The sequence below is a fragment of the Gemmatimonadota bacterium genome (genome assembly GCA_009838645.1).
GTDB lineage: Bacteria > JAAXHH01 > JAAXHH01 > JAAXHH01 > JAAXHH01 > JAAXHH01.
Genome location: VXRC01000017.1, coordinates 121,553 through 179,223 on the forward strand (window position 1 = coordinate 121,553; position 57,671 = coordinate 179,223).

A 57,671-nucleotide genomic window follows, 5' to 3' on the forward strand; every position below is an offset into this window, starting at 1 on the left:
GCCGGGCCAGTCCACCCACATGTCATGGTGTTAAAACGGCACGGACGCCGGGCCAGTCCACCCACATGTCGTTACCGGGAGGCGCGTTCTCGTCCAGGTCCGCCCGCTTGTAGTCGTAGAGGACCGCCTGGCGGATCCGGCCGGTCCGGTTGTGGCCGACGGAATGGCCCATGCGGTGGTGCCAGAACACGATGTCTCCGGCCTTGCCGTGGCAATCCATGGGGGGCATTCCGCTCACCTCGTCCTTGTGTGCCAGGTATTCAGGCGTCTTGTCGAAGACGTAGCGCCGGGTGAAGTCCCGGTAGAAAATCCGGTGGCTGCCCGGCCACACGGTGAATCCGCCGCCGCCGGGTTCCACGTCGTCGATGTACCCCACGACGCCAAGGTGAAAGGGATGGGCGTCCACGTGGCAACCTATGGGACGGGGCGGCGCATCGCCTTCGGGCAGGACGCAGTAAATACCGCGGATCCGGTCCGGTTCGACCAGCTTGCCCTCGCCGAGCATCTGTTCCGCCATGCCCATCACGGAAGGATCGGTGGCGAGGAGGCGTACCATCCAGTCCTCATCGCCTGGCCTGCGGTACTTCCACATGTACTGATGGCGATGGGACGAACCGTCGTCCACCGGCTCCGGGAAAGGGCCGATCCAGGTCTCGGGTCTGTCGCGCTCGAGGGGCGGCGGCAGGTTGCTCCACATGCGTTCCCTGCCCCGGGCCATCAGATCGGGATCAAGGACGCCGCGCTTGACCAGGTAGCCTTCGCGTACGAAAAACCGGATGTCGTCGTCGGTCAGCCGGACCATGACCATCCATCCTGTCGGTTTGGGTGGGTTTGTGCGGAGAATATATGGGACGAACCGAGGAACGTGTCAAGGAGGAACACCACGTGAAGAAGTGGATCAGCAAGTGGGCCGTCGCGACGGCGCTGCTCGTCTTCGGCCGCACTCCGAAGGTTGCGCTGCTCGTCCGCAGCCTCACTCCCAAGGCGTTGCTGCTCATCCTGGGCCTGACACCAGGCGCGGTTCTGGCCAATGACGGCTACCCCCGCATGGATGACGTGGATATCCTTCACTACCGAATCCAGTTGGAGATCGGCGAAACCGGCCGGGACATCCAGGGCGAGACTACGATCCTGGCGGAGATGCTGGCCGCCGGCCGGAATGTTCTGCCCCTCGATCTGGGCCCGCTCACCGTGGACCGGGTTACGGTCGGCAGAAGAAACGCGGCCTTTGCGCATCGTGACAACCGGCTGAGCATAAACTTCGAGGAGAGCTACGCGGAGGGCGACACGGTCGCGGTGATCGTCTCGTATGGCGGAGAACCCGTGGACGGGCTGTTCATTCAGCCGAACAAGTTCGGCGTCCGGTCGGTCTTCGCGGACAACTGGCCGAACCGGGCGCGGCACTGGTTCCCCGGGGTGGACCACCCCTATGACAAGGCTACGGTCGAGTTCATCGTCACGGCGCCCGCGGCCTACGACGTCGTAGCCAACGGCCGTATGATCGAGACGTCGGCCGTCTCGCCGGAACGCAAGCGGACACACTGGAAGACCGACGCGCCCATCCCCACCTACTGCATGGTGGTTGGAGCGGCCCGCTTTTCCATCGTCCGGCCGGGATCCTGGCGGGGGATCCCCGTTTCGTATTACCTGTTTCCCGGCGACCGGGACGCGGGAACCACGGATTTCGCCCGTTCCACGGACATGCTGGCCTTCTACACCGACCTGATCGGACCCTACCCCTATGCGAAACTCGCGCTGGTGCAGTCTTCCACCCGGTTCGGCGGCATGGAGAACGCCAGCGCCATCTTCTTCTCTGAACATAGCATAACGGGCACCAAACGGAACGAAGCCGTGGTCGCCCACGAGATCGTCCACCAATGGTTCGGCGACTCCGTGACCGAGTCCGACTGGCACCACCTGTGGCTCAGCGAAGGGTTCGCCACCTACTTCGGCGCCGTGTTCTTCGAAGAAGCCGACGGCGACGAGCGTTTTCACGAAATGCTGGCCCGAAGCCGGTCCCGGGTTTTCGACGCGGACCGCCGCGCGCCGGCGCCTATCTTCAATCCGGGCATAACCGACCTGTTCGACCTGCTGAACGCCTACAACTACAGCAAGGGCGGGCTGGTGCTCCACATGCTCAGGGGCCTGATGGGCGACGACGCCTTCTTCGAGGGCATACGGGATTTCTACGCCAGGTTCCGTGACCAGACCGTGCAGACCCGGGATTTCCTGTCCGTCATGGAAACCCGGCACGGAGAAGATCTCGGGTGGTTCTTCGACCAGTGGATCTACCGTGCGGGCCATCCCGTGGTCGAGGCGACCTGGTCGTGGGACGAACAGCGCGGCGAGGTATCGGTACGCCTGCGTCAGACACACCCTCAGGAGCCCTTCAGGCTGCCCGTAACCCTAGCCTTCGTGGCGGGAGACCGGCAGGAACGCCGGCAGGTCGAGCTTCGTGAGCGGTCGCACGAATTTCGCTTCAGACTGGACGAAGCACCGGGAGAAGTCGTCGTCGACCCCGATGCCTGGCTGCTGATGGAGTCGCGGGTAAGGCCGGGGCTCGAGTAAGGCCGAGGGTTGGTTAAGCGGGCGGACGAGCCGAAGGGTGATTGATCTGTCGCTACAAGCTGTGTGACAATAAAAAAGTGTTGACTTTTCCAGAGGTAATGGTTTATTGTTTATCAGGATTTGTCTCTGTCTCCTGCATGATCGTATAATACAAAAGACGATGCGGCACGGATCAGAACTAACGATCCTGCCGTTTTTCTATATGCGGGTTGAAAGTCGAACAGGGACTTCGTTGTAGATGTATCTATACATGCCTGAAAGGTGGTGAGCAATATTGGCAGTCGGTAAAGTAAAGTGGTTCAACGACCACAAGGGCTACGGTTTTATCGAGCACGATGGTGGCGATGACGTCTTCGTCCACTACTCCGCGATCCAGGGAGAGGGATTCAAGTCCCTGTCGGAAGGTGATGCGGTCGAGTTCGATATCACGGAAGGGCCCAAGGGATTCCAGGCCGCTAACGTCGTAAAGCAGTAATAGCGGTAACGAACCCAGACGAAACGACACGGGCGCCGGAGCAAGTTGTTCCGGCGCCCGTTTTTAATCTAGCCTGGTAGTCTACCGTAGTGTCCGACGGTGTAGCGAACGCCGGCCACCGACACCTCTGTCCGATCCAGTCGGGCACAGTGTCCTTACGCCGCTACCCTCCGATTCGACACCTAAATCCCAGCGATATCCCCCAGAAATGCGTGGGGCTTCCCTTGATCTCGTACTGAACGGGCATATCGTAGCCGGTTCCCGAAGTCGGCCCCACGGTGGATTCGTGTCCCCGCAGCAACCTCCAGGGGTTTTCGCCATCCAGGAACTCGCCGACACTGCCGTACCGCAGTTTCAGACCGGCCGAGAACCGTTCGTCCACCGCGTAGTCCACGCCGGCAAGTAACTGGAAACTGAAAATCCTGTCAGAGAGCTTCGCATCGGCGAGCGATGCCAGCCCGGCGGCATGGCTGTTGCGTCCCAGTTGACGCATTCTGTCCCGGTCGTTGGTTCGGACGGAAACTGCCGAGTAGAACAGTTTCTGTTGCGTCAACCCGGCGCCTACGCCAAGGTAAGGCGTTGTGTTGGGTGAGAGCATGCCACGGAAGTCGTAATAGAGATTCGCGAAGAGGTTGTCCGTCCGGAAATCGCTGATCTTCTCGCTGCGTTCCACGAACTCGGCCTGTTTCGCGTCGCCTGGAATGACCAGCGGAAGGAAAGCCCCGCTCTGGCCTCTGCGAAAATACTCGACCTCGATACGCAGGGCCTTCAGGACATACCCGGCCTGGACACCGGCCAGGATACCCTCTCCCAGTTCGAATCCATTGGGACTCCCGGGAAACAGGCGCGGCGAACAGTCGGGCAGCGGAAGGGGTACCGGGGTTCCGTCGTTCAGGATCTCTCCGGGAAGCCACTGATCGCAGTTGGTGGGAACGCTCCTGGTGTTTGTTCTCGTGGATTCGTATTCTCCAGGCACGGATACGCCGGCCTGCATGCCGAAATAGAATCCCCGGCGAATTTCGTCTTCCTGGTCCTGTGCGGCCGATTCGGCCGGAAAAGACAGGAACGCCAGCATGCATATGCAAAGAGCCGGTAAGGCGCGGGTTGTCTTCATGTTTATGCGATCTCCTGGCAATAGGGTGATTATGTTGTGCCGAAAAATAGCGGTGTCCACTTCCGGCAACAAGCGGTTTCGAAGGGAAGTCCCCGATCATCTGGGTGCGTGGTATGACCTCTCGCCATACGGTGATGTTGGGCTTGACAGGACGTATCGATCCAACCAGTTTTTTAGTCCGACATCCTTGCGCGTGCCGGATGATTCACCTGATTTCTGGGCAGCCGTATCCGGCATCGTCGAGTCCTTTGTTTAACCTGTCCAATCCGGGGCGATGACTGATGAAAACCGGCTTCTTGTATCCTTCCCTTTGCGCTATGCTGCTGCGTGCAACGGACGCAGGCGTTTCCACTGCACTGCGAACGTTCCTGTGCATGGCCTTCGTATTCACCGCCGGCGCGTCAGCCGCACAGGATAACCGACCGGCGCCCGAAGAACAGGACCCGTCCGACGAGCCCGTCATCGTGATGGAGGAAGTCGTGGTCACGGCGCGCAAGCGTGCGCAGCCCGCCTTCGAAGTCCCGCTGTCCCTGTCCACCATACAGGAAGCCAAGTCCACCGCACTTCGCGCTTCCGGCATGGACATTCGATTCCTTTCGAACCGGGTGCCCAGCCTGCAGATGGAGTCCTCCTACGGCCGGGTTTTTCCGCGCATCTACATAAGGGGCCTCGGCAACACGGACTTCGACCTGAACGCCTCGCAACCCGTTTCCGTGGTCTATGACGGCATCGTGCTGGAAAACGTCATGCTGAAGGGCTATCCCGCCTTCGACCTGGACCGGATCGAGGTGTTGCGCGGCCCCCAGGGGACCCTGTTCGGCCGGAACACGCCGGCGGGCATCATCAAGCTGGAATCGTCGCGGCCGACCGAAGCGCCTGAGGGTTTCGGCCGCCTGGGTTACGGACGCTTCAACAGCGCCGTTTTCGAGGGAGCGGTATCGGGACCGCTCGGAACCTCCGGGCTCACGGCGCGGCTTTCGGTACTGCTGCAGCGGCGGGACGACTGGGTTAAAAACGAATACGACGGTCCGAATGAAGCCATTGCCGGTTACCGGGAACTGGCCGGCCGTCTGCAGTTGAGCTGGAAGCCCTCGCCGGATTTCGAATCGCTGGTCAAGCTCCATGCCCGCGACCTGGACGGCTCCGCGCGGGCGTTCCGCGCCAACGCCATCAAGCCCGGCCGCGGCGGACTGGTGAGCGGATTCTCCCGGGACCGAATCGCAATCGACGGCCGCAACCACCAGGAACTGCGCGCCTACGGCCTGTCCATAGAACTGCGGTACCGGATGGGCCGGCACCAACTCGTGTCCCTGACCGGCCTGGAACGGCTCGAAAGCTTCGCCCGCGGCGATGTTGACGGCGGCTTCGGCGCCGTATTCAGCCCACCGAGCGGACCTGGGGTTATTCCCTTCCCCTCCGAAACATCGGGGGGCATCCCCTTCCTGCGCCAGATCAGCCAGGAAGTGCGCCTGGTGAGCCAGGAACACGAGCCACTGGACTACCAGGTCGGCCTGTACTACCTGAATGAATCGGTGGACATCGAGGATTACAACTACGATACGCTTTCCGGCGGGACCTCCGATGGATTCACCCGGCAGCACCAGGAGGCGCGGGCGTGGGCCGCGTTCCTCGCGTCCACCCTGCACCTGGGAGACGCGTTGGAGATCGCCGGGGGACTCCGGTTCTCCCACGACGCGAAGGACTACTCGGCGTGGCGGGACGAAGCGCCCGCGGTCACCGGCGCCGGCACGATCGGACCCATCCAGCGCAATCCGACCGACAACGCATGGAGCGGCGACCTGAGCATGCGATATGCCGCATCGCCCCGGGTCCAGACCTACCTGCGCGCCGCCCGGGGTTTCCGTGCACCGAGCATCCAGGGCCGCCTGCTATTCGGTGACGAGGTATCCATAGCCGCGACGGAAACGATACACTCCATCGAAGGCGGGGCCAAAATGCGCCTGTGGAACGGACGGGTCCACCTTGACCTGGCCGCCTTTCACTACCGACTGCGGAACCAGCAACTCACCGCCGTGGGCGGCGAGACCAACTTCAACCGGCTGGTCAACGCGGACAGAACCCTGGGACAGGGGTTCGAGGCGGAGGTGGCCCTCGCGGCGCCGGGCGGGATGCAGATGACGGGCGGGCTGAGTTACAATCACACTCGTATAGACGATAAGCGACTCGCCGTGCAGCCCTGCGGCGCGCCGTGCACTGTGCTGGATCCAACAGGGCCGGAGCCCGGTACGGTCCTGATCGACGGCAACGGCCTGCCCCAGGCGCCTCGATGGATCGCGGATGCGGCCCTGCGCTATCCGATGGCCCTGCCGGGCGGGTCCTTTCTCGTGGCGTCCGCCGACCTGGCCTACCGCAGCACGGTACGCTTCTTTCTCTACGAATCCGTGGAGTTCCAGGACGACCGGATGCTGGAATGCGGAGTGCGCCTCTCCTTTCTGGTGGGGAACACCGGGACGGAGATCTCCCTGGTCGGCCGAAACGTCTTCGATGACGTATCGCTTACCGGCGGAATCGATTTCAACAACCTGACCGGTTTCGTCAACGAGCCGCCTTACTGGGGCGTGGAACTTGCCCGTCATTTCTAAAGCGATCCCGCGGGTTCCGGGGACGCTTTATTCCCTTGACACCGGGCACGAAATCGGACACGTATTTAAGTTACATATTGTTAAATAACAGTGGCTGGTTATTATTGACTCATGCGAAATCCTCACGGATAACGGGGACACCAGCGGCACACACGAGATCCGAACAACGACCGGGGAGAGACGATGTTAAGATTCGCGGAAGAGATCATGCTGCTCATGCTCGACGACGACGGGAAATTCGTGGGCGTGCCCGACCGCCTGTTACGATACGGTCTCGCCGGCGGCGTGTTGATGGACCTCGCCCTCGAAAACCGTATCGATACCGATGTCGACAAGCTGGTCCTCGTGGACTCGAAACCCCTGGGAGACAATCTCCTCGACCCCGTGCTGGCGGATATCTCGGCGTCATCCGAGACGCACGGGGCGCGGTACTGGATCGAGCACGTCGTCGACCGCGCAGAGGACATCCGGGAGACGGCCATCGACCGGCTCGTCGAACGGGGTATTCTGAAAAAGGAAGAAGGTCAGTTCCTGTGGGTATTCCGATCTCGGCGCTATCCGATCATCGATGGAACGGCAGAGCGTGAAGTCAAGCTACGCATCATGGAAGTGCTGTTCAGCGACATGATTCCCAGCCCGCGCGACATCGTGATCATCAACCTCGCCCACGCGTGCAACCTCTTCAAAGAAATCCTGTCTGCGCGGGAACTCGCCCAGGCCGCCGATCGCATCGATCAGGTGCGCAAGCTGGACCTCATCGGCCAGGCCATGTCCAGGGCGATCTCGGACATCGAACTGTCCCTCACACTCGCGGTGGAACGCGGCTACTATATGTGAGGATCGCAGGTGCTGTGCGCAGCGGGTGGACCGCCGGTACGCGGCGCGCCCGTGGTCTGCGGATCGATGTGATTCGGGTGAATGCGCGGGGTCGCACCGGCCTACCTTCCGTGGCACCGCTTGTACTTCAGGCCGCTTCCGCACGGACAGGGATCGTTTCTCCCCGCCGATTTGAAAGCCTTCTGCCTTCTGAGCTCGGCTTCCTGCCGGCGGATGTACGTCATCACGTTGGCGGGGGCCCGCCTGTGGCGCAGTTCGTTGGCCATGAACCGCATAGGGCCGTCGATGTGGTGGAAGAAAGCCTTGTACCCCTCGCACAGGTAGTTCAGGCCCGTTTCGCCGTCGGGCGTCGTGATGATGCGGTTCTTCGGACATCCCCCGTTGCAAATGAACCGCACGTCGCATGACATGCAGTACTGCGGCAGCGTGTCCAGCTTGGCCTGCCCGAAGGCCCGTTGCTGCTCGGACAGGACCATCTCCATCATGGGTATCTCGGTGATATTGCCCAGCAAGTAGTCCGGTTCGACGTAGTGGTCGCAGGCGTAGAGGTCCCCGTTGTGCTCCAGGGCCAGGGCATCGCCGCAGGTCTCCATGAAAATACACAGCCCCGCGCTCTGGCCGGACCAGGCGGCGAGCGACACGTCGAAGATCTGCACGTACATTTTCCCCACGTCCCGGCGCACCCATTCGTCGAAAATCCGGTTCAGGAACCGGCCGTACTGCTTCCCCGTCACCGACCGCTTTGTCACCTCGGTGCCTTCCTGGTACCCGGTGTCGTTGTCCCGCTCCACGATGGGAATGAACTGCAGGAACCGCGTCTTCACCACGTCCCGCATGAAGCGGTAGACCTCGAGGGGATGTTCCGCGTTCGCTGCGTGCACCGTGGTCAGGATGTTAAACTCGACCTCATGGACCTGCATCATCTCCGCCGCGCCTATCACCGCGTCGAAGGTCGGCTTGCCGCCCTTGTCCACCCGGTAGGCGTCGTGCAACGCTTTGGGGCCGTCGAGGCTCAGGCCGATCAGGAAGTCGTTTTCGTGGAAGAAACGGCACCAGTCCGCGTCGAGGAGCGTGCCGTTGGTCTGCAGGGAGTTGTAGATACGCGTGTCGGGTTTCTGGAACTTCTTCTGGAACTCGACGGCCTTTTGGAAGAACTCAAGGCCCATGAGGGTGGGCTCGCCGCCCTGCCAGGCGAAGGTGACTTCCGGCACCTGCTGGGCTTCGATGTACTGCCTGGTGTATTCCTCGAGCAGGTCGTCGGTCATGCGGAACCCGCTGCCGGGATACAGATCCTCCTTGGCGAGGAAGTAGCAGTACTTGCAGTCGAGGTTGCAGATGGCCCCCCGGGGTTTCATCATCACGTGAAACGCCGGGACTGGGACCGGATCTCCTCCGGCCGAGGGCATGGACGATGACGGAGCCGGATCTCCTCCGGCCGAGGGCATGGACGATGACGGGACCGCGGGGGTTGCGTCGACTGGGTTCACGGTGTTTCCTGGGCCTTTTCGTTCCTGCGGATTCGGACCTATTTCCGGCCGCGCCGGATCCATAAATCCAGCACGTCGCGGGGATGACCGGGAAACCCCTGCACGCCCCGCGACCGGTCAAACTGGTAGATACGCGAGGCTTCCCACTTCGAATAGGGAAAGGACCGCAGGCGGTCGCCATCCAGGGCGTCCAAGGCGCCCGGATGCCCGCAAGCCTGCACGCCGCGCCGGTAAAACTCGTCGGCGACGTCCCGGTCGGACGCGGCCCGGTTCGTTACTTCGGTCGGGTCTTCGGCGGTGTTGAACAGCTGTTCCCTGGCGCCGTTCGCAAGGTAAATATACTTCCATTCGCCGCTTCGTACCATGATTTTGAACCGATCCGTCCCCGGTTCGCCGTAATACCCGAAGAGGGTTTCCCTCGGCGCGGCGCCTCCGTCCAGCACGCCGAGCACGTCCACACCGTCGCGAACCTGGGTCCGGCCGGCGGCGTGGGTGGCGATGGCGAAGAGATCGGTCAGACAGACGAGGTCGTCTCGCCGAACGTCCCGCGGCAGGCGGTCCGGCCAGCTTACCAGGAAGGGCACGCGTGCCGAGACGTCGAAGAAACTCTCCTTCTGCCACGCGGTATGATCCCCGAGGTGATCGCCGTGGTCTGAGAAGAAGCAGATGAGCGTGTTGTCGGCGTCCTCGCGGGCCTCGACGGCGTCCAGAAGCCGACCCAGGCAATCGTCGATATAGGTGATCTCTCCGTAGTAACGAGCCTTGAGGACGCGGGTAAGCGCGTCGTTGACTTCGTCCGCCCAGATAATCCGGTTCATGAACGGAATCTGCTCGTCCAGGTGGTCCACGTCCTGGTCGCCGCACACGGGCCCCGGCATGCGGTCGGGGTCGTAGATCCGGTTAAAGGGCACGGGCGGCGCGAAGGGCGGATGGGGTCCGATGAAGGACACAAAACCGAAATACGGCCGGTCATCGGACGCGCTCAGCGCCTCGATCGCGCGGTCCGCGGCCCAGGACTCCACGGTCAGGTGGGCGGGCAGTGGGCTCACCTGGGGCATGTAGTACATTTCGGTCCGCTCCCCCATGAGCGCCTCGATGTAGTCGAAATCCGGATGCTCGCGGGCGATCCAGCCCGCGTAGGCGTCTCCGCGCCGCTGCTCCTCGCTTCCGTAGAGTTCCTCGCTGTGGAGCTGGGACGCATAACCCACGTCCTCGTTCCACGGGAAGGTGTGGAACTTCCCCACGCCAAAGGTCCGGTAGCCCGTTGCAGACATTGTACGGGCAAGATAGTCCCCGCACCGGCCTTCGAGCGTACCGGCCTGGTCCGGAACGGGTTCGGACCGGCCGTTGCTGAATACGCGGGTCGTGGGCGGATCGCATCCCGTGCGGATGGTCGTCCGGGCCGCCACGCAGACGGGACAGGTCGAGTAGCCCTGGGTAAACGACACGCCCCGGCGCACGAGGCGGTCCATGTTGGGCGTGTGGATGATGTCGTTGCCCAGTGCGGCGATCGTGTCGAAGCGCTGCTGGTCCGTCATGACGAAGAGGATGTTGGGACGAGTCATCGGGTTTTCTCCTGTCGTGCCTGCCGCCAGATGCGCCCCACCGCGTCCAGCTTCTCGTCGCTCAGGTACCCGTACCGATTGATCCACACCCCGTCGGCCGGACTTTCCGCCACCACCCGGAAACGCCGGACGAAATCGTGGTGGGGACCGTAACCATGCATGAGCGGCGTGACGAGCGCGCGCCCGTTCACCTCCGCGCAGACCTGCTTGATCCGCCGCCGCTGGGCGTCATCGGGGATCGGATGGGACTCGTCGGGACCGGGATACCCGTAATCCTCGATCCGAGTGGCCGTGATTTCGTCTCCGAGGTCGAAGAGATGGGCGAGCGACCGCACCAGGAGCCGTTCGTCAAGGCCGGGATTGTGTTCCAGCAGCACCTTTCCCCAGAACTCCACCATCACCGACCAGTGCATGGTATACAACTTGGGGGAAACGGCATCGCAGATCTCCGGCGCCCCGCGGAAATCGAAGCCGGTCCACAGGGTGAGGGGCGTCATGAAGGCGTTGGCTGAAAGTTCCATATCGGGACCGCCGTGCGCCGTGATCACGGACCTCCAGTGCTGCAGGAGGTCGTTGGACAGGGCGGATTTCAGGCGCAGCCATTCCACGATGCCGGGACAGGACTGGAAGATGTCGGCCAGTGTCGCCACGCCCCGGCCGGACCCGCTGAAGTCGAGCAGATCCCGGTTTTCCAGCCGTCCGTGCAGGTAGTCGTAGGTCGCCCGCACTTCCCGGTGGATGGCCTCGTAGTCGAACCGGTTGGCTGCGGCCCATCGCGCCACCTGGGGATTGAAATCCTGGAAGGCCTCGTCCAGTTTGTAACAAGGGTATTCGGGCCAGTCCGGCCGAATGCCGGTTACGCGGGGATACTGTTCGAGCAGGTCCCGCACATAGGCGGCGATGTAGGCCCGGATCGCCTCGCTGGCCAGGCAGCCCGTGTCGGCCATGCGGTCCGGCAACTCCCCGTCCGGCCGCCTCGGCCGGTCATCGTCCGACAGTCCCGGCGGCGTCGCGCCGCTCAATTGCAGATAGACCTTGAGCCCGCGGTCCAGCGCCGCGTCTATGAACCGTTCGATCAGGTCGCCGTGGGCGTCCGTCAGTTCGTTGGGTTCACGGGGCTTGTACGGGGTATCGGCATAGTACGACCTGCGGGGCCGGTAACTCGGCGCGCTCCGCACCCAAAGCGAACGCCGGCCCCACAGCGTTCGATCGAAGAGGCGGGGACTGCTGCCGGCGTCGCTGGGCGGCTGAAAGGAACCGACGCCCTCCTCGGACGGCGTGGTCACCGTGGGATTCAACGCCACGGCCGTGGCGCCCGCCCGGTCCACCAGGTTGTCCAGCACGGCCTCCACCCCTTCGTTCAAGATGAAATCCGCCAGGACGGTGATGCCCAGTAATCGCTTTTCAGTCATCGGTCACCGGTGGGTCGGCGGACGCCATGGACTCGAGTTGCAACTCGATGAACCGGTCCGCCCGGCCGTCCTCCGCTTCGGGATCGCAGATCGACCTGAGTTCCCTTTCCAGGTTGGCAGCGACCGCCGGATGCGCTTCATGCACGTTCTGAAGCTCATCGGGGTCTCTATCCAGGTCGAACAACTGGTGGGGCGCTCCGACGTGATGGATGTATTTCCACTTTCCTTTCCGGATCATGAAAGCGCTGTGCCGGACTCCGTGGCCATGGTATTCAGAGAACACTACGCGCTGTTCATTGGCCGCGGGCAGGCGTTGCAGCGGAGTACCTGCCCAGTCTACCGGCCGTTCGGCGCCGGTGGACGCGAAAAGGCTCGCCTGGACGTCGTGGAGGTCCACGGGCGTCGATACCCGCGACCCGGTGGAGAAATCGGGCCCCGCCGCGATGCAGGGAATGCGGCTTGCGTCTTCGTAGAGGGAGCATTTCCACCACATGCCGAACTTCCCGAGCATCTCCCCGTGGTCCGATGTGTAGATGACGTTGGTATCGTCGTACAGCCCCGCTGCCTGCAGCGCCTCGACCAGGCGCGCCAGTTGCCGGTCCACGAAGGTCACGCAGGCAAGATAACCCCTCCGCTGGCCCCGTGCCTGGTCCTCGGTGAACCGGTCCGTCTGGAAATGTTCGCGCACTTCACGGGCCCGGGGGTGGGCGGCCGTTTCCTCTTCGACCCCGAATGCCGGAAGATCGCCACCCTGGGGATAAAGATCCCACAGTTCCTGCGAGGTGTAGTGGGGAAAATGGGGATGGATGATGTTTACCGTGAGCGTCCAGGGCATTCCCAGCGAAGGCGCGACCTGCGTCAGCCAGTCTATGGCGGCGTCGACGCGTTCCTGGTCGAGCCGCAGGTGCGACTCCTTTATACCGAACTGCGCGGCCCGTTCCGCGGCGGCCTGTCGAATCCGGAAAGGCCGGCGGCCGATTTCCGGGTCGCCCGCACCTTGTTCCCTGCCGCCGAGGCGCACCTCGCTGAATCCCAGGTCGCCGCTCGGTGCGAAGACGTGCGTTTTGCCCATATGCACGGAATACACGCCCTGTTCCGACAGGACTCCCCCGTAAGTGAGTCTGTCCGGTTCGACGCCGAGGATGCAGTTGGAATAGGCCTGGATCTCGTGCACCCTGCGCCCAGACACGAAGGCGGACCGGCTGGGTACGCACAGGGGCGAGGGGCAGTAGGCGCTATCGTAGACGACGCCGTTTCGGGCGAGTCGGTCCATGGCCAGCGTCTGGACGAAGGGATGGCCGTAGACCGAGGAATAGAAGGGGTTGTGTTCGTCGGAGATGAGCAGGAGGGCATTGGCCATGCGCAGGTCTCATTTCTCGGCGAGGAACGCCTTGAGCGGCACGTCCTCGTCTTCCGGCAGATAGTAGCTGAGGGCGTCTCCTACCTCGCCGATCAGTTGTTTCTGCAATGGCGAACAGCGATCCACGAGGGATTTCGGCATCTGGATGTAATCCATGGGCTTGACCCAGCGGTACGCGTAGCCCATGAAGATGGTCCGGCGGTCGTGGCCGCACCAGTTGGCGCCGATGCTGTGAAAAGTCCGCTGTTCGAACATGAAGGCGCTGCCGGCGGGCAGGTTCATCTGGATCGCGCCGTAGGGCCAGCCCGTCGCCGGGTCCGTCGGAGGCTGTCCGGTGATACGGTTGCTGCCGGGCACCAGGGAGGTGGCCCCGGAAGCGGGACCGGTCTGGTCGCTGAGCACGTAGGCGATCTTCAACAGGATCCGAGGATGGGGCTCCTGCATTTCCACGAAGGACGTCCCGCCGTCCCGGTGCATGCCGTGACCGCGCTTCGCCTTCTCCGTGGGCTCTTCCCCCGAGGGCAGCACGATGAGATGGGAGGTGATCATCTGGATGTTCCAGTTCAGCGCGCCCCAGGCCAGGGGGACGGTCGACGGCCAGTCCAGCAACTGCAGGAAGTCGTCGTGGGCCACGATGCAATTGCGGAGGTTCAGGTCGCCGTTTTTCCCCAGCGTGCCTTCTTTCCGGTGCCGTTCGTGCACTTCGTCAATGGCCTCGTTCAATTCGGCGACGACCGCGGGAGGCAGCGCGTCTTCAATGACCAGGTAGCCGTACTGGTCGAAGTGTTCCCGCTGCGCATCGGTCATCTCGGTGTACTGGTGTCCGTTATCCATGTCAGTAGTCGATCCTTCGGTCAAAGCGCGCATATCGCCCGGGCGCTTCAATAGTCGACTCGCCGGCCGCTGTCCACGGCCTCTTGGCCGATGTAGAGGTCGTAGTACGTGTTCGCGTTCCGGTAATTGGGGAAGTTGCCCCACCGGTCTTCCCGGAACCCCTTCAGCCAGGGCTTGCGTAACTGGTAGGTCTTGACATGCCACAGGAAGACGGCCGCGGCCTCGGAGGCGAGAATCGCCTCGGCCTCGTCGTACATCGCCAGGCGTGCCTCGTGGTTCAGGTCTCCGGCGGCCGCGTCGATCAGACGGTCGAATTCCGGATTCAGCCAGTCGTGGCGCGTGTAACCTTTGGGCTGTGAACGCCAGATGATGCCCAGCATGCTGTGGGGATCGGGAAAGTCGTAGTTGAACCCGATTATGCTCATGGGAAACTCCCAGTTGTACATAGCCGACCGGTACGCCGCGCCTTCCGTGTTCCGGATATCGATCTGGATATTCAGGTTCTCCTTGAGCATCTCCTGGATCGCCTGGGACGCCTGGCTGATGGCGGAAGCGGGGGTGGCGTCGGCGAGCCAGAGATCCATCCGCGGGAAACCCCTGCCGTCCGGATAGCCGGCTTCGGCGAGCAGCTGGCGGGCGCGGTCCACGTCGAACCGCTGGTGGTCCCTGTACTTGTCACCCACGTAGCCGGGGAAATGAAGCGGCAGCATGGTGTAGGCGGGGATCATCATGCCCTGTAGAATCGTCTCGTTCAGCGACACCTGGTCGATGGCGTGGGCGAAGGCCTGGCGGACCTTGAGGTTGTCGAAAGGGGGTTCACGTGTCCGGAAGAACAGGTAGATCGTCGTGAACTGGTCATAGGACCACGCCGGTTCGTTCCACTCCGGGTCGTCGCGCAGGCCGCCGTAGACCATTGGGCTGACGTCGATCACGTCGATCTCGTCGTTTTCGTAGGGCAGCAACCCCATGTCGTTCGCCGCGCTGGCCGATCCGACCATGGCGTTGAATATGCGGACGATCTGGCGGAGATGGCCGGGATTAGACCCGGTGTAATGGGGATTCAGGCCGAAAGTCATGTACTGGCCCGTTTTCCACGTCTCGAGCTGGAAGGGTCCGTTGGTCAGGCAGGTGCCGGCAAGCGCCCACTGGTCCCCGTATTTCTCCACCTGCCAGGGCGGGACGGGCGCGGAAGTGAGGTAGGCGGTGATATGGGGCAGGAAGGCACAGGACTGCTCCGTCTCGATGACCAGTGTATAGTCGTCCAGGGCCCGGACGCCCACGGTGTCCACATCGTCCGTTTCCCGCTGGTTGTAGGCCCGGGCGCCCTTGATGTCGTAATAGAGAAAGGCGTAGACGTTGCCCGCGTTGGGATGGAGGAACCGCTTGAAGGTGTATTCGAAATCATGGGCCGTGACGGGCCGGCCGTCGCTCCAACGGCCGGCCCGGCGCAGGTGAAAGGTCCAGGTCTTGCCGTCCTCGGAGGGTTCCCACGATTGCGCCGCGCCGGGGAGAAGTTCCCCGTTCACTCCGAACATGACGAGACGCTCGAAGTGGAATTCGCTTCCGCCCGCCACGTAGATCGAGACGCCCTGGTCCATGCTCTTGGGTTCCGCGGCCATGTACCGGAACACCTGGTACTCGAGGGGCGCGGCGTCATCGGGCAGACGCTCCATCAGCGCGGCGTGGGCCGCCTCCTTCATTTCCGCGGTCTGGCCGAAGAACAGTACGGGGGCGCTTTCATCGGGATCGTCCGGCGCCGGCTGGCCGCCGCAGTTCACTGACCACAGCGCGAAGGCGAGCAGGAGCGTCGCCGGGAAACGTCGCGGGATTCGAGTCTTTTTCATGATCCTGCCATCCTAAGCTTCGAGCGGATCGATCCCCAGGCGGGTGAATTGTTCAGGCATGGCCTCGCATGCCCGCAGATGCCGGGCGATCCGTTCAGTGAACCGGGCTTCCAGCGCCGGATCTACAATGGGGTGCTGCTGTGCCGGGTCCTCCAACACGTCGAACAGCTGGTTCCGCCCCGCGTAGGACGCCTCGTCGGGGTGGTGCCGCGGGACCTTCCCATCGGTGGGGATCTTGTACAACGGGAGGTTGTAGGTATGGCCGAAGTACCGTCCCGTCTCGACTCGGTCGTACACCTCCCTCGGATACCAGCGGTTCAGGCCGCCCGTGGGCATGGCCGTGTACGCATACAGCGGTCCCGCGTCCTCGTTGACCGGGTTGCGCATGTACACGTACCTTCCGTCCGTTAAGTTCATGGCCATCCCGAAATAACCGAAGATCCCGTCCTCGCGGACGCCATCGCCGTCCAACACCTTCCGCAGGGAACGACCCTGAACGTGGGGCGGCGCCGGGGTATCGAAGTAGTCGAGAAAGGTCGGCATCAGGTCGATGGTCTGCGTGAGCGCTCCGGTGCGCGTACCGGCCCGCTCGTTGCCGGGCAGGCTCGCGATCAGCGGAATCCGGACGATTTCGTTGTACAGGGGCATGATGTTCTTCATCCAGAAGTCATGCTCCGCCAGCATGGTCCCGTGATCCGTGGTGAATACGACCAGCGTGTCGTCCCACAGCCCCAGGTCGTCGAGCGTGTCGAATATCCTGCCCACCCAGTGGTCCGTCATCGTGAGCAGCCCGGCGTAGCACTTCCGGATGTGTTCGACCGCTTCAGGGGATTCGTGGACCTCGTCGTAGCTGGGCCAGTCGTAGAACGGTCCGTCGTAATCGTCGCCGTACATGGCGCGGTATTTCTCGGTGCAGTAGAAGGGCTCGTGGGGATCGAAGATCTCGACCTGCAGGAACCAGTCGTCGGACGCCTGGTTCGTCTTCAGCCACTCGATGGCCGCCTGCGCGGTCTTGGGACCGGAGAAGTCCTCCTCCTGCTGCTGCAGTTTCCGATTGCCGTAATTCTGCTGGCTGAGTTGACCCAGGTGGTCGGGCAAAGCCATGCGGTCCACGTGGGACGCCCACCAGTCGTTCTCCTGGCCGCGGAAGAAGTCCCATGTGTTGAACGCCGTGTGGTAGTTCTCGCCCCCGAGTTCGAAGTAGTGGTAATGGTCGGTCAGCAGATGGGTGAAGACGTCGTTCTTCCGCAACTCGCCCGGCAGCGTATCGTCGTAGGGTTCGATGGGGCCCCATCCCCGGTAGATGAAGTTGTACCGCCCGGTCATGAACTCCCGCCGCGCGGGCATGCAGGGCAGCGATCCCACCCAGTGGTTGTCGAAAACGACGCCCCGTTCGGCCAGGCGGTCCAGGGCGGGCGTATGCACCCAGTCGTTGCCGTAGGTCGAAAGGTAGTCCCGGCGGACGGTGTCAAGCACGATAAATACGCATTTCATTATTCGTCTTCTTTCTTGCCGTAGCTGTGTCCGCCCAGGATCGCCTTGATGTCGTCGGCGGATCGGGCGCGTTCGAAGGCATCGATGCGTGCTTCTTCCTCCTCCGCCAGCGCCGTGGCGTTCTCGAGCACCGCATCCATCCTGTCGGCGGGAAACTTGCACGCTCCGTTCTCGTCCATGTGGATGATCTCGCCCGGCGCCACGTCCATGCCGCCAACGGATACGGGGACGTTCACCGCGTGTACGGCCATGTCCCCGTGTCCGGGTGTTACGCCGCTCAGCAGGTACTGGAACTTCATCGGCCGGATCTCGTGTATGTCCCGCGACGGTCCGTTGGATACCACGCCCACGCAGCCCACGGCTTTTGCGGAAGCCGTCATGTTCCCGCCCGCCAATCCCACTTTTCCGGCGATCTCCTCGGGGAAATTCTGCCGGATAACGAGAATCGTCGGCCCGGGGGATTCGTCCAGGGCGTCGATGACATCGATGAAGGAGAGGTTCTTGAAACCCGGTTCGGGCAGGCCGAAGACGCAGGTGACGGCGTAGCCCACGGTGCGTCCGAGTTCTGGATACATGCACTTTATGGATTGGTCCGTGTACCAGTTCACCGCCCACGGGTTGTAGAGGCCGAGGCAGAGGGGATGGGTGGGATAGGTGGCCACCACGTTGGTGATCGTAGGGGTGTCGAACTGTTTCAGCGCCTCCAGCGTCTCCTGCGGGGACCGCGTGGGCATGCATCGCTCCTTCCGGGGTGCGTGCGGAGAAAGGTAGGAAATCGAACTGTCAAATCGGTCCGTCAAATCGGTGGAATGAACCCGGTGAATATGGTCCTGATTCGGCGGGGTGTCAAGCCGGTAATCGGTCCCGTCAGGCGCGGTGGTTCGACTGCGTATTCAGTCGGTTGTCAAGCCGGCAGCCGGCTCCGGGCGGTACTGGACAGCCGCATGCTCCGGTCGTCCCGGCGGGCGGCATTCACGCGCGTCATTCGGACGATCCTGTCTGGAGCGACCGCTGCCACAGGGCCGTTGAGTAGAACTCGTAAGACGCGGCTTTGTCGGGGACGTCGACGAGATGGACCGTAAAGCGGCACGGCACCCCGTTGTCCGGCAGGTAGTCCCTGAAGAAGCCGCTATACGCCCGGGCGTACGCCTCCTTCAGCCGATCCTGCTCGGCGGCGTATCCCACCGGATCCACGAGGGGATTCGGCGACTTGGGCTGGCACCCGAAGGCGTGCACTTCGATGAAGTCGATTTCCCGCAGCGACTTGCACAGGCCGGCGTCAATCAGCCATTTCTCCCAGCTCTGAAAGACCAGGGGGATCTCCTGGTCCGGTTCCATCGAAATCAGTTCATCCCGCTCCAGCACGCCCTTGGCCGAATAACCGCCCGTGAGTCCGGCGAAATAGATCTTCAGGTCGCCGTCCGGCTGTTCTTCCGTTACCAGGGCCGACAGCACCGGGTTTTCGCCGTGGTAATAGTAGGTCAACTTGCCCCGCTTCCTGATGTTGAAAGCCATGGATGCTCCTTATGGAAGTTTAGGTTTTTCCGGACCACTCGCACGCGTTTCACCGTGTTAACGAAAGGCCCATCGTCAGTTTAATCTACTGCGTGTGTCAAGGTCGGTCAGGTTGCTTTATCGACTTCGCAAAGCGGGCAATTTCGGATATGTGCCGAGGTCTTAATGGTCTTTGGTCCATACGGTCTCGCGAGTCATAATGGACTTTGGCTGCTCGGTGTCGCCGTGTATATTCCATTCCCTCGCGGTCGTTGGATTCCCCGGGTCCCGCAGGCGTCCGATGCCATGCGACCGCGGCCGTTTGAACCTCAGCCGCCGGAGCCGCAGCCCGTACTTTTGAGTCCGGCGCCGTCCGAAGTGCGATGGTTTGGGTTTGGGTTTGGGTTTGGGTGTCGATACAAAGTAGAAACAATCATGAATCAGACCATCCCTTTTATAAAGGACCTCGCGCTTGTCGGCGGCGGACACTCCCACGTTCAGGTGATCCGCATGCTGGCCATGAAGAAGGCCCTGGGCGGCATCCGCGTCACGCTCATTTCGGACGAGTCCACCGTCTGCTATTCCGGTATGCTGCCCGGTTGCCTGGCCGGCCTGTACCGGCCCGACGAGATGGAAATGGAATTGAGGCCGCTTTGCAACTGGGCGGGTGTCCGGTTCGTCCGGGCCCGGGTGGCCGGCCTCGATCCGGTCCTCCAGCAGGTTCACTTCGACAACGGCCGTCCTCCCCTTGCCTACGATGCCCTTTCGATCAACGTCGGTTCGATACCCCGGGGCATGGACACCCCGGGTGTGCGGGAACACGCCGTGCCCACGAGGCCGCTCGGTCTGCTGCTGAAGCGGGTTCACGAGTTCGAGGAAAACCACCGGAGCGACGGCCGACCATTACGGATCGTCATCGCGGGCGGCGGCGCGGCGGGGGTGGAACTGGCCTTCGCCATGCACTCTAGATGGGGAGAGCGCTTCGCGCCTGTCGAGATCACCCTCGTGGATTCGCAGACGAATTTGCTGACCGGGCACCGTCCCCGGGTCGCCGCGATCATCGGGCGGTACCTCGAAGAAAAGGGGATCGCCTGCCTGACCGGCAAGCGAGTCATGGGCGTGGATGATACGGGCGTCCTTTTCGAAGATCATCCGGCCCTGCCCTGCGACTTCCTGCTCTGGGCGACGGGCGGAGCGCCGCCCGGTCTGTTGAAGGATACAAACCTGGAGACCAGCGGCGCCGGGTTCATCCGCGTCCGGCCCACCCTGCAGGTCATTGGTTACGACAACGTCTTTGCGGCGGGCGACTGTATTGAATTCCCCTCTCGTTCCCTGCCCAAATCGGGGGTCTACGCGGTCCGCGAGGGACCGGTCCTGGCCCGAAACATCCATGCCTGGCTCGAGCACCGATCCCTGGTTCCCTTCAGGCCCCAGGCTTCCGCGCTCGCGCTGCTCATGACCGGGACTCGGAACGCCGTCGCGAGCCGGCACCACGCCTCCTTCCACGGCCCCTGGGTGTGGCGGCTGAAGGACTGGATCGACCGGCGCTGGATGCGGAAATTCGAACCGGCGCTGCTGCCACCCATGGACCCGGCGGGCGATTCGCGCACGGCGGGCGATTCGCATCCCACAGGCAGTTTGCGTCCCGCCAGCGATTCGCACCCCGCCGGTGAAGAAGCCGGCGGAGGCCAGGAAGTGCCGGCCATGCGCTGCGCCGGGTGTGGCGCCAAGGTCGGTTCGACCGTGCTCACAGGCGTGCTCGACGAACTGGAGGTATTCAACCGCGAGGACGTGCGAATCGGCCTGCACGACGCCGACGACGCGGCGCTTCTGGAGATCCCTCCCGGCCGGTCGCTGGTGCAAACGGTGGATGGCTTCCGGGCCTTTACCGGCGACCTGCACCTCTTCGGCCGAATCGCCCTGGTCCACGCCGCGTCCGATCTGTACGCCATGGGGGCCGAACCCCACTCCGCACTGGTTACGGTCACGCTGCCCTACGCGGAAAAACCCCTCGTGGCGAACGACCTGAGACAGCTCATGGGCGGCATCGCGGAAGAAGCTCGGTGCCTCGGGGTCACCCTCCTAGGCGGGCATACGAGCGAGGGAACGGAGACGGCAGTCAGCGTAACCATGAACGGTCTGGCCGGCAGCGACGCCGTATTCAGGAAGGGCGGGCTGCGTCCAGGCGACGGACTCATCCTCACCAAGCCCGTAGGCACAGGCGTCATCCTGGCGGCCGACATGCACCTGAAGGCCCGGGGAAGCTGGGTCGACGAAGTCTTCGAGGGCATGCTGCGGTCCAACGCGGAGGCGGCGAGGATCCTCGCCCTGGCCGGCATTCCTTCCGTCACCGACGTGACCGGCTTCGGCCTGGCGGGGCACCTGGTCGAGATGCTCGAGGCCGGCGGCGTGGGCGCGGAGATTGAAATCGACCGGATACCGCTTTATGCCGGCGCGGCGGATTGCGTGGCCGCCGGCGTGGAAAGTACCCTTGCGCCGTCCAATCGGGAACACCTGCAGAAGAGATGGCAGGTGGAGTCGGGGGCTGGCACGGCGGACGCGGCGGAGCCTGGTGTATTGGACGGCGAGGACGCCCTCCTCTTCGACCCCCAGACTTCGGGTGGACTGCTGGCCGGCGTGCCTCCCTCCCGTATCGACGAGGTCGTCGTTAGACTGCGGGAGGCCGGATACGCACAGGCGGCCTGCATCGGACGGGTAACCGACCGGAAACGGCACTTGCAGCTCCGCTGAGCCGTCACGGCAACGCACACACGATCTTGCCGATATGCCGCTGTGATTCGAGGTAGTCGTAGGCCGCGGGCACTTCATCGAAAGGAAACACCCGGTCGATGCAGGGCCTGAGTCCCGACGCTTCGCAGGCCCTTACCAGGTCGCGCAGGTCTTCGGCGGAGGAGGTGTAGATCCCCCGTACCTGGATCTGCCGGCCGATGATATCGAAGGGATTGAGGCGGGTTTCGAAGCCGTCCAGAATGCCCACGAGGGATATCCGGGCGTGCAGCGCGCAGGCTTTCATGGACTTCGCGAACGTCTGGCCGCCCGCCACGTCCACGACCAGGTCGACCCCGGCACCGCCGGTACAGGAACGTACCTGTTCCGGCCAATCCTCGTCTCTGTAATCGAAGGTCTCCAACACCCCGAATTCATCCTTCATCCGTCGGGCTTTCTCTTCGGATGAAGTGGTTAATAACGCTTGCGCCCCAGTGAGTTTCACAAGTTGCGCAGCGAACACGGATACCCCACCCGTGCCGTGCAGCAGGACCCACTCCCCGGCCTGCAATCGACCCTGAGATACTACCGAAGCCCAGGCGGTAAGTCCGGCGATGGGTAATGTCGCGCCTTCGTGGTAGGAGAAGTGGGACGGCATGGAGACCAGGGCGACCGCGGGATACAGCACTTGCTCGCACAGCACGCCGTCCACGCCGCCCGCGCCCACCAGGGTCTTCATCCCATCGGGCGTAAGTCTTCCGGCGGGCCAGCGCAGGAACGGTGCATTCACGACCCGGTCGCCCAGCCGGATACCCGATACTCCCGTCCCCGTCTTCAACACGTCGCCCGCCATGTCGGACCCGGCGACGAACCTGCCCTCGAAGGGCTTTCCGTACCGGCCTCTGGCGACCATAAGGTCCCGGTAGTTGAGCGATACGGATCGGACCCTGACCAGCGCCTCTCCGGGACCGGGTTCCCCCGGTTCCGACAGATCGGTCCGGCGAAGCTGGTCGTGGTCAATGACGTATGCGCGCATGGGGGCGGTCCTTCACTTATTCCTTCACTTTTCCCTTCAATCGCGATAATTGACCCGTCGCGATAATCGACGGCCTTTTTCAACACATCGTACCATAATCAATTTTCAACGAGACCGCGAAATTGGCAATTGATAAATACCGCGTGAATTCGTATGCTTAAGGCGACGCGCACGCCCTTGATCGGCGTGCAGTTCCAACCGGCCAATGGGGGGAGATTTCCCATGCGGGCGATTGGTTTCGCGGCCCGGTACAACGGACTGGTATAACGGACTGGACCCGAGACGGGCGGACCATGGACCGAACCCCGGACAGGCAGAGAGGACCGAACGGCATTGAACGACATCCGAATTTACTTCATCGGTGATTCCTATGTGAACGGTACGGGCGACCCGGCCTATCTCGGCTGGCCGGGCCGGGCCTGTGCCGCGTCGAGGTCAGAAGAGAACGCCATCACCTGTTACAACCTGGGCATACGCGGCGATACGAGCACCGATGTGCTCCGGCGCTGGGAACGGGAAGTGGAGGTCCGGCGTCTCATTCCTCACGACGGCCGGGTGGTGTTCGGATTCGGCGCGAACGACTGCTGGATCATAGACGGGAAGACGCGCGTGGAACGCGCCGATACCATTCGCAACACCGAAGAGATCCTGTCAAGTGCACGGTCCCTGTTTCCCACGTTGATGGTCGGGCCGCCGCCCGGGATCGACGAGGACGAACACGGCCGAAGGGTGGAGATTTCGTCGCTCGTCGGCGAAATCGCCGGTAGAGTCGGCGTGCCCTATCTCGAAGTGATCCACGAACTGCATGCCGGCGGTATCTGGCAGAGCGAAGCGGCCCTCGGCGACCGCGTTCATCCGGCCGATGGGGGTTACTCCGCGCTGGCGGAACTGGTGCTCGCCTGGCCGGCGTGGTGGTTTTGTGAAACGCCCAGTGCACCCTAAAGGAGGTAAACGGTGTCGTTGACCCAGGCACGGATCGACCAGTTCAACGAACAGGGATTTCTCCCTTACGAGGACCTGCTGACGCCGCTGGAGGTCAAAGCGCTGCACCAGCGGCTTGAAGATATCGGCAACGAACGGGTCGATTTCCCGGACGAATACGTTCAGATCGAACCGCGCGTGGAACTCGGCGACACACAGGCCGATCCGGTCCGTTTCAACAACGTGCGCAAGATCTGGAACCTGACGAAGCACGATCCGGTTTTCAAGGAACTGGCCCGGCACCCGAAGATCCTCGGCGTAGTCCGGAGCCTGATCGGTCCGGATCTCAAGATCTACGTGGACCAGACGCTCTGCAAACCGCCCCGGGTGGGTTCGGCGAAACCACCTCACCAGGACTCGGCCTACTGGACGAGCATCGATCCGCCCGATCTCGTGATCTGCTGGATCGCCCTGAACGACGCCACCGAGAACAACGGGTGCATGCGATTCATATCCGGTTCCCACAAGGCCGGTGTAATCGAGCACAAGCACCTCGAGGACTTTCGCGTCGAGGACGCCCGCGTCGGCTATGAACGGGAGGTCGCCGTACCCCTGAAGGCCGGCAGTTGCTCGTTCCACCACAGTCTCGCGCTACATCGCACCGACGCCAATACCAGCGACGACCGGCGCATCGGCCTGACCGTCGCCTACATGGACGCCCGTTCGAAATTCATCGGAAACGGTGCCATGCCGGAATACGAACTTGTGTCCGGCCGGGCTTACGAAGGATGTGTTTAGGACAACAGTAGGATTAACACTTTGAAGATCAATACGATTCGTAATAACATTAGTCATAGTATCGCACTGCCAGGAAGCAAATCGATTACGCTGAGAAACCTGGTGCTCGCGTCGCTGGCCGAGGGAACGACCGAGATCGACGCTCCCTGCGACTGCGACGACACCTGGGAAATGGTGGAATGCCTGGGTATACTCGGGATCGAGATCCAGGCGAGTGACGACTATCGGCGGATGACCGTGGAAGGAAGAGGCGGACGATTCGCCGAAGGGCCGGTCAGCCTCGACCTCGGACTCAGCGGTACTACGGCCCGATTCCTGATCGCCCTATCGGCCCTGAGGACCGACGAGACCCGGCTGGCCGGACGGGGCAGTCTGAATGAAAGACCTAATGCTCCTCTGCTCGACGCTTTGGAGCAAATGGGGGGAGCAACCGAGTCGGCCAATGGCGGTTGCCTCCCTGTTATCATACGGGGACCTGATAAGTTCAGGCGCTCGGTCCGGATGAAAGGCGATGTGTCCAGCCAGTTCTTCTCCGCCCTGTTGCAGATCGCACCGGTACTGCCCGAGGGCCTTGAAATTCAGGTCGAAGGCGAACTCGTCAGCAAGCCTTACATCGACATTACACTGAACGAAATGCGGACGTTCGGCGTGGACGTGGAGAACGACAACTACCGCAAGTTCCGGGTCGCCCCACAGCGTTACCGTTCAGGACCCCGGTCGGTGGAAGGCGATGCTTCCGCCGGCTCCTATTTCTCGGCGCTCGCCCTGATGCACGGCGGGAAGGTGGTCATAGAGAACCTCGGATCCGAATCCCGGCAAGGGGATATCCGTTTCCTGTACATCTGCGAAATCCTGGGCGCCCAAGTCCGGATGGACGAGAAAAAGACGGTCATTGAAGGGCCGAAGGATGGCCGCGTACGGGCGGCCACGGAAGAAATCCACTGCGGGGATATTCCGGACGCAGCGCTAACCCTGATCGCCGTTTCACCACTAATACCAGGTACGACCCGCATAACCGGGATCGGCACGCTGAAGCAGAAGGAGTGCGACCGGATCGAGTGTCCTGCGGCGGAGCTGCGGAAGATCGGAGTGGCAGTGAAGACGGGCCCGGACTCCATCGAGGTTGGGGAACTGCCGACAGGTGCCCTGAACGCCACCGAATATATCTCCGTCGAAACCTATCACGACCACCGCATGGCCATGAGTTTCGCCGTACTGGGCACCCGCCTCGGGAACCTGGACATCCTCGATCCGGATGTAGTGGGGAAGACCTATCCGCGCTTCTGGGAGGATCTGGCGAAGTTACAGTAGTGGGATCGACAGTCCTTGTACCCAATCCAAGACTAAATGCCGTCTGAACGTTATCGGTTCTTAAAACCAGCCGGGCATCGTTGTCAGTCAAAAACGTTAGCGGAGTTTGGTTGGGCGTCCCAGGTGTTCCTATTCGCTGTTCTACCTCGTAACAGTCCCAGAATTCACGCACACTTTCTTTAGGATTCCATTCCCGGATTCCTGAGCAATACATCGGTCGTGATCCAAAGATGCCCATGCAACGCCCGGGCCATGGGCATGGTAATGGCGCGCTTACCGGACAGCACATCCGAAACTCTCCCTCGACTCCCGAAGATTGGTATCAGGTCGCGAGGACGCAGACCTGCCTGTTCCATGCGGAACCGGATCGCCTCGTGCGGTTCCGGATAACCCATGGGACAGTGCTCGTCCTCCCAGGACTTGACGAGCGCGGCCAGCACGCCCAGTTCATCTCCTTCCGGGCTACCGTATTCACTGCCCATGAGTTTGTCTATACGGGCTAGAGCTTTTTCATGATCCGCTTCCGAGCGGATGGGTTTGATGTCAGCCATTTCTATATCCTTTTTGCGTCAATACCGGTGTACTGATCGTGCGTCCCGATAAACCTTATTCGTACCAATCGATGCGCGTACCTACAGGAACGCTCCATCTACCGTCGTATATACAGATCCGTAATCGTGGAATTGTCGATGAAGAAGGGTTCCTGGCCCGTGGAGTCCTTTTTCCAGCCCGTCAGCCAGGGTTTGCGGAGCTGCAGGAAGTAGTCGTGGTAGAGGAAGACGCCGCCCACGTCCTCGACCAGGATCCGTTCGGCCTCTTTGTACATCTCGAACCGTCGTTCCTCGTTGGTCTCCCTTGCCGCCTCGTCGACCAGCCGGTCGAACTCCGCGTTCATCCAGTCGTGGCGTCCCGCGCCCACGGGCCGGGAGTGCCAGACCATGCCAAGGAGGTTGTGGGGATCGGGGAAATCGTACTGGAAGGGGATCAGGCTAAAGTCGATCCGGTACTGGGCCATGGCCTCGCTGTAGACCCTGGGCTCCATGTTCCGGACGCCGACGTTGAGGTCCAGGTTGTTAGACAGCATGCCCGATATCGCTTCGGCCGCCATGATGCGGTTGGGATCGTTGCGAAGCCAGATGTCCACGGAGGGGAATCCCCGGCCGCCCGGATACCCGGCCTCGGCAAGGAGGCTGCGCGCCAGTTCGGGATCGTACCGCTGGACGTCTTTGAGTTCGTCGCCCGAGTAGCCCGGAAAGCCCGGCGGCAGCATGGTGTACGCGGGCAGGGCCGTACCCCGCAGCACGATGTTGCAGAGCGCGTCACGATCTATGGCGTGGCTGATGGCCTTACGCACCCGGTGGTCGTTGAATACGCCTTCGCGCGTCCGGAAGAACAGGTAAAGCGCGTTGAAGTCCATGTACTTGTGCAATTCCGCGCTCAGCTCGGGGTCTTCCTCGATCCGGCTTAAGTCGCGCACGTCGATCTGCACCAGGTCCAGCTCGTCGTTCTCGTAGGAAAGCAGTCCGGTGCTTATCCGGCTTCTGAACATGGAATGGATCTCGGACAAATACCCCTTGATCGGACCGTTGTAATAGGGATCGAGGGACATGGTGAGACGCTCGCCGATGCGCCAGTTCTCCACCTTGTAGGACGAATTGCTGACGACGTTCTCGTCCGACGCCCAGCGGGGGCCGAACCGTTCGACCTGCCAGCGCGGAACCGGGATCGACGTAAAGAAGGCGGCGATCATGGGCAGGTACGGGCAGGGTCCGTCGGTTTCGATCACGAGGGTCATGTCGTCCACCGCGTTTACGCCGACCGTGTTCGGGTCGTCGGTCTGCCCGGTATTGAACGCCCGTGCGCCCTTGATATTGTAGTAGAAGAAGGCGTAGCCGCTGCCCGACGCGGGATCCAGCATGCGCTTGTAGCTGTATTCGAAGTCGTGGGCGGTGACGGGTCGGCCGTCGCTCCACCGGGCGCCGGGACGCATGTAGAACGTCCACTTCGTCTGGTCCTCGTTGGCCGTCCAACGGGTAGCCGCGCCCGGGATCACGCGATTGTTGTGGTCCAGCATGGTGAGGCGCTCGAAGAGGAAGACGATGCCGCCCACCTCGTAGATGGCCACGCCGATGTCCAGGTTGGTCGGCTCGTCATTCAGAAACCGGAAGACCTGCCGGTCGAGCGGCGCCGCGTCCGCCGGCATGACTCGACCGACGGCGTTGCGCACCTGGGCCTCCGGGATTCCGGTGTATACCGTAAGCCCGAGCATGGCAAGGCCCAGCACTGCGGTCAATAAAGCTGCAGGTCTCATTGAAGTATTCCTTCGCGATCAGGACCGCGCCGCCCGTTCCAGGTTCAGCCAGGCCATCTCTTCGGCCGTCAGCTTCGTTTGAAGCGCCTGCAGGTTGGCCCTGATCTCATCGCCGTTTCGGGCGCCGACCAGCGCGAAGATGTTAAGCGGCTGGCTAAGCACGTAAGCAAGGGCGACCTGGGGTATGGATAGGCCCTTTTGGCTCGCCAGTTCCTCCACCCGGTCCAGCCGGTCGAAGTTGTCGTCGGTGCAGTAAGACCTGACGGAACTCTCGTCGAAGAGGCCCTGTTCGGCCAGCGTTTCGTAATTATCGCGATTCACCCGGCCGGAGAAGAACCCGCTGGCGATGCTGGACCAGGTAAACAGCGGCATCTGGTTTTCCTGGTACCACGACCGCGCGTCGGCTCCGTCCTTCCCGCTGATGCTGATACATCCTCTCCAGGGCGGTTCGGCCTGTTCGGCCAGGCTGAAATTCGGACTGCTCACGGTGAAGGGCTGCTGTCCGCTGGTGGCGGCGTAGAGGTTCGCCCTTTCGATGCGGTCATGGGTCCAGTTGGATCCGCCAATCACGCCCAGGTTGCCCGCGCTGATGTACTGATTGAGCGTATCCATGATCGGAGCGACGGGAACCCTTACGTCGTCGCGATGCAGAAGGTAGAGATCCACGTAGTCCGTATTCAAGCGGGCCAGGGAGTCGTGCAGGTCCGATGAGATATCGTAGGGCGTCACGCGGGCCCGGTCCGCATTCATGTGGCAGCACTTGGTGAGAATGACGATTTCCCGGCGCAGGCCCCGGTCTTCGATCCAGCGGCCCAGCACGCGTTCGCATTCGCCGCCGCCGTACAGGTGGGCGCTGTCAAAGGTGTTGATCCCGGCGTCGTACACCTGGTCCAGCAGGTCGAAGCTGTATTCCTCTTCGGCGAAACTCAGCATGATGGTGCCCTGTACCAGACGCGATACGGGCTTGTCGACATTCGCAATGTTGCCGTACTCCATGGGTGCTCCTTTAATTTCGCTTTATACGGTGATTACAAAACACGTTCTGGTGTAGTGTGCCGTGGGCCGGTTTGGTCTGGTCTGGTCTGGTCTGGTTTGGTTTGGTCTTTCGGCATTTCCGGCGCCATTACCGGAACCATCATTCCATCGGATACTTCAACCCGATCCCGGCCCGGACGGTGTCCAGCGTCCTCATGATGGCCAGGGTCTCGTCCAGGGGGAGCGCGGGACTCTCGAGCAACCCTTCACGGAGGCAACGCCCCGCTTCCTCGATCTCGTATTTGAATCCGTTCTCCACGCGCGGCGGCTCCACCGATACCGGTTCCTCGCCGTCCGGGTTCAGCGTTGCGGTATAGGTGTCATAGAATGCAGACGGGATGCGGATGTTGCCCTGCGTCCCGTGGATGGACACGGCGCCGGGCGTGCTGGTCCGGACGGCGCAGGTCAACGCGGCCATGGCGCCCGAGTCGTAACGGAAGGCCATGGTGGTCTGCTCATCGACCCCCGTTGCGCCAATGTCCGCCAGCGCAGCGACCCGGTCCGGTTGCTTACCGTAGACCATCGAAGCCATAGATACAATGTATACACCGATATCCAGGAGGGCGCCCCCGCCCAGTTCGGGATTCAGCAGGCGGCCCTCCGGGTTGAACTCCGCGCGGAATCCGAAGTCGGCCATCATGTTCCGTACTTCGCCGATGGCGCCATCGGAGAGCCACTGTCGTACCTGCGCGATGGCCGGCAGGAATCGCGTCCACATGGCCTCCATGAGGAAAAGACCCCGCTGCCGCGCGCACCGGATCATGGCTTCCGCTTCCGATGCGTTGAGGGCGAAGGGTTTCTCGCAGAGCACGGGCTTGTCCGCGTTCAGGCATAGCAGCGTGTCCCGGCAGTGCATGGGGTGCGGGGTGGACACGTAGATCGCGTCGACCTCCGGGTCTTCCGCCAGGGACGTGTAGGACGGGTGTCTCCGGGGCACATCGAACTCGTCGCCGAAGGCGTCCGCCGTGCCCTGCGCCCGGGACCCGACGGCAGACAGCTCGGCATCCGGCACCACCACGAGCGCTTCGGCGAACTTGTGGGCGATCTTCCCGGTTCCAAGAATGCCCCATCGAATGGTTTCAGGCATGTACGCTCCGCTTTCTGACGTGGATATTACGACTTTCGTGAAAACTGGCTTCGGCGAGATACTTGTATTTATGTGTAATCACCGGATGCGTTCCTTCGCCCAGTGGAGGACAGCTTCTGCTATGGCGATGGCTTCGTTGTACTCTTGGCTGGTAACGGGATCTATGTCACCGGGATAGCGTGTAATCGCGGCATATTTAGTCAATTTGCTGGCTTGTTGGATCGGTGCTGGTATGACCTCTCCCTTGTCTTCCAATAGTGACAACAGGTAATCGAGGTCATGCACAAAAGGAAACTCGATGTTGCGTGAGATCATCACGGCTTTGATCGCTTTTTCTGCGGCCTGCTGGGCGTTGAAGCACAGACTCTCGATTTATACACCTGGAACCTCATTCGTCGCCTGAGTCAGGTCACTTCTTGCGCGGTTAATCCACTCCCGCGGGTCGTCAGGTGGAAAGCGTTCAGGAAGATTCATAGACGATCCTTCCTTCGCGCAGTGCGGGCTTGATGACCAAGGCGTGGCTGTCCTTGTATCGCTCGACCGCCGTTGGCGTGACGACGATGGCGTCAACAGCTGCTCCGACCCGGTGCAAGTTCATGTAAATCTCGCCCATCAGGTCAAGTGGACGCGCGCATTCCTTAACGATGAGCAGATCGACATCGCTGTGTCGGTTCATCTCGCCGCGGGCGGCAGACCCGAAAAGGATGATCTTTTCTGGCTCAGCCACCTCTACAACGCGTCGGATGATTTCGTCCAAGATCTGCGGGTCGAGCTTTCCTTCGTTCATGACCCCTCACAGATTTCAACTAGATGCGATCGTGCCGGACGACTTCCCACCTTACCGAATTTCCACTTACCGCTTGAGCTTGTCAACGTCAGATCACCGCAACCGCGCTCCGCGCCGTCTCGTCCCAGTCCGGTTCAGGCGCGGGACGGTCGCTCCAGGCGATGGTCATGGCGCCGTCCTCCACGACGAGCGTGCCCCGGCAATCGACCGCTTCGTCGGGCGGCCGCGGCTGCAGTCCCATGAAGGCTTCGAAGACGGGGTCGTTCCCGATGGCCAGGATGACGTGGGGATCCCCGCCGTGCACCTCCACGCCGAAGCTTTCGGCCAACTGGGCCTGTTTGATCTGACCGGTGATGCCGATGCCCCGCTGCCGGACGATATCGGCGGCCTGCATGGCCAGGTACGGCGCTGTGTTGTACGGCTGCCCACCGATTGCGCCGATCCATTCCAGGGTCAGAACCGGGAGATCGAGGGTGGCGCACAGTTTCTTGAGCCCCAGGATGTCGTAGTCCTGCAAGGGCTCTTCGATCCACCGGTAACTGCACTTCTCCATGATGCGCCCGATCTTCACGGCTTCCTCATAGGTATACGATTCGACCGGATCGTGAAAGAGCATGATTTCGTCGCCGAGAGCCTCACGCAACTTGACGGCCATTTCCCCGTTGGCCTTCACGCCCCGGTAGGAATGATCCTTGCAGCCGATGAATCCCTCTTCGTCCACGCGCTGCATTGCGTGGGCTACCAGGTCGTCGATGGTGCGACCGCCCACGTTGCAGTAGGCGGGCACGCTTTCCCGGCATGCACCGAGCAGCTTGTAGACGGGGAGACGTGCGCTACGGCTCGCCAGGTCCCACAACATCCGGTCGACCGTATCCAGCAAGCCTCTTCCCGTGTACATGAAGCGTTGGGCCATCCAGAACCGCTGCCACACGTATTCCCGGTCGAAGGCGTCCACGCCGATGAGCATGTGGGCGTAGCGGGCCAGGAACTGGCGGCCCTGCCATTCCAGTTCCCGTGGATCGTAACCCGTGCCGTAGTCGGCATAGGCGTCCAGATCGCCGTCCGTCACGAGACGGATCACCAGTCGGTACTTCGGTTCGGGGCCGTCCCCGGTGAAGGCGTATCCGTCGGGCGCGCCGGCGCCGAATCCCTGGTCATGGGTGAACAGCCCGGAGATGCCCGGCGGCACAGGCGCCATGCTGCCCCGGTCCGCACTGCTCTCGCGGCGGATTTCGGGTTCATCCTTCAGCACGTAGCACTTGACGTCCCGGATCTGCATGGATTTCCCTGTTCTGGTGGCCGGTTTTTTCGGGCGGAAGCGCAGATTACCGGCTGGCCATACCGTTTCAGGCTTCAATCATTTCCGAGGTCAAGTCCATTACCGCGTCCAGATCGATTTCCATGCCGAGGCCCGGAAGATCGGGTAAAGGGACGAGACCGTCTTCGATCTGTACCGGGTTCAGGACGAACGGCGGCGCGACCTCATGACCCGTCATTTCGAGAAAAGGCATATTCCTGATTGCGCCTGCGAGATGGATATGGGCGAAGCCGTCGCTGATCCCGGCACCGTCCAGATGGCAGTACGCGCCGAACGCTTCGGCGCAACGGGCTGACTTCAACACGTCCGTGATCCCGCCCGCACCGCACACGCCGGTCCGAATGTGATCGGCCGACTGAAGGGTCATGACCTGGGACGCCTCGATAGGGCTGCACACTTCCGCGCTGGTCGGCGTATCGATTTCGTCGGCTACCTGCTTGCCACCCGTGTGGTCGTTGCGGGGACGGGGCCGGTCGAAGTAGAAATAGTCCTCGTCGTCAAGCGCCTTGCCGATCCTGATGGCCTCGTCGACCACGAACCGTGCCCGGCCGTCGAGGATCAGCGGGAAATCCGGCCCCACGGCCGCACGCACCTCGCGTACCAGGTGGACGAGGGCGTTTTCATCCGCCATCACGCCGAATCGGTAGGCTTTGAACCCGGCCCGTTGCGCGTCTTTCGCTTCCTTGGCGATCTCCGGCGCGGAGGTACCCGCTGTGCTTGACGTGTCTCCTCCGATGCCAACCCGGCAGACCGGAACCCGGTCCCTGAACCCGCCCAGGTGCCTGAAGAGCGGCCGTCCAACGATCTTGGCGGACAGGTCCCACAGGGCGACGTCGATCCCGGCGCGAAAAGCTGGCGGCGGTCCTTCGTCCAGGTCCCGCATGGTCCACCAGGTCCGTTCACGGTCCAGGGGGTTCGTACCCACCAGGATGGGCGCTGCGAGATCAACATCGACATCGACGGCCGAAGCGGTAACCCCGGTACAGTGTCCCTCGAGCCCTTCGTCGATCACCAGGCGCAGCAGGCCCGCGGGCTGATGTAGGATGAGTTTGGTGATTTTCATGGGAGATTGACGCCGATTCTGTTCCGCCCTACTACTGCCCCGAAGCCCCCAGCGGAAACACCGGCCCGTCCCGCCGCTGCTCCGTGAGTGGACGGGATCCGCTCGCCGTCACGACGACGGACTGTTCCAGGTGCAGGGACCCGACCCCGGCCAGGCTCAGTGGCGCTTCCACGTTGAGCACCATGTCTTCTTCAATGGGCAGATCGGAAGGGACGTTGACACAGTCGTCCGAGATCCGCAGGCCGGTGTCCGGCGACAGGACGGGGTAGTCCCGCACTTCCATGCCGACCCCGTGGCCATGGGGGTACATGGCAAAACCCGCTTCGTCGACGACCTCCTGCATGGCCGCCTGTACCGCCGAGGATTTGACACCGGGCCGAATCGCGGCCAGGCCGGCGTCCATGGAGGCGCGGAGCGTGTCGAACCGGACCTGCATGTCGTCCGACAGCGGCCCCATGGCGAAGGTGGTCCCGGTGTCCGAATAGCAGGACCGGTACCGGCATCCCCAGTCCACATATTCCACGTCGGAGTCGCCGAGGATGAAATCCGGTTCCGTCGCGATGCCGAGTCCGTGGACCCCGAAGGCGAAGTGGTCCAGGTCCGCCCCTTGAGTACCCAGTTCCGCCCTGAACCGGTGGACGACCTCCTGCACGTTGTCTCCCGGCCTTGCCTGTTCCATGGCCGTCATGGCCGCCGTTTCGCTGATCTCGGCCGCCAGCGTGAGCCGGTCGATCTCGTCCCGGGTCTTGACCATGCGAAGCAGCCGGATGAGGTTGGAGCAGTCCAGCAGCCGGGCATCGGGAAGGGCCTCCTTCAGCTGCCGGTACCGGTCGGCGGTCAGGCCGTCGGTCTCCACGCCCAGCGTGCCCGCGGCAAGTCCCCGGTCGCTCAGAGCTCCTACGAGAGCCTGGGTGGTCGTAATGTAGTCCGGTGTGCCCTGCAGGAGGTGGTAAATACGGTCCATCCGGTCGGACAACGGCCTCGGCGGCAGAGACCAGTCGAGCCCGGAATCGCCGCTGATCCGCAGGTCTTTTACCCACAGGTCTACGCCGTTGACGGCCAGCATCGCGCCGGTCACCGCCAGCGCGGGATCGCCCTCGAGGGGAAACAGGGCGTATCCCTGCGCCAGATCCGCCGATGCGCCGGGCCGGACCATGTACGCCTTCATGAGCCCGTCTATCCAGATGAAGTAGTCCGTGAAATAGGTGATATTCACGGGCGAGGTCGCGATCAGTCCGTCGAGTCCGCGATCCCGCATGTACGCCCTGGCCCGCTCGGTATTGAAGAGCATCTGGGTTTCGATTCCGCAGGATGGATTTCGTTGCGATGGATCCGCCGTTTACGCCTTCAATCCGGCGCGGCGGCGGTGGCATGAAGAAGCACCAAGCCAGTATAGAAACGCCACCTGGCGATGTCAACGACCGAATCCTCTTCCAGGGCCCTCTCCCGGCATGTACGCAGCGTCGTCGTCGCACGCCCGCAGTGCCATCTTTCCCTTGACAAAAGGGGCGCAATCGGATTACTAGGGACATGCGGCCAGCATGCGCCAGGATCGTATTCCGTCCCTCCTGACCACCCCGAAGAACGTACGTTCAAATGATCCATTTTAATGATTCACATCGTTGACTACGACGCCGGGAATCAGACCTCGGTGAAAAGAGCGCTGGATCACCTGGGCGTGGATTCGGTCATTACGTCGGATCCGGAGGATCTGGTCCGGGCGGAGCGTATCGTCTTTCCCGGGGTGGGGCATGCCCACTCCGCCCTTGAGACGCTCCGGGAACGAGAGCTCGACGACGCGCTAAAATCGGCCGCCGACCGGGGGACGCCGATCCTCGGGATCTGCGTGGGCTGCCAGATCCTGCTGTCGGTCTCCGAGGAAACCGATCTGTCCTGCCTGGACCTTATCGGCGGCCGGTGCCTCAGGTTCCGGCCGGACGACGCCGGCCTGAAGGTGCCGCACATGGGGTGGAACGCGCTGCGCGTCGACCGCGCGCACCCCGTGCTCCGCCACGTGAGGCCGGACGACGAGGTATACTTCGTACATTCGTTCTACCCCGCCCCCGACGATGAGCGGGACGTGCTGGCGAGGAGCCGGTACGGCGTGGAGTTCGCGGCCGCCATCGGCCGGCGCAATATCGTGGCGGCCCAGTTCCACGTGGAGAAGAGCGGCCCCGTGGGATTGAAGATGCTGGGTGAGTTCGCGCGTTGGGACGGGAATCCATGCTGAGCAAGCGACTCATTTCCTGCCTTGACGTGCGCGACGGCCGGCTGGTCAAGAGCGTCCGGTTCGTCAACACGAAGGACATCGGCGATCCGGTCTCCGCGGCGCGGCGGTATTACGAAGCCGGCCTGGACGAACTCGTCTTCTACGACATCACGGCATCCAGCGACCAGCGCGCCATCATGCTCGACGTGGTGGAGGAGGTTGCCCGGCAGGTGTTCATCCCCTTCTCGGTGGGGGGCGGCCTCCGATCGGTCGACGATTGCCGGCAGGTGCTGGAAGCCGGCGCGGAAAAAGTCAATCTGAACACGGCGGCCGTCAGCAATCCAGGGGTCATCTCCGAGGCGGCCGACGCCTTCGGGGTCCAGGCCGTGGTGCTGTCCATGGACATCAGGGCGGCCTGTTCCGGATCACTGACGACCGGTTCCGGATCCCTGCCGTCCGGATACGAGATCGTGACCCACGGAGGCCGGCGCGACACCGGCATGGATGCCCTCGAATGGGCGCGCCGCGGCGAGGCCCTCGGCGCCGGCGAGATCGTCGTCAACTCCATCGACGCGGACGGCACCCTCGAAGGATACGAGTTGAAACTCACGCGGATGATTGCCGACAACGTGGGCATCCCGGTCATCGCCTCGGGCGGCGGCGGCAGGCCGGAGCACCTCTACGACGCCCTTACGGAAGGAGGGGCCGACGCGGCCCTGGTGGCCTCCATGCTGCACTACGGCCACTACTCGGTGGATTCCATCAAGCACCATCTTCACGACCGGGGTCTGAAGATCCGGATGACCAACTAACGAAAAGAGCATAACCATGGACTGGTCCAGACGCAACTTTCTCAGGAGAACAAGCCTGGTGGGCGCCGGCGCGGCGGTCGGCGGCCTGTCCACGATGCTGGACGGCTGCGCGATCGCCCAGCGTTACGACGTGATCATACGAGGGGGACAGGTGATCGACGGGACGGGGGCCGCCCCCGTGGCCGCCGACATAGCCATCGCGGGAGACCGGATCGTCCAGATCGGTCCGGTCCAGGGTTCCGGCGGGAATACGATAGACGCCACGGGCAAGATCGTCTGCCCTGGATTCATCGACATCCATTCCCACACCGACCTTTCGCTCCTGGTCGATCCCAGGGCCGAAAGCAAGATCCGGCAGGGCGTGACCACGGAGGTGGCCGGTCAGGACGGTTCTTCGCTGGCCCCGCTGACGAACGGGCGGCTCAGGTCGCTGCAGGAAGGTTACGGACGGCGGTACGGCGTGGACATAGGATGGACGGATTTCACGGGGCTTTTCAATACCCTCGAACAGCAGGGCATCGGGCTCAATTTCATCTCGCTCGCGGGCCAGGGCACCATACGCGGTTACGTCGTAGGGTACGAGAACGTACCGGCCAGCGCGCGCCAGGTCGATGCGATGAAGGACCTCGTGGACCAGGCCATGTCGGAAGGGGCCTGGGGCCTTTCGTCCGGACTCGAATACACGCCCGGCAGTTTTGCCGATGAGGATGAGATTTCCGAACTCGGCCGGGTGGCGGCGGGTTACAGCGGATTCTACGCGACTCACATGCGCAACGAGGACGATTTCCTCGTGGAAGCCGTGAGCGAAGCGATCAGCACCGCACGGAAAGCCGAGATCGCGCTCCAGATCGCCCACTTCAAGGCATCGGGCAGGCGGAACCGGGACAAGGTCGCGGTATGCTTCGACATGATTGAACAGGCGATCGGCGAGGGGATGGACATCACCCTCGACAGGTATCCCTACATCGCCTACGCCACGACGCTGCAGAACCTGTTTCCGACCCGTTTCCGCGCGGGCGGCGCCGAGGCGTTCGTCAGCCGTCTCCAGTCACCGGACGTCCTGCCCGCCATGAGACGGGCGGCCGTCGACAAGGTCGACATGCTGGGGGACTGGAGCGCCGTCATGATAACCTCGGTCGGCAGGGCGGAAAACCAGGACTACGTGGGCCGGCGGGTATCGGAGATCGTCGCGCGAAGCGGCCAGGATCCCTTCGAGTTCGTTCGGGAACTGCTCATCGCGGAGAACGGGAGCGTGGGCATGGTCGGGTTCGGCATGAGCGAGGAGGAGATCACTTCCGTACTGACCCATCCGCTGGTCATGGTCGCCTCGGACGGCGGGGCCGCAGCCGTCTCCGGCCCGTTGAGCGAAACCACGCCCCATCCCCGGTACTACGGGACCTTTCCCAGGGTGCTCGGCAAGTACTGCCGCGAAGAGGGACTGTTCGACCTGCCCACCGCCGTACACAAGATGACCGGCCAGCCGGCCCAGCGGCTGGGACTCGCCGACCGCGGCAGGATCGACGTGGGCCTGGTCGCCGATCTTGTGGTGTTCGATCCGGACACGGTCATCGACCGGGCTGACTTCATGAACCCCCATCAGTACGCGCAGGGCATCGAAAGCGTCCTGGTAAACGGCGCGGTCGTCATTGACGGTGGGGAACACACCGGCGCGCTGCCGGGCAAGGTGTTGCGAAAGCAGGCGGGATCGGCCTGAGTGCCTGTGACGGGGATGCCCGTCCGCCATTCGTTCGGCTTAATCGGTGTCCGAGGAGACCGGCATCATCCGCGATCTACGTTCAGGTCCACGATCCTGCCGCTGCGCAGGTCGAAGACCCAGCCATGCACCTGCAGGCCGGTCTCGCTGATCGACGCCTGCACTTCGGGGAACTCAAGGATGTTCGCGCACTGCGCGCGGACGCTGTGTTCGACCAAGCGGTCGCAGCGGTCCGTCGCATCGGGGACGGCTTCCAGTTCCGCCTGATGCCGCCGGGAAACCGCTCTCAGGTTCCGAAGCCACGGCTCAAGCGAGCCGAGGTCATCCGACTGCAGCACCGCCTTTACCGCGCCACAATCGTAGTGGCCGCAAACCACGACATGCCCGACTTTCAGATGCTCGACCCCGTAAATGACGGCGGAACCTGTGTTCGGGTCCAGGGAGGAGACCAGGTTGCCCACGTTGCGGTGGACGAAGACCTCACCCGGGCCGGCGCCCATGAAGGCTTCGGGCATCACCCGGCTGTCCGCGCATCCGATGTAGAGAATACCCGGCTGCTGCGGCCGCGACAGCCGATCGAGATAACCGGGATCGGAACCCAGCCTTCTTTTGATCCAGTGCTCGTTCTGTTCGAAAATGCGGGCAGGATTCATGGACTTGGCCGTGGGATTCCTGGATGGAGAAAGTGGGTTTTCCAATTTCGCCTGAAAAGTGGCCTTCGCCATTGCAACCAGGACCTTCTTACACCGCGCTGATCGCGTGAAATGGTATAGCACAGTATAGTCTGCCGATCGTGTTGCGTCAATGCGGACCGGTCCGGAGAATCAAATGAACGAACACGCTAGGGACGCCGCGAGCCCAGACGCCGCAAAACCGGACGCCGCGAGCCCAGACGCCGCAAAACCGGACGCCGCGTTACCCGCCGACGCGTTACCCGACGCCGCGAAACCGCCCATCTCCATAGGTATCGACGTCGGCGGGACTTTTACGGATTTCGTCGTGGTGGAAGGTGATTCCGCGCCGCGCTACTTCAAGACGGCGTCGACACCCCAGTCGCCGTCCGATGCGGTGATGAACGGACTCGGCGACATCGCCGATTCCCTCGGCCTTTCCGCGACCGAACTGATGTCCCGGACCCGCCTGTTCATTCACGGCACCACCGTCGCGACCAACACGCTCCTGGAGCGCAAGGGCGCCCGGGTCGGCCTGATCACCACCGAAGGTTTCCGGGACCTCCTCGCGCTCAGGGAAGGGCTGAAAGAAGACCGGTACAATCTGAGGATGACCCCCGTCGAGCCCCTGGTTCCGCGGCCCCTTCGGCATACGTTGGCGGAACGTATCCGCTCCGACGGTACCGTCGAAGCATCCGTGGATCCGGTGGCGCTGGACGGCATACTGGACGAACTCGCGCGGGCCGGCGTGGAATCCGTCGCCGTCTGCCTGGTTTTCTCCTACCTGAACCCGGCGCACGAGCGGCTCGTCGGCGAACGCATCCGACAGCGCCACCCGGAACTTTACCTCTCGCTCTCCTCCGAGATCCTGCCCCAGATCAAGGAATACGACCGCCTGAGTACCACGGCCGTGAACGCCTACGTAGGTCCGGTCTACGCCAGGTATCTCGAACGCATGAAGGAGGAGGCGTCCGGCCTGGGCCTCGAGAGCGACATCCTCACGATGACGTCCAATGGAGGGGTAACGCCGCTGGACGTCGCGGCGCGGCAGGCCGTGCAGGCCATACTCTCCGGACCGGCAGGAGGGGTCAGCGGGGCCGTCGCCTACGGTCGCCTGATCGGCGCGGAGGATCTCATCGGATTCGACATGGGCGGAACGAGCACGGATATCTCGGTGATCGAAGCCGGCGATCCCCAGGTCTCCGGGGAACACTACGAAGGGGGATGGAAGATCGCCGTGCCGATGATCGATCTCCACACGCTGGGCGCGGGTGGCGGGAGCATCGCGCGGGTGGATGACGGAGGAACCCTGCACGTCGGCCCCCAAAGCGCCGGGGCCGACCCCGGTCCGGTCTGTTACGGCCGTGGCGGCGATCAGCCCACGGTTACCGACGCGAACCTGGTCCTGGGCTACCTCGATCCCGGCAATTTCCTGGGCGGACGGAACCCCCTCTTTCCCGATCTGTCTGAACGGGCAGTCCGGAATTCCGTTGCCGAACCACTCGGGCTGTCCACGGTGGACGCGGCCCGCGGCATCCTCGACGTCGTGACCACGGCGATGGCCGAAGGCATCCGGCTGCTGACCGTACGCCGGGGTGGCGATCCGCGGCATTTCTCCCTGCTGGCCTTCGGCGGAGCGGCGGGCTTGCACGTGAGCCAGGTCGCCCGGAAGACGGGTATCGGCAAAGTCTACCTGCCTTCGGCGGCCCCCGTGCTGTCGGCCTACGGCATGCTCGCGTCCGACCTCCGGTACGACTTCGCCCAGTCATTCACGGCCAGCCTGGACGTGGTCGACCTCGACGAAGTAAGGCGCCTGACAAACCGGATGGCCGGCCGGGGCATCGCCCGACTCAGAAACCAGGGACTGGCGGACGGGGACATCGCCACCCGGTTCACGGCGGACATGCGCTACCTGGACCAGATCTACGAGGTGAACGTGACCGTGCCGGACCTTGCGATGGACGACGATGCCATACGGCACGCGTGGGCTTCGCTCTTTCACGAACGGTACCAGACTCTCTATTCCTACCATCAGCTCGACCAGGAGATCCGCCTGGTCACGCTGCGCGCCACGGTCACGGGCAAACTGCCGTCCGTCGACCTGCCCGTTATGGAACGGGACGACAGGGCCGGGAACGCCCGAAAGAGCACGCGAAGGATCTACACCGGTATCTGGACAGAGGCCGCCGTCTACGCGGCGGACGACCTCGCATCCGGCATCGTGATCGATGGACCGGCCATTGTCGAGTCCGATTTCACTACCGTGCTCGTGGAGGAAGGCGACCGCTTAGAAGTGGATCCCTACGGCGGCATGGTCCTGGCCGTTTCGCCGGCGGCGCTCGACGCGCGTGAAGCGTCGGATGCGCTAGTGTCGGATTCGTCGGATGCGCTGGATGCGCTGGACGCTCCGGAAGCGCCCGACGCGCCCGACGCGGACTTGGCCAGATCGGATCCGATCACTCATTCGGTCGTCGCCCACCGCCTGGAATCGATCGCCCGCGAGATGGCGGATGTCATGATCCGCACGTCCATGTCGCAGATCCTGAACTCCAGCCGGGACTTCTCCACCGCAATCCTCGACGCGACGGGCCAGCTCGTGGCGCAGGGCGAAGGCATTCCCGTGCATATCAGCGCCCTGCCGCCGTCGGTCGAAGCGGTGCGCGAATACTTCGGCGACGACATCACAGAGGGCGACCTGTTCATCCTGAACGACCCCTATTTCGGCGGCAGCCATCTACCGGACATCACGGCGATCTACCCCGTGTTCCGCGACGGGGCCCTGCGCTTCTTCGCCGTAAACCGGGCCCATCACAGCGACATCGGCGGGGGAACCCACGGCGGCTACAACCCCTCGGCCAGCGAGTTGTACCACGAAGGCCTTCGCATTCCGCCCGTGAGGCTGTATGAAGCGGGCCGGCCCAGGAAGGACCTGCTGCACATGCTGGCGGTCAACGTGCGCCACGCGGAGAACTTCACCGGCGACCTGCACGCCCAGATCGGATCGGTGCAGATCGCCGCGCGCCGGCTGCAGGCGCTGCTAAACGACTACGGCGCCGATGGCCTGATGGCGTCCGTCGATGCCATCCTGGACAGCGCGGAACGGCGGATCCGGCAACTCATCGGAGGCTGGAAGGACGGCGTATATTTCGGGGAGACGCTGCTGGACGACGACGGATTCGACGCCGAGTCGATCCCCATACGGGCAAAGGTCACCGTCCAGGACGACCACATGACCATCGATCTGAGCGAATCGAGTCCCCAGGTCACCGGGTTCATCAACAGCGCCTATGCCAACACGCGTTCGCTGGCCCACGTCGCCATCATGTACATGGCGCCGTCCGACGTACCCAAGAACGAGGGATCCATGCGGCCGGTGAAGGTCGTCGCGCCCAGAGGCCTGATCGTGAACCCGAACCCGCCGGCGCCGGTGTGCATGAGCACCAACCACTGCGGGGAGGAGATCGTGGAGGCCGTCTTCAAGGCGCTGGCCCCGGTCGCGCCTGAAGCCGTGAACGCGGGGTTCTCCCGGAGACTCCGTTTCGCGATCACAGGGCACAATCCGCGCACGGGGAACCGGTTCATCTGGCACTTCTTCTTCGGACGGGGCGGTGGGGGCGCGTCCCGGGGGTACGATGGCTGGTCCTGCGTGGGCGAGGTGAACGTGGCCGGGGCGATCCGCAGCCCCAGCGTGGAGATCACCGAAGAGCGTTTCCCCTTCAAGATCGTACGGAACGACCTGCGGCCGGGCTCGGGCGGCGACGGCACGTGGCGGGGCGGACTGGGCGCCGTGTTCGAAATGGTCTACGAGGGGAACGAGCCGGCCAAACTGAACATGGCGGGCGACGGCGTCATCAACCCGCCCTTTGGGCTCTTTGGCGGCGCGCCGGGCCTGCCGCACCGATACAAGGTGGTGTCCAACGGCAGAGAGCGGATGCTGAAATCGAAGGAAACCGAAGTGCCGATTCTCCCCGGGGACCGCATCATCGCCCTGTCCGCCGGAGGGGGTGGCTACGGACCGCCCGGATCCCGGGACCCGGACAGCCGTTCACGCGACCGGGAGTCGGGCCTGGTCTGATCGGTCCACGCTCCCGCACGGGCCGCGCCCGCAATCAGGATTCCGGCCTGGACTGACTGGCGCCCGGCCTAGAACCTTACCCAAACCGCATAGATCGCGAAAGCCGCCATGATCAGCGTGGCGGCCGTCAGCGCCGCCTGCAGGAGCCGGGACGGGGGAACGCCCGCTTCCCGCGCCGTCGTCCGGCTGAAGTACAGCGCCGCCCACCCGATGGCCGGCAGGAGGATCGTCTGCATCAGCGCGCCGATGATCACCATGGTGACCGGCGCGGACCACAGGACGTACAGGACGAGGTAAACCAGGGGCAGCAGGACGCCGATGATGCGCACGACGCGCTGCCGGTCGTTGGGCCGTGCGTAGGTCACCAGGCCGAGGACCGAAAGGGCGTCCGCCAGCATGCGCGACTGGCCCACGATGGTGACGAAATAGGTCGAAAAGAGGACCACGAAAGCGCCTACGCCGAACAAATAGAACGCCCAGTTTCCCAGTGTTTCGGTATACATGCCGGAGAGGATCTGCACCGTGCCGAATCCCTCGGGTACCATCCCCTGGGCGTGGAGCACGGCCGCCCCGAGAAAGAAGAAGGCGAGCGTGGCCAGCGTGTAGATGACCATGCACAGCCACACGTCCTTCTTCATCACGCCGATCCATCCCAGGGCGCGCGCCCGCCAGTCCGGGCTGCCGTCCCGGGGCCCGGCCGACCGGGCATATCCCTTTTCCACGCACCAGTACGGGTAGAGCAGGAGTTCGGAAGCGCCCACGCCGGTGATGCCGAAGACGGCAAAGGCCGTAACGGCCCCGTCCTGCGGCAGTGCGAATCGCAGCCCGTCGAGAATCACGCCGGGCGATACGGCATAGGGAGTCCAAAACAGGAGGAACGCGCTGGCCAGCGTGGTGAAGGTAAAGAGGGCCACCAGGATGGTGGTAATCCGTTCCAGCGTCATGTACTGCCCGACGAGACCGAGCCCCATGCCGACCAGGGTGAGTATGATCAGCCAGGACGTGTTTCCGAAGACTGGAAAGATCAGGTCCAGCGACAGGCTCATCGTACCGAAAATACCGCCCACCTGCATGGTACTCCAGAGCAGGAGCAGCAGACTACCCCATACGAGCCACGAAACCCGCAGGCGCGGTCCCGGCACTTTGTTGAAGGCGACGAAAGTGGTCTGGCCCGTGGCGATGGCGTGGCGGCCGAGTTCGCTCTGCACGGGCACCTTGACCGCACAGCTCAGGAGAATGAGCCAGAGCACCACGAAACCGACCTCGGCGCCGAGCCGCGTAGTGGCGATGAGTTCGCCGGAACCCACGATGGAACCGGTCAACAGCAGGCCCGGCCCCAGCTGGCGGATCGTCGACCAGCGGTCGGCGGGCGGTTTTCTCACATGTTCGGGGAGCAGCGCGTAAGGGTCGTATTCACGGGACATGCGGTTGCCTGTACGGGGTTTTAGATGAGATGGCCGGTTCGGCGCTGCGCGATGCCGTTCAGGATGCGTCCGCCTCGGTGGAAAGGGGAATCGCTTCGTCGATCAGCATGATGGGGATCTCTTCCCGGATGGGATAGAGGTACTTGCCGTCGGCCCGTACCAGCCCGCCGTCGATGGGCTCCGTCACCTGCTCGCCGCCCCGGTTGACGAGATTGCCCGCCGTGATCGATTCGTTGATGGATGCGACTTCGGAATCGGATGCGAGACGGACCTCTTCCTTTGTTTCCGGGCAGGCCAGTATGTCCAGCAAATCCTGGTCGATCATGCTTCCCTCCGCGTCCGTTGCCCTGTGACACCGCGTCCGTTGCCCCGTGAAGCCGTGCCCGTTGCCTCGTACCGCCGCGTCGATTGTCCCGGGGCGACTCACGCGTTGAATTGTCGTGGTTGGGACAGACTATAAGACGCACCGGAAGCGCGATCAAGCGATTTCTCAAGCGGCGACAGTTGCCGGGAGGACGGCATGGTTCCCGGTGAACGCCGCAAGCGGCCGGCGTTGGGTAACGTGGTTGTTGCATTTTAAAGGGCTACCACGTATAATAGGTGCGATTTTCAGAACGGATTTTTTGTGATCGCAGACTTAAAAACGGAATCAAGGAGTGCATACATGGCGCAGGAATTGCCGACCACCATCGAGTTGCCCGACTATTCCGGCCTGCCTTACAAGGTGGCCGACCTGTCTGAGGCGGAACTGGGACACCGCGAAATCGCCATCGCCGAACAGGAGATGCCCGGGCTGATGGCCGTCCGCGAGAAATACGCCCGCGAACAGCCGTTGCGGGACACGCGGATCATGGGTTCCCTCCACATGACGATCCAGACCGCCGTGCTCATCCAGACACTCAGGGCCCTCGGCGCCGAGATTCGGTGGGCTTCCTGCAACATCTTCTCGACCCAGGACCACGCGGCGGCCGCCATCGCGGACGACGGCGTTCCCGTCTTCGCGTGGAAGGGGGAAAGCCTGGAAGAATACTGGGCCTGCACGCTGCAGGCGCTGACCTTCGAAGGCGAGACCGGACCCACGCAGATCGTTGACGACGGCGGCGATGCCACGCTCCTCATTCACCGCGGCGTGGAAGCGGAGGACGACCCCTCCATCCTGGATGAACCCACGGACAACCGGGAACTGCAGATCATCAACGAGATACTCCGTCGGCAGCTGGACCGCAATCCGCGATTCTGGCACGATATGAGCGCGAACATACGCGGTGTTTCCGAAGAGACGACCACGGGCGTCCACAGGCTGTACCAGATGATGGAGGACGGCAAGCTCCTGTTCCCGGCCATCAACGTCAACGATTCGGTGACCAAGTCCAAGTTCGACAATCTCTACGGCTGCCGTGAATCGCTCGCGGACGGTCTCAAGCGCGCCCTCGACGTCATGGTCGCCGGGAAGACGGTCGTCGTCTGCGGATACGGCGACGTGGGCAAGGGATGCGCACAGTCGATGCGGGGATTCGGCGCGCGCGTGGTGATCACGGAGATCGATCCCATCTGCGCGCTTCAGGCCGCCATGGAAGGCTACGAGGTGACCACCATTGAAGACGTGCTGGAACAGGGCCAGATCTTCGTTACGACGACGGGGAACCGGGACATCATCCGCGTCGAGCACATGGAGCGCATGCAGGACCAGGCCATCGTCTGCAACATCGGGCACTTCGACAACGAAATCCAGGTGGACGCGCTGAACGAATTCCCGGGCATCGTAAAACAGGCCATCAAACCCCAGGTGGACAAATATGTATTCCCCGACGGCCGCGCCGTTTTCCTGCTCGCGGAGGGGAGACTGGTGAACCTGGGATGCGCCACGGGCCACCCTTCCTTTGTCATGTCCAGTTCCTTCACCAACCAGGTGATCGCGCAGATCGACCTGCGGCTCAACGAACACGAAACCGGCGTGACGACCTTGCCGAAACACCTGGACGAGGAGGTGGCCAGGCTGCACCTGAAAAAACTGGGCGTGAAGCTGACCCGGCTGTCCCGGAACCAGGCGGATTACATCGGCGTCCCCATCGAAGGCCCCTACAAACCCGATCACTACCGATACTGACGGGCGAGAGGGGCGTGGACCATCAGCCTTCCCCGTGAAGTAACGGGGGATGTCCACCGTTCTCGATGAAAAACTTCAGTCTGTTGATTGCCACCCTCAGGAACCGATTCAAGGTCGAGGACGTCCCGTTTCAATTTCGCGACCCGGGCGTGCTCGCGGACGGGGATCTGCGGTTGCGGCTCCACGGTACGCTGCTGGGCGACGCGCGGCGCGGCATCGTTCCCGAGTACATCTTCGACATGGTGCGGGCGGACAGCCCGGACAAACCGGACTACCCGGCCACCGTGATGGGAAGGCTGTCCCTGCGCATCGGCCACACGGAGCACATCGAAAAGTACGCCGGCCATATCGGATACTCCGTGGACCCGCCCTATCGAGGCCGCCGGCTGGCAGCCCGAAGTTGCCTGCTCATCCTGCCGCTCGCCCGGGCACACGGGATCAACCCGCTCTGGATCACCTGCAATCCGGAAAATGCGGCGTCCAGACGGACCTGCGAGATCATCGGTTCCACGCTGGTGGAGACCGTCCCGATTCCCCCGAGCGATCCGCTTTACCGGTGGGACACGAAGTGGAAGTGCCGGTACCGGGTGGACATTTAGCCCATGTTAGCCCTCCACGGCGGATCGCCCTACCGGGACACGGAGTCCCGCCCCTTCCCCGCACGGACGCCCTTCGGAGACGAAGAAATACGACTCGTCACGAAGGCGCTGCGTTCCCAGAACCTCTTTCGGTGGGGCGGCGAACTCACCCCGCGGTTCGAAAGCCGTTTTGCCGAATCCTACGGCGCGAAGCACGCCATCGGATCCACGTCGGGGACCGCGGCCCTGCATGTCGCCATCGGCGCGGTAAACCCGGAACCCGGGGACGAGATCATCACGAGCGCGATCACCGACCTGGGCACGATCATCCCCATCCTGTACCAGAACGCCGTGCCGGTCTTCGCGGACACGGATCCGGAGACGCTTACCGTGGATCCGGAAGACGTCGAACGGCTCATCACGCCGCGGACGCGGGCGATCATCGCCATACACCTCTTCGGCAACGCCTGCCGGATAGAGGCCCTGGCGGAGATCTCGCGCCGCAAGGGGATCGCGCTCATCGAGGACTGCTGCCAGGCGCACCTGACGCGTTACCGGGGACGGCTGCTGGGCACCTTCGGGGACATCGGCTGCTTCAGCTTCCAGCAATCGAAGCACATGACCACCGGGGACGGTGGCATGACCATCACGGACGACGACGCCCTGGGCCGCTGCATGCGGAGCTTCGCGGACAAGCACTACGACCGGGATCGGGCCGGATCGCGCATGTACGGACCACTGGGCATGAACTTCCGTATCACGGAACTCCATTCCGCGGTGGGACTGGCCCAGTTGGAAAAAGTCGGCCGGGTCGTCGCATCGAGGAACCGGCTTGGCGGCCGGTTATCCGAGGGGATCAAACTCCTCGACGTCATCGTGCCGGCGCCGGTTACACCGGGCGCAACGCACAGTTACTGGTCGTATCCGATGCGGGTTACAGCGTATTCGAACGAGACTTTCGCCCGGGCGCTGAACGCCGAGGGGATCGGCGCGAGCGCCGGTTACATTGGCGATCCGATTTTCCAGTGTTCAGCGGCGCTCGCGGAACACCGGACCTACGGGAACTCCCGTTTCCCCTTCTTCAGCCCGTACACCGACCGCACCTTCGAGCATGCGGACGAACTGTGTCCGAGGACCCGCGAAGTGCTCGGACAACTCGTGATGCTCTCCTTCAACGAGCAATATACCGACGGGGATATCGACGACGTGGCCGGCGCGGTGGGGAAGGTCGCATCGCTGCTGGAACGGACGCGGTGATACGGATCTCGCGGGGCGACCCAGATCGAGCGATGATCCGGATCTCGCGGCGATCTACGGAATGTTGTGCTGCACCTTGTAGGCGAGCCAGTTTTCCTTGAGATGCAGGAAATTCGCGAAGGTGGGCTGAAGGATGAACGGATTGTTGTTTCGCTCGTAACCGATTGTCGAAGAAGGCTTTACACCGAAGTCATGGCCCGGATAGACCCCGATTCCGTCGTCCAGTTCCATCAGGCGCCGCAGGCTGTCGTATTCCTTCCGAGCTTCTTCTTCGGTGGCCGTGCCGCCCACCTTGCCCACGAAGAGCGTATCCCCGGTAATCAGCTTGTCTTCCGTTAGGAGGCACATGCCGTCCTCGCAGTGACCGGGGGTGTGGATCACGGCGAGTTCGAGCTCACCCACCCTGAAGATCTCCCCATCCTTGACTTCGATATCGTAGAAATACTCCGCGTCCCGGTACATCACCACGTCGAGGCCCAGTTCCTCGATCAGGTGGTCATTGCCGTTCACGTGGTCATGATGGGAATGCGTACAGATGATGCAGGCCAGTTCCACGTCCAGCTCGCCCGCGCGCCGTATGTAGTATTCGGGCCGGTAGGAGGGGTCGACCGCCGCCGCCTTCCGGGTTTTCTCGTCGGCCACCAGGTAACCGAAGTTCCGGTCGCCCCCGTTTTGTATCTGTTCGAATATCATCCTCGTTCCTTTCGAATCGACCTGGTCCCTCGATAATCGTCAATGTCCGTTACGTATCGCCTGCGCACCGAGCCGTCGCAACTCGTTTTCCGCATGATATCCCTTCGGCGGGATGAAGTCAACCGGTTACCCGCCGGCCGTAAATTCGCTTGACTTCGACCCGGCACGGGCACAGGATAAATGCATGAAAACACGCGTGTTCAAACGGCTTGAATCCGATAGAAGCGAGCGTTCCGTGCATATCGGCGACCTGATCATCTTCCGTCATCGCGGGGACATTCAGATCGGCATGCTGCAGGCGGTTTCCAGGAAGAAACTCAAGGTGGCGACCTCCGCCAACCGGGTCATGGACATTTCAACGGACCCCATCGTGCGGTATACCGATATCCGGGTCCGCGACCTGCCGGAAATGCTGGCCGTCCGGCGGAAAATCGAGGACCAGGCCCTTTCCTTCGACCTTGAAGAGGTCTGGGACATCCTCAGGGACGATCCCACCGTATTCACCTCGGAAGACATCGGTGAACTGTACTGGGGCGAACCCGGCTCGCCCGAGCAGCGGGCGGCCATGCAGCTGCACCTGAGCCGCCAGTGCCTGTACTTCTGCGAACGGGACAACGGCTTCACGTCCCGCACGACCGACCAGGTCAGAGACATCCTGGACAAAGAGGCCCGTCAGCGCGCCGTGAGCACCGAGCGGGAAGGATTCGACCGCTGGCTCGCGGACGAAACGCAACAGGATCTCCAGTCCCTGACGAACCGCCAGAAGCGCTGGCTTTCCCACCTCCGGGAGTACGTCATTCAGGGCGACGACTACGCCGCGATCGACCAGGTGCGAATCCTGCTGAAGGAAATGCCCAACCTGGCGGGCGGCGATCCGCAGCGATCCGTTTTCGAAGTCATGGTACGCAAGGGGTTCTGGGACGAAGACGAAAACCTCGATCTGCTGCGTTACGAGATACCAACTGAGTTTTCCGACGAGGTACTCGATTACGCCGTGGCCTGCCGATCCTCCGAATCCGGCCGGGAAGACCTGACCGGGTTGCCGATCCTGTCGATTGACGATGCGTCCACGCAGGATATAGACGACGCCCTCTCCGCGGAACGGACCGAGGACGGCTACCGGATCGGCGTGCATATCACCGACGTGGCGGACCTCGTGCCCCGGGATTCGGTCCTGGACCTCGCGGCACGGGAAAGGATGTCGTCCGTCTACCTGCCGGATCGGCACATACCCATGCTGCCCGCCAACCTCTCCCAGGACCACTGTGCGCTGCTCGAGGGCGAACGGCGCTGTGCCATCAGTTTCTTCTTCACGCTGTCATCCGATTTCGAGCTGCTGGATTCCCGGATCATGCCTACCCTGATCGTCAACCGGGCGAGGCTGTCCTACGAAGAAGCCAACCGGCTGCTGGGAACGATTGAGCAACCCTACGCCGAAGTGCTTCAGATCCTGAACCAGGCGGTGGACGTCTTCTATCAGCGTCGCATCGACCAGGGCGCGGTCGACCTGGAACGCAGCGTAGTCTCGATCAAGGTGGACGGCGAGAAGCGAATCCGGATCGTGCTTCGGGACACTTCCACCCGGTCCGAACACATCGTGTCGGAACTGATGATCCTCGCCAACCGGACCGCCGCGGCGTACCTGGCCGGCCGCGACATACCCGCGATTTACCGTACCCAGGCCGAGACCGACCTGGGCGACCTGGAGCAGGCGGAACACGACGCGGTCTGGCGCTTCCTGGTACTGAGAGGAATGAAACCTCTCGAACTCAGCCTGAAGTCCCGTCCGCACGCCACGCTGGGCGTAGACACCTACTGCCAGATCACGTCGCCAATCCGTCGCTACGCCGACCTGGTTCTTCAGCGGCAGTTGCGGACGGCCCTGACGGAAGGCCCTCCGGCCTACGACGCAGATGAAATGATGGATGAGCTTTCCGCCCTCGAACGCAGCAGAATACTGAACAAGATCCAGGCCAGGCGGGAATGGTACTGGTTGCTCAAGCACCTCGAACAACAGAAAGACGTCCACATCAGGGCGATCGTCCTCGAGACGCGGGAACGAAACATCCTGGTCGAGTTTCCGGATTACGGAACGCGGATGGCGGTCAAGGTGGAGGGAAGGCCTTCACCGGGTGAAGAGATCGTGTTGAGTCCCGTCGCAATCGACCCGTGGTCGGGAACGCTGAGATTGCGGCAGGTTACAGATCAATCCTGAACCGGAAGGAGCATATCCTTGGTAAAGATACGTTCACTGGAGCACGTAGCCGTGGCCTACCGGGACACGGACGCCGCGGCAAAGTGGTACTGCGACGTGCTGGGCTTCGAAATCGCGCTCAAGTTCAACAACCCGGGGAACGACGCGAATTTCTACTTCGTTCGCGATCCCGCCGGCACCTGTTTCATCGAGATCATTGCCATGCCCGAAGGAGACGACACGCAACTCGTCGACATCCGGACCGCCCACGTGCATATCGCCTTCAACGTGGATGACATGGACGCAGCGGTTGCCGTGCTGGAATCGAAGGGGGTAAAGCTGGAAGGTCCGCCGGTCCGGGCCGGGCAGAACATCCTGCTCTTCTTCCGAGATCCGGAAGGCGCGCCGCTGCAGCTGGTACAACGGGCGAAACCGCTCTGAGGCCGAGACTTCAGAATCCGATTTCGAAACCGAGCCGGATCTCCCGGGGCGGGGCGTACTGCTGGGGGTCGAGGCTCAAAAGGCGCCGCAGCCGGACAAACTCCTCCGACCGGCCCGTAAATGACTCCAGGGTATATCCGTCGTCTCCCGGACGGCCCGTGTTGGCGTAAACGCTGACGACGTTCCGGCGGTCGAACACGTTCCGGACTTCCGAGAACACCGTGTAAGCGAACCGGCCGGCCCTGAAGCGCTTCCTGAGGCGCAAGTCGAGGTTCGCGAAGGCCGGCAGGCGCGCCTGGTTCCGCTCGATTTCCGTACGTTCGCGCAGGGCGTTGGTCGGCGTATAGGGCAGGCCGCTGCCGAAATAACCGACCAGGGACATCCCCCATCCCCGCAATGGAACGCCCAGTATGCGCTTCTGTGCGGTTTCGGGCGCGAGCACGTTCACCACGGCTTTCAGGGTGTGCCGTTGGTCGAAGGCGAGGGGGAAATAGCCTCTTTCCGCGGGATCGGCGGCGCCGGTCGGCCTGGCCTGCTCCGCGTGCTCCTGGGGCGTGGACGCGCTTCCGCGGGCGATGGAATAGGTGTAGTTGAAGGATCCGGAAATCACGCGCGACATTTCCCGTTTCACGATCAGCTCCACGCTGCGCACGGAACCGAAGTCCGCATTGTTGAAGATGTAATACATCCCGCCGGGATACTGGACCTGCGCCGTCGACGTCAGGTTGGAGATGGTCTTGTAGGATGCCGTGAACCCGACGCGAACGTCCTCGGACAACATATGTTCCAGGCCGAACTCATAGGCCACGGTCTTCTGCGGGGACAGGTCGGGATTCCCCAGTCGCGGGGATTCGCCGCTGAAGTCGCGCCGCAGGTTCGTATAGGCATGGCGGAACTCTGGCGGCTGGTAGAAGTAGCCGTAGTTGAAGCGGAGCAGGCTTCGCGGCGTGAAGGAGTGGGAAACGCCCAGACGGGGACTCAGCCGCAACTTGGTCGAGTTGTCCCTTTGCGCGGCCTGGCCCGATGGAAGATCGACGAAAAACCGCTGGCTCGTGTCCAGGTAATCCATCCGGAGACCGGCGTCCACGATCAACCTGTTCAACTCCAGCCTGTTCTGAAAGTAAAGGGCGCCTTCCACGGGATTGACGGTGTACCTCTGGCCCTGCGGTACGGCCTGCAGGAACGACCGCTCGTTCCAGTCCAGCCGGTACCACTGCGCTTCGACGCCCGCCCGGACCTGGTTCCAGTAGGTGACCTGCCCGCTCAGGTCCGCCCTGGCGCCGTAATAGGTCGCCCGGGCATCCCGGTACAGCGGGAAGAAGTCGCTGCCTTCCGTGAACGGCAATCCCTCGTATCGATCGGACGGCAACTGGGTGGACTCGTAGATCGACCCGTTGTATTGACCTAGATCGTCCTCCGAATAGCCCGGCCACTCCGACCAATATCTGTCCGCCAGCATGGTGGGAAACAGGATGCTGTTGGTGGCATACCTGTAAAACCGTGCGGTATAGAAGAGTCGCGGACTGATGTTCTGGCTGACGGACAGGTTGAGCGCCTGGCTGCCGGCCTGTTTTTCCGGTAGTCCGTCCGGATTGAAATCGTAAGAAAGCCCATTCTGATTGCGATGGTCATACTGAAGATGGCGCTGGCGGAAGTAGTGGCCGCTGATCTTCAGCTTCATGAGGGGATAGGGCTTGAACACCAGGTTTCCCGCCACCGTGGCCAGCGAACGGCTGTTGTGGGGGATATGGTGTCCGTCGCTCAGCATCTGGCCTGAAAGGAAATAGCCGCCACGGTCCCGGAACCAGGGCAGCGCGCCGCTCAAGGTCCCTTCCAGGCGCCCTCCCCGTCCCGCCGCGTTTTCGTCGTAACTTCCCGCCTCCAGGTCATACTGGGACTGCAGCGTCGTCGCGGCCCTGAAGGTACCCGACAGGGGACCGCTTCCCTCGCGGGTCACGATATTGACCACACCCGACATGGCCTCCCCGTACTGCGCGTTGAAGCCGCCCCGGTTGACGACCAGTTCCTCGACCGAAGCCAGGGGTATATGCGTACCCATACCGCCCAGCAGGGGATCCTCCAGGGTGGCGCCGTCCACGTAGTAGGAGATCTCGTTCGCCCGGCCGCCTCGAACGTGCAGGCCGCCCTCGGCGTCGCGGATCACCCCGTTCTGGAGAAAGATCAGGTCCGACAAATCCGTTACGGGCAAGGACTCGATTTCCCGGGGGACGATCAATTCACTCGAAGCGGTCAGGTCCGACCGGACGGACGTCCTCTGCGCGGTGATGGTAACGGGTTCGGCCAGGTCGAGCATCGTCGTTTCCAGCTTGAAGTCGATCCGCGTGGTGCGGTCGCTGTTGACGGTGAGCACCTGGGTGCGGACGGGCAGGTAGCCGATCATCTGCACTCCGAGCCGGTACGCGCCCACGGGAACGTTTAGGATGAAATACTCCCCGTTCAAGCCGGAAATGGCCCGTGATTCGGTGCCCTCTACGCGTACCGTGACGCCGGCCAGCGGATCACCGGTCGCCGCGTCCTGTACAAACCCCGTGACCTTGCCGGAGGTGACGGCCAGGGCGGAACCCGGTACGAGTCCGCAGATAAGAATGATCAGCAAAGCGATGCGCTTCATCGGCCTCCAGTTCCTCTCAAGTTTCGACGTAATCATCCATTACCAGCAGTTCGCAAAAAACATGCCGACAGGCGATTACCACGTTCATTTTTTGCCGGAAACGTGCAAAAACGTGGAATTCCGGGATCAAAATGCCCAGGTCGCGGGGATTCTGCGCGAAATGCGGGCGTAAACCGGAAATCCCCTTCGGAACGATGTGAAAGGATTTGCATAGACTCAGCTTCCCGCTGTCCCGGCGTAGCAGGCCAGGCTGACCAGGCTGGCCAGGCTGACCAGGCTGACCGCGATACGCCGTTTCTTGTCCAGGTAGCGATCGGCTTCCTCGAACCTGCGCCGCTTCTCCGCGCCGGCGGCGTATATGTCGATTTTGCCGTACAGGGTATCCAGGGCGGCGGTCAGGGCCTCGCCTTCCAGCGCGCCGCTCTGAATCAGCTTCTCCAGTGCGCGTATGCGGAAACGGTCCATGCCCCAGTACGCGCGCGACAACTGGTCCTCGTGGCCGCCGTACTTCAGCAGCAGGGGTTCGTCCACGTAGAGCACGGGTTCCCGCGCGCAGATGCGCAACCAAAGATCGTAGTCTTCGCAGACCGGAAGTTCCGGGTCGAACACGCCGAAGCGTTCGAACAGATCACGATGTATCAGCGCGGAAGAAGGGGAGATAACGCACAGGGGCAGACAATGATGGAAGATGTGTCCGCCGTACTTGGCGTGCTTTTTCATCGGATTGACCCGCCTGCCCTTGCGGATCCAGATCTCATCGGTGTGGCAGAACCTGTATCGCGGATCTCCTTTAAGCGCGCTCCACTGTCTTTCCAACTTGCGGGGAAGCCATTCGTCGTCGGAATCGAGCAAGGCGATCCAATCGTGTTTCGCCGCGCTGATGCCGTGATTCCTGGCCGCACTCACGCCCTGGTTTTCCTGGCAAAGGTACCGCACACCGGGAAAAGTGCGGACGAGGGCGGGGGTACCGTCCGTCGAACCGTCGTCGACCACGATGATTTCGGCCGGCGGCACAGTCTGTTCCAGGACGGACCGGATCGCCGACGGAAGCCGGTCTTCCCGGTTGTAAGTGGGAATCACGACGGAGATGGGACGGATTGTAGTTTTCATGCGGTGCCATCCTGAAGCCCGTCAATGAAGACCGTATTTCTTGATCTTGTACTGGATGGTCCTGACCGTGACGCCCAGGGCTTCCGCCGCGCGCGTCCGGTTTCCGCCGGATTCCAGCAGCGCCTGTTGGATGAGGCGTTTTTCGGCCTGTCCCCTGGAGTCCTTGAGTGACCCCTGGACGGGGGCCGCGTCCGCTTCGATCACGGGCGCGAGGGGAAAGCCGGGCAGATGTTCCGGCAGGATGCGTTCTCCGTCGCTCAATACGACGGCGCTCTCGATGGCGTTCTCCACTTCCCGGATGTTCCCGGGCCAGTCGTACCTCGTGCAGATCTCCAGGGCTTCCTCGGAGATATACTTGTCGCCGAGGCCGTTCTCCCGCGTGTACTTCCGAATGAAGTAATCGATGAGCGGCGGGATGTCGTCCCGGTGCTCGCGAAGGGGCGGCACCACGATGGGCAGGACGTTCAACCGGTAGTAAAGGTCCTGGCGGTAGCGCCCCTCGGCGACCGCGTCTTCCAGGTTGAGGTTGGTTGCCGCGATCACCCGGACGTCGATGTGCAACGGTTTCGTGCCTCCGAGTCGTTCGAACCGGCGTTCCTGCAGCACGCGCAGCAGCTTGACCTGGACAGCCCCGCTGATCTCGCCGATTTCGTCCAGGAAGATCGTCCCGCCGGCCGCCCGCTCGAAATACCCTTTGCGCGTCGTGCTCAGTGCGCCGGTATACGCCCCCTTTTCGGTCCCGAAGAGTTCGCTTTCCAGCAGGCTTTCGGGAATGGAGGCGCAACTTACATCCACGAAAGGACGTTCCTTGCGGTAGCTTCTGGTGTGGATCGCCCGGGCGATCAGGCTCTTGCCCGTACCGCTTTCACCGAGCAGCAGGACCGTGGTATTGGCCCTGGCGACTTTCTCCACACGGTCGAAGATTTCCCTGATCTGGGGGCTTTCGCCGATGATATCCGGGTCGGGGATGGAAGACGGTTTGGGTGATGCATCCGTACGCCGCCGGTTCTTCTTCTCCTGCAGCGCGCCTTCTATGGTAGCGAGCAGTTCCTCGAACTTCACCGGCTTGGTCAGATAGGTAAAAGCGCCGTCGCGCATGGCCTTGACGGCCGTCTCCACGGTGGCGAAGGCCGTCATCATGATGATACTCGTTTCCGGTGAAGTGCCGGTCATGCGCTTGATCAGGTTCAGGCCGTTGACCCGGGGCATTTTCATGTCAGTGAGCAAGACGTCGAACTGGCCGTTCCGGGCCGTTTCATAGGCCTGCTCCCCGTCCGTTACCCCCGTGACTTCGTACCCCTCGCCCGACAGCAACTCGACCAGCCCCTCTCGGGTGTTCCGGTCGTCTTCCGCGATCAGGATGCGTTCCATGGATGACCTCTGTTCCCTCTAGTCCCGAAAGCCGGGCCGGACCGCGCCGGACCAATCCGTGCCGGACTACTCCGCATCAGCGTTACCGGGTGCCTGTCCGGCGGAAGGCTCGGCGACTTCCGCTTCCAGCGCCGGCAGGGTCAGCGTGAAGGCCGTCCCCTTGCCGGGTGTGCTTTCGACCGAGATCACGCCCCCGTGTTTTTCTACGATCTGCTGGGCGATGGGCAGGCCCAGGCCCGTACCGGTCGACTTGGACGTGTAGTACACCTCGAATATACGATCCAGCCGGCCGGGATCAATACCCCTTCCCGTATCTTCGAATTTAATGTGGACCTGGGGGCTTTCGCCGAAGCCCTCCACGGTCAGGTCGCCGCGGTTGCGGGGCGGCGCCCGTTCCGTGGAGATCGTAAGCGTGCCTCCGGCCTCCATGGCGTCGAAAGCATTCAGCATGATATTCAAAAACACCTGCTTGATCTGGTTGACATCGACCGATACCGGCAGTTCGCCTTTTTGGTACCGGGTGTCGATGCGGACGCCCCGTTCCTGGGCCGTGCCCCGGTGGGTCGCGACGACTTCGTCGAGCACCTCGTTGATGTCGTGGGGGAAAGGCACCAGATCGGGCGGCCGAGCGTAGTTCAGGAAGTTCTCGACGAGGCTGTCGATACGCCAGATTTCCGAAATCACCTTCTCATAGTGCCCGCCCGGTTTATCCAGGTCGCCGTTCTGCTTCTCCATGTCCCGCTTGAGAATCCTGAGGTTGATGATCATGGAATTGAGCGGATTCCGGATCTCGTGGGAGAGTATGGTGGCGAATTTGCTCAGCGTCGCCAGCCGCTCGGCCTGTTTCAAGCGGCGTTCCTTCTCCAGCAGTTCGCGGGCCATCTGGTTGAACTCCCGGGCCA

General features: G+C 62.7%; 45 protein-coding genes and 1 pseudogene (1 of these 46 cut by a window edge). 17 read left to right on the plus strand and 29 right to left on the minus strand.

The features are described from left to right. Positions 1-22: 22 nt before the first annotated feature. A complete protein-coding gene (locus tag F4Y38_05290; protein MXY48702.1) occupies positions 23-808 on the minus strand; it encodes a phytanoyl-CoA dioxygenase family protein in 786 nt (261 codons plus the stop codon). A 38-nt stretch (positions 809-846) separates the two neighbouring features. On the opposite strand from F4Y38_05290, the gene F4Y38_05295 reads away from it, so the two are divergent. Together F4Y38_05295 and F4Y38_05300 are read left to right on the plus strand one after the other, a co-directional pair. Beyond that, complete coding sequence (locus F4Y38_05295) at positions 847-2,568, plus strand: M1 family peptidase (GenBank protein ID MXY48703.1); 1,722 nt, start codon at positions 847-849, stop codon at positions 2,566-2,568. 274 nt (positions 2,569-2,842) lie between these two features. After that, complete coding sequence (locus tag F4Y38_05300; GenBank protein MXY48704.1) at positions 2,843-3,043, plus strand: cold shock domain-containing protein; 201 nt, start codon at positions 2,843-2,845, stop codon at positions 3,041-3,043. Between the two features lie 163 nt (positions 3,044-3,206). Here the strand turns inward: F4Y38_05300 and F4Y38_05305 are convergent, their stop codons facing one another. Continuing rightward, positions 3,207-4,157 (minus strand): porin family protein, encoded by a 951-nt coding sequence (locus F4Y38_05305; GenBank protein MXY48705.1) that lies wholly within the window; start codon positions 4,155-4,157, stop codon positions 3,207-3,209. 281 nt (positions 4,158-4,438) lie between these two features. On the opposite strand from F4Y38_05305, the gene F4Y38_05310 reads away from it, so the two are divergent. Beyond that, positions 4,439-6,760 carry a TonB-dependent receptor gene (locus tag F4Y38_05310; GenBank protein ID MXY48706.1) on the plus strand — a complete coding sequence of 774 codons (2,322 nt, stop codon included), beginning with the start codon at positions 4,439-4,441 and terminating at the stop codon, positions 6,758-6,760. A 183-nt stretch (positions 6,761-6,943) separates the two neighbouring features. Then, positions 6,944-7,597, plus strand: coding sequence for a GPP34 family phosphoprotein (locus F4Y38_05315; protein MXY48707.1), 654 nt, complete (start codon positions 6,944-6,946; stop codon positions 7,595-7,597). A gap of 101 nt (positions 7,598-7,698) precedes the next feature. On the opposite strand, the gene F4Y38_05320 is transcribed toward F4Y38_05315, so the two are convergent. The 9 genes from F4Y38_05320 to F4Y38_05360 form a co-directional block, all read right to left on the minus strand. Next, entirely contained in the window at positions 7,699-9,003 is a 1,305-nt protein-coding gene (locus F4Y38_05320; protein MXY48708.1) for an anaerobic sulfatase maturase, read from the minus strand. A 119-nt stretch (positions 9,004-9,122) separates the two neighbouring features. Further along, positions 9,123-10,649 carry a sulfatase-like hydrolase/transferase gene (locus F4Y38_05325; protein ID MXY48709.1) on the minus strand — a complete coding sequence of 509 codons (1,527 nt, stop codon included), beginning with the start codon at positions 10,647-10,649 and terminating at the stop codon, positions 9,123-9,125. Then, the gene (locus F4Y38_05330; protein MXY48710.1) at positions 10,646-12,061 is read right to left on the minus strand and encodes a hypothetical protein; all 1,416 of its coding nucleotides are present in this window, start codon (positions 12,059-12,061) and stop codon (positions 10,646-10,648) included. The genes F4Y38_05325 and F4Y38_05330 overlap by 4 nt, the downstream gene beginning before the upstream one ends. Further along, positions 12,054-13,421 carry a sulfatase-like hydrolase/transferase gene (locus F4Y38_05335; protein MXY48711.1) on the minus strand — a complete coding sequence of 456 codons (1,368 nt, stop codon included), beginning with the start codon at positions 13,419-13,421 and terminating at the stop codon, positions 12,054-12,056. Before F4Y38_05335 ends, F4Y38_05330 begins: the two co-directional genes overlap by 8 nt. Before the next feature lie 9 nt (positions 13,422-13,430). Beyond that, the gene (locus F4Y38_05340; protein MXY48712.1) at positions 13,431-14,288 is read right to left on the minus strand and encodes a phytanoyl-CoA dioxygenase family protein; all 858 of its coding nucleotides are present in this window, start codon (positions 14,286-14,288) and stop codon (positions 13,431-13,433) included. A gap of 14 nt (positions 14,289-14,302) precedes the next feature. Next, positions 14,303-16,099, minus strand: a complete 1,797-nt coding sequence (locus tag F4Y38_05345; GenBank protein ID MXY48713.1) for a peptide ABC transporter substrate-binding protein — start codon at positions 16,097-16,099, stop codon at positions 14,303-14,305. Positions 16,100-16,111: 12 nt separating this feature from the next. Further along, the gene (locus F4Y38_05350; protein MXY48714.1) at positions 16,112-17,593 is read right to left on the minus strand and encodes a sulfatase; all 1,482 of its coding nucleotides are present in this window, start codon (positions 17,591-17,593) and stop codon (positions 16,112-16,114) included. Continuing rightward, positions 17,593-18,327: an RraA family protein gene (locus tag F4Y38_05355; GenBank protein ID MXY48715.1), complete on the minus strand. Its 735-nt coding sequence runs from the start codon at positions 18,325-18,327 to the stop codon at positions 17,593-17,595. Before F4Y38_05355 ends, F4Y38_05350 begins: the two co-directional genes overlap by 1 nt. A gap of 247 nt (positions 18,328-18,574) precedes the next feature. Further along, complete coding sequence (locus F4Y38_05360) at positions 18,575-19,108, minus strand: hypothetical protein (GenBank protein ID MXY48716.1); 534 nt, start codon at positions 19,106-19,108, stop codon at positions 18,575-18,577. Between the two features lie 165 nt (positions 19,109-19,273). On the opposite strand from F4Y38_05360, the gene selD reads away from it, so the two are divergent. Next, positions 19,274-21,838 carry a selenide, water dikinase SelD gene (selD, locus tag F4Y38_05365; GenBank protein MXY48717.1) on the plus strand — a complete coding sequence of 855 codons (2,565 nt, stop codon included), beginning with the start codon at positions 19,274-19,276 and terminating at the stop codon, positions 21,836-21,838. A 4-nt stretch (positions 21,839-21,842) separates the two neighbouring features. On the opposite strand, the gene F4Y38_05370 is transcribed toward selD, so the two are convergent. Beyond that, positions 21,843-22,850 carry an NAD(P)-dependent alcohol dehydrogenase gene (locus F4Y38_05370; protein MXY48718.1) on the minus strand — a complete coding sequence of 336 codons (1,008 nt, stop codon included), beginning with the start codon at positions 22,848-22,850 and terminating at the stop codon, positions 21,843-21,845. Between the two features lie 342 nt (positions 22,851-23,192). On the opposite strand from F4Y38_05370, the gene F4Y38_05375 reads away from it, so the two are divergent. From F4Y38_05375 to aroA, 3 genes are read left to right on the plus strand one after another with little or no spacing between them, the layout of a single operon-like run. Further along, a complete protein-coding gene (locus F4Y38_05375; GenBank protein ID MXY48719.1) occupies positions 23,193-23,792 on the plus strand; it encodes a lipase in 600 nt (199 codons plus the stop codon). Between the two features lie 12 nt (positions 23,793-23,804). Beyond that, positions 23,805-24,569: a phytanoyl-CoA dioxygenase family protein gene (locus tag F4Y38_05380; protein ID MXY48720.1), complete on the plus strand. Its 765-nt coding sequence runs from the start codon at positions 23,805-23,807 to the stop codon at positions 24,567-24,569. A gap of 12 nt (positions 24,570-24,581) precedes the next feature. After that, a complete protein-coding gene (aroA, locus tag F4Y38_05385) occupies positions 24,582-25,880 on the plus strand; it encodes a 3-phosphoshikimate 1-carboxyvinyltransferase (protein ID MXY48721.1) in 1,299 nt (432 codons plus the stop codon). 179 nt (positions 25,881-26,059) lie between these two features. Here the strand turns inward: aroA and F4Y38_05390 are convergent, their stop codons facing one another. The 9 genes and pseudogenes from F4Y38_05390 to F4Y38_05430 all read right to left on the minus strand — a co-directional run bounded on the left by F4Y38_05390 (position 26,060) and on the right by F4Y38_05430 (position 34,772). Beyond that, the gene (locus F4Y38_05390; protein MXY48722.1) at positions 26,060-26,431 is read right to left on the minus strand and encodes a transcriptional regulator; all 372 of its coding nucleotides are present in this window, start codon (positions 26,429-26,431) and stop codon (positions 26,060-26,062) included. A 98-nt stretch (positions 26,432-26,529) separates the two neighbouring features. Further along, the gene (locus F4Y38_05395; protein MXY48723.1) at positions 26,530-28,191 is read right to left on the minus strand and encodes a peptide ABC transporter substrate-binding protein; all 1,662 of its coding nucleotides are present in this window, start codon (positions 28,189-28,191) and stop codon (positions 26,530-26,532) included. A gap of 18 nt (positions 28,192-28,209) precedes the next feature. Beyond that, positions 28,210-29,187: an aldo/keto reductase gene (locus tag F4Y38_05400; GenBank protein MXY48724.1), complete on the minus strand. Its 978-nt coding sequence runs from the start codon at positions 29,185-29,187 to the stop codon at positions 28,210-28,212. A gap of 139 nt (positions 29,188-29,326) precedes the next feature. After that, positions 29,327-30,313, minus strand: coding sequence for a Gfo/Idh/MocA family oxidoreductase (locus F4Y38_05405; GenBank protein MXY48725.1), 987 nt, complete (start codon positions 30,311-30,313; stop codon positions 29,327-29,329). Positions 30,314-30,391: 78 nt separating this feature from the next. Continuing rightward, a pseudogene (locus tag F4Y38_05410) lies at positions 30,392-30,787 on the minus strand (HEPN domain-containing protein). After that, positions 30,774-31,100 carry a nucleotidyltransferase domain-containing protein gene (locus tag F4Y38_05415; GenBank protein ID MXY48726.1) on the minus strand — a complete coding sequence of 109 codons (327 nt, stop codon included), beginning with the start codon at positions 31,098-31,100 and terminating at the stop codon, positions 30,774-30,776. The pseudogene F4Y38_05410 and the gene F4Y38_05415 overlap by 14 nt, the downstream one beginning before the upstream one ends. A gap of 88 nt (positions 31,101-31,188) precedes the next feature. Beyond that, complete coding sequence (locus F4Y38_05420) at positions 31,189-32,379, minus strand: hypothetical protein (GenBank protein MXY48727.1); 1,191 nt, start codon at positions 32,377-32,379, stop codon at positions 31,189-31,191. Positions 32,380-32,446: 67 nt separating this feature from the next. Further along, positions 32,447-33,481: a hypothetical protein gene (locus F4Y38_05425; GenBank protein MXY48728.1), complete on the minus strand. Its 1,035-nt coding sequence runs from the start codon at positions 33,479-33,481 to the stop codon at positions 32,447-32,449. Between the two features lie 31 nt (positions 33,482-33,512). Further along, complete coding sequence (locus F4Y38_05430) at positions 33,513-34,772, minus strand: aminopeptidase P family protein (GenBank protein ID MXY48729.1); 1,260 nt, start codon at positions 34,770-34,772, stop codon at positions 33,513-33,515. Positions 34,773-35,090: 318 nt separating this feature from the next. Here F4Y38_05430 and hisH point away from each other — a divergent pair, with 318 nt between their 5' ends. The 3 genes from hisH to F4Y38_05445 are packed head-to-tail and all read left to right on the plus strand — an operon-like array spanning position 35,091 to position 38,216. Next, complete coding sequence (gene hisH / locus F4Y38_05435) at positions 35,091-35,711, plus strand: imidazole glycerol phosphate synthase subunit HisH (GenBank protein ID MXY48730.1); 621 nt, start codon at positions 35,091-35,093, stop codon at positions 35,709-35,711. Continuing rightward, on the plus strand, positions 35,705-36,502 hold the full coding sequence (hisF, locus tag F4Y38_05440; GenBank protein ID MXY48731.1) for an imidazole glycerol phosphate synthase subunit HisF: 798 nt from the start codon (positions 35,705-35,707) through the stop codon (positions 36,500-36,502). Before hisH ends, hisF begins: the two co-directional genes overlap by 7 nt. 16 nt (positions 36,503-36,518) lie before the next feature. Further along, on the plus strand, positions 36,519-38,216 hold the full coding sequence (locus F4Y38_05445) for a D-aminoacylase (protein ID MXY48732.1): 1,698 nt from the start codon (positions 36,519-36,521) through the stop codon (positions 38,214-38,216). 65 nt (positions 38,217-38,281) lie between these two features. Here F4Y38_05445 and F4Y38_05450 read toward each other — a convergent pair whose 3' ends face one another. Continuing rightward, positions 38,282-38,869 carry a carbonic anhydrase gene (locus tag F4Y38_05450; GenBank protein MXY48733.1) on the minus strand — a complete coding sequence of 196 codons (588 nt, stop codon included), beginning with the start codon at positions 38,867-38,869 and terminating at the stop codon, positions 38,282-38,284. 151 nt (positions 38,870-39,020) lie between these two features. On the opposite strand from F4Y38_05450, the gene F4Y38_05455 reads away from it, so the two are divergent. Beyond that, positions 39,021-42,962 (plus strand): hypothetical protein, encoded by a 3,942-nt coding sequence (locus F4Y38_05455; GenBank protein MXY48734.1) that lies wholly within the window; start codon positions 39,021-39,023, stop codon positions 42,960-42,962. 68 nt (positions 42,963-43,030) lie between these two features. Here the strand turns inward: F4Y38_05455 and F4Y38_05460 are convergent, their stop codons facing one another. Next, on the minus strand, positions 43,031-44,386 hold the full coding sequence (locus F4Y38_05460; GenBank protein MXY48735.1) for a divalent metal cation transporter: 1,356 nt from the start codon (positions 44,384-44,386) through the stop codon (positions 43,031-43,033). 58 nt (positions 44,387-44,444) lie between these two features. Continuing rightward, positions 44,445-44,711, minus strand: a complete 267-nt coding sequence (locus tag F4Y38_05465; GenBank protein ID MXY48736.1) for a hypothetical protein — start codon at positions 44,709-44,711, stop codon at positions 44,445-44,447. Positions 44,712-45,050: 339 nt separating this feature from the next. Here F4Y38_05465 and F4Y38_05470 point away from each other — a divergent pair, with 339 nt between their 5' ends. From F4Y38_05470 to F4Y38_05480, 3 genes are all read left to right on the plus strand, one after another. Beyond that, complete coding sequence (locus F4Y38_05470; protein MXY48737.1) at positions 45,051-46,493, plus strand: adenosylhomocysteinase; 1,443 nt, start codon at positions 45,051-45,053, stop codon at positions 46,491-46,493. Between the two features lie 65 nt (positions 46,494-46,558). Continuing rightward, positions 46,559-47,092 carry a GNAT family N-acetyltransferase gene (locus F4Y38_05475; protein MXY48738.1) on the plus strand — a complete coding sequence of 178 codons (534 nt, stop codon included), beginning with the start codon at positions 46,559-46,561 and terminating at the stop codon, positions 47,090-47,092. Positions 47,093-47,095: 3 nt separating this feature from the next. Beyond that, positions 47,096-48,328 carry a DegT/DnrJ/EryC1/StrS family aminotransferase gene (locus F4Y38_05480; GenBank protein ID MXY48739.1) on the plus strand — a complete coding sequence of 411 codons (1,233 nt, stop codon included), beginning with the start codon at positions 47,096-47,098 and terminating at the stop codon, positions 48,326-48,328. A gap of 54 nt (positions 48,329-48,382) precedes the next feature. Here the strand turns inward: F4Y38_05480 and F4Y38_05485 are convergent, their stop codons facing one another. Further along, positions 48,383-49,021, minus strand: coding sequence for an MBL fold metallo-hydrolase (locus tag F4Y38_05485; protein MXY48740.1), 639 nt, complete (start codon positions 49,019-49,021; stop codon positions 48,383-48,385). 112 nt (positions 49,022-49,133) lie between these two features. On the opposite strand from F4Y38_05485, the gene F4Y38_05490 reads away from it, so the two are divergent. Both F4Y38_05490 and F4Y38_05495 read left to right on the plus strand, forming a co-directional pair. Then, a complete protein-coding gene (locus F4Y38_05490; GenBank protein MXY48741.1) occupies positions 49,134-51,236 on the plus strand; it encodes an RNB domain-containing ribonuclease in 2,103 nt (700 codons plus the stop codon). Positions 51,237-51,248: 12 nt separating this feature from the next. Beyond that, positions 51,249-51,656 carry a VOC family protein gene (locus F4Y38_05495; protein ID MXY48742.1) on the plus strand — a complete coding sequence of 136 codons (408 nt, stop codon included), beginning with the start codon at positions 51,249-51,251 and terminating at the stop codon, positions 51,654-51,656. Between the two features lie 10 nt (positions 51,657-51,666). Here the strand turns inward: F4Y38_05495 and F4Y38_05500 are convergent, their stop codons facing one another. The 4 genes from F4Y38_05500 to F4Y38_05515 form a co-directional block, all read right to left on the minus strand. Further along, positions 51,667-54,324, minus strand: coding sequence for a TonB-dependent receptor (locus F4Y38_05500; protein MXY48743.1), 2,658 nt, complete (start codon positions 54,322-54,324; stop codon positions 51,667-51,669). 180 nt (positions 54,325-54,504) lie between these two features. Continuing rightward, positions 54,505-55,398 carry a glycosyltransferase gene (locus F4Y38_05505; protein MXY48744.1) on the minus strand — a complete coding sequence of 298 codons (894 nt, stop codon included), beginning with the start codon at positions 55,396-55,398 and terminating at the stop codon, positions 54,505-54,507. Between the two features lie 21 nt (positions 55,399-55,419). Continuing rightward, a complete protein-coding gene (locus F4Y38_05510; GenBank protein MXY48745.1) occupies positions 55,420-56,769 on the minus strand; it encodes a sigma-54-dependent Fis family transcriptional regulator in 1,350 nt (449 codons plus the stop codon). A 66-nt stretch (positions 56,770-56,835) separates the two neighbouring features. After that, a protein-coding gene (locus F4Y38_05515) for a HAMP domain-containing protein (GenBank protein ID MXY48746.1) crosses the window boundary here: on the minus strand, positions 56,836-57,671 show its 3' portion. Its footprint extends 1,012 nt past the window's final position; 836 of the gene's 1,848 nt are visible here — the last part of the coding sequence; its start codon lies beyond the right edge, outside the window; its stop codon occupies positions 56,836-56,838.

Coding starts and splice junctions, on each gene's coding strand:
- F4Y38_05330 (MXY48710.1), bottom strand. CDS start 12,061: ATGACTGAAAAGCGATTACTGGGCATCACCGTCCTGGCGGATTTCATC.
- F4Y38_05415 (MXY48726.1), bottom strand. CDS start 31,100: ATGAACGAAGGAAAGCTCGACCCGCAGATCTTGGACGAAATCATCCGA.
- F4Y38_05480 (MXY48739.1), top strand. CDS start 47,096: ATGTTAGCCCTCCACGGCGGATCGCCCTACCGGGACACGGAGTCCCGC.
- F4Y38_05505 (MXY48744.1), bottom strand. CDS start 55,398: ATGAAAACTACAATCCGTCCCATCTCCGTCGTGATTCCCACTTACAAC.
- F4Y38_05510 (MXY48745.1), bottom strand. CDS start 56,769: ATGGAACGCATCCTGATCGCGGAAGACGACCGGAACACCCGAGAGGGG.
- F4Y38_05470 (MXY48737.1), top strand. CDS start 45,051: ATGGCGCAGGAATTGCCGACCACCATCGAGTTGCCCGACTATTCCGGC.
- F4Y38_05345 (MXY48713.1), bottom strand. CDS start 16,099: ATGAAAAAGACTCGAATCCCGCGACGTTTCCCGGCGACGCTCCTGCTC.
- F4Y38_05325 (MXY48709.1), bottom strand. CDS start 10,649: ATGACTCGTCCCAACATCCTCTTCGTCATGACGGACCAGCAGCGCTTC.
- F4Y38_05425 (MXY48728.1), bottom strand. CDS start 33,481: ATGAAAATCACCAAACTCATCCTACATCAGCCCGCGGGCCTGCTGCGC.
- F4Y38_05295 (MXY48703.1), top strand. CDS start 847: ATGGGACGAACCGAGGAACGTGTCAAGGAGGAACACCACGTGAAGAAG.
- F4Y38_05290 (MXY48702.1), bottom strand. CDS start 808: ATGGTCATGGTCCGGCTGACCGACGACGACATCCGGTTTTTCGTACGC.
- F4Y38_05395 (MXY48723.1), bottom strand. CDS start 28,191: ATGAGACCTGCAGCTTTATTGACCGCAGTGCTGGGCCTTGCCATGCTC.
- F4Y38_05405 (MXY48725.1), bottom strand. CDS start 30,313: ATGCCTGAAACCATTCGATGGGGCATTCTTGGAACCGGGAAGATCGCC.
- selD (MXY48717.1), top strand. CDS start 19,274: ATGGTCTTTGGTCCATACGGTCTCGCGAGTCATAATGGACTTTGGCTG.
- F4Y38_05500 (MXY48743.1), bottom strand. CDS start 54,324: ATGATTACGTCGAAACTTGAGAGGAACTGGAGGCCGATGAAGCGCATC.
- hisH (MXY48730.1), top strand. CDS start 35,091: ATGATTCACATCGTTGACTACGACGCCGGGAATCAGACCTCGGTGAAA.
- F4Y38_05360 (MXY48716.1), bottom strand. CDS start 19,108: ATGGCTTTCAACATCAGGAAGCGGGGCAAGTTGACCTACTATTACCAC.
- F4Y38_05430 (MXY48729.1), bottom strand. CDS start 34,772: ATGCTCTTCAATACCGAGCGGGCCAGGGCGTACATGCGGGATCGCGGA.
- F4Y38_05460 (MXY48735.1), bottom strand. CDS start 44,386: ATGTCCCGTGAATACGACCCTTACGCGCTGCTCCCCGAACATGTGAGA.
- F4Y38_05485 (MXY48740.1), bottom strand. CDS start 49,021: ATGATATTCGAACAGATACAAAACGGGGGCGACCGGAACTTCGGTTAC.
- F4Y38_05455 (MXY48734.1), top strand. CDS start 39,021: ATGCGGACCGGTCCGGAGAATCAAATGAACGAACACGCTAGGGACGCC.
- F4Y38_05475 (MXY48738.1), top strand. CDS start 46,559: ATGAAAAACTTCAGTCTGTTGATTGCCACCCTCAGGAACCGATTCAAG.
- F4Y38_05320 (MXY48708.1), bottom strand. CDS start 9,003: ATGCCCTCGGCCGGAGGAGATCCGGTCCCAGTCCCGGCGTTTCACGTG.
- F4Y38_05355 (MXY48715.1), bottom strand. CDS start 18,327: ATGCCCACGCGGTCCCCGCAGGAGACGCTGGAGGCGCTGAAACAGTTC.
- F4Y38_05340 (MXY48712.1), bottom strand. CDS start 14,288: ATGCGCGCTTTGACCGAAGGATCGACTACTGACATGGATAACGGACAC.
- F4Y38_05450 (MXY48733.1), bottom strand. CDS start 38,869: ATGAATCCTGCCCGCATTTTCGAACAGAACGAGCACTGGATCAAAAGA.
- F4Y38_05350 (MXY48714.1), bottom strand. CDS start 17,593: ATGAAATGCGTATTTATCGTGCTTGACACCGTCCGCCGGGACTACCTT.
- F4Y38_05390 (MXY48722.1), bottom strand. CDS start 26,431: ATGGCTGACATCAAACCCATCCGCTCGGAAGCGGATCATGAAAAAGCT.
- F4Y38_05400 (MXY48724.1), bottom strand. CDS start 29,187: ATGGAGTACGGCAACATTGCGAATGTCGACAAGCCCGTATCGCGTCTG.
- F4Y38_05315 (MXY48707.1), top strand. CDS start 6,944: ATGTTAAGATTCGCGGAAGAGATCATGCTGCTCATGCTCGACGACGAC.
- F4Y38_05305 (MXY48705.1), bottom strand. CDS start 4,157: ATGAAGACAACCCGCGCCTTACCGGCTCTTTGCATATGCATGCTGGCG.
- F4Y38_05445 (MXY48732.1), top strand. CDS start 36,519: ATGGACTGGTCCAGACGCAACTTTCTCAGGAGAACAAGCCTGGTGGGC.
- hisF (MXY48731.1), top strand. CDS start 35,705: ATGCTGAGCAAGCGACTCATTTCCTGCCTTGACGTGCGCGACGGCCGG.
- F4Y38_05490 (MXY48741.1), top strand. CDS start 49,134: ATGAAGTCAACCGGTTACCCGCCGGCCGTAAATTCGCTTGACTTCGAC.
- F4Y38_05335 (MXY48711.1), bottom strand. CDS start 13,421: ATGGCCAATGCCCTCCTGCTCATCTCCGACGAACACAACCCCTTCTAT.
- F4Y38_05465 (MXY48736.1), bottom strand. CDS start 44,711: ATGATCGACCAGGATTTGCTGGACATACTGGCCTGCCCGGAAACAAAG.
- F4Y38_05420 (MXY48727.1), bottom strand. CDS start 32,379: ATGCAGATCCGGGACGTCAAGTGCTACGTGCTGAAGGATGAACCCGAA.
- F4Y38_05370 (MXY48718.1), bottom strand. CDS start 22,850: ATGCGCGCATACGTCATTGACCACGACCAGCTTCGCCGGACCGATCTG.
- F4Y38_05310 (MXY48706.1), top strand. CDS start 4,439: ATGAAAACCGGCTTCTTGTATCCTTCCCTTTGCGCTATGCTGCTGCGT.